This window comes from Citrobacter sp. Igbk 16, assembly GCF_028069755.1.
Taxonomy (GTDB): Bacteria; Pseudomonadota; Gammaproteobacteria; order Enterobacterales; family Enterobacteriaceae; genus Citrobacter.
The window spans coordinates 57,672-115,342 of sequence record NZ_JANEWJ010000008.1; the positions used below are offsets into that span (position 1 = coordinate 57,672).

52 protein-coding genes and 1 riboswitch (2 of these 53 cut by a window edge) are annotated in these 57,671 nt (G+C 52.7%); of the genes, 18 read left to right on the top strand and 34 right to left on the bottom strand.

Annotation, left to right across the window (positions count from 1 at the left end; translation table 11 throughout):
• Positions 1-324 carry the 3' portion of a catabolic alanine racemase DadX gene (dadX, locus tag NNO03_RS07770; RefSeq protein ID WP_271441512.1) on the top strand. Its footprint begins 747 nt before the window's first position, so 324 of the gene's 1,071 nt are visible here — the last part of the coding sequence; its start codon lies beyond the left edge, outside the window; the stop codon is at positions 322-324.
• 102 nt (positions 325-426) lie between these two features.
• Here dadX and NNO03_RS07775 read toward each other — a convergent pair whose 3' ends face one another.
• Both NNO03_RS07775 and ldcA read right to left on the bottom strand, forming a co-directional pair.
• Positions 427-2,160 carry a potassium/proton antiporter gene (locus NNO03_RS07775; RefSeq protein WP_271441511.1) on the bottom strand — a complete coding sequence of 578 codons (1,734 nt, stop codon included), beginning with the start codon at positions 2,158-2,160 and terminating at the stop codon, positions 427-429.
• A gap of 97 nt (positions 2,161-2,257) precedes the next feature.
• On the bottom strand, positions 2,258-3,172 hold the full coding sequence (ldcA, locus tag NNO03_RS07780; RefSeq protein ID WP_271449228.1) for a muramoyltetrapeptide carboxypeptidase: 915 nt from the start codon (positions 3,170-3,172) through the stop codon (positions 2,258-2,260).
• Positions 3,173-3,270: 98 nt separating this feature from the next.
• On the opposite strand from ldcA, the gene emtA reads away from it, so the two are divergent.
• On the top strand, positions 3,271-3,882 hold the full coding sequence (gene emtA / locus NNO03_RS07785) for a membrane-bound lytic murein transglycosylase EmtA (protein ID WP_040232326.1): 612 nt from the start codon (positions 3,271-3,273) through the stop codon (positions 3,880-3,882).
• Between the two features lie 11 nt (positions 3,883-3,893).
• On the opposite strand, the gene ycgR is transcribed toward emtA, so the two are convergent.
• Positions 3,894-4,628 carry a flagellar brake protein YcgR gene (gene ycgR, locus NNO03_RS07790; RefSeq protein ID WP_271441509.1) on the bottom strand — a complete coding sequence of 245 codons (735 nt, stop codon included), beginning with the start codon at positions 4,626-4,628 and terminating at the stop codon, positions 3,894-3,896.
• Between the two features lie 201 nt (positions 4,629-4,829).
• Here ycgR and NNO03_RS07795 point away from each other — a divergent pair, with 201 nt between their 5' ends.
• Positions 4,830-5,084 (top strand): GlsB/YeaQ/YmgE family stress response membrane protein, encoded by a 255-nt coding sequence (locus NNO03_RS07795; protein WP_048212573.1) that lies wholly within the window; start codon positions 4,830-4,832, stop codon positions 5,082-5,084.
• Between the two features lie 688 nt (positions 5,085-5,772).
• On the opposite strand, the gene NNO03_RS07800 is transcribed toward NNO03_RS07795, so the two are convergent.
• From NNO03_RS07800 to NNO03_RS07880, 17 genes are all read right to left on the bottom strand, one after another.
• On the bottom strand, positions 5,773-7,743 hold the full coding sequence (locus NNO03_RS07800; RefSeq protein WP_271449229.1) for a TonB-dependent siderophore receptor: 1,971 nt from the start codon (positions 7,741-7,743) through the stop codon (positions 5,773-5,775).
• Between the two features lie 23 nt (positions 7,744-7,766).
• Complete coding sequence (gene modD, locus NNO03_RS07805; protein ID WP_271449230.1) at positions 7,767-8,624, bottom strand: ModD protein; 858 nt, start codon at positions 8,622-8,624, stop codon at positions 7,767-7,769.
• Positions 8,621-9,433, bottom strand: a complete 813-nt coding sequence (locus tag NNO03_RS07810; RefSeq protein WP_271441506.1) for a class I SAM-dependent methyltransferase — start codon at positions 9,431-9,433, stop codon at positions 8,621-8,623. The genes modD and NNO03_RS07810 overlap by 4 nt, the downstream gene beginning before the upstream one ends.
• 9 nt (positions 9,434-9,442) lie before the next feature.
• A complete protein-coding gene (locus NNO03_RS07815) occupies positions 9,443-10,204 on the bottom strand; it encodes an ABC transporter ATP-binding protein (RefSeq protein WP_271449231.1) in 762 nt (253 codons plus the stop codon).
• On the bottom strand, positions 10,201-11,187 hold the full coding sequence (locus NNO03_RS07820) for an iron ABC transporter permease (protein ID WP_271449264.1): 987 nt from the start codon (positions 11,185-11,187) through the stop codon (positions 10,201-10,203). The genes NNO03_RS07815 and NNO03_RS07820 overlap by 4 nt, the downstream gene beginning before the upstream one ends.
• Positions 11,187-12,209, bottom strand: a complete 1,023-nt coding sequence (locus NNO03_RS07825) for an ABC transporter substrate-binding protein (protein ID WP_271449232.1) — start codon at positions 12,207-12,209, stop codon at positions 11,187-11,189. Before NNO03_RS07825 ends, NNO03_RS07820 begins: the two co-directional genes overlap by 1 nt.
• 207 nt (positions 12,210-12,416) lie before the next feature.
• The gene (locus NNO03_RS07830; RefSeq protein WP_271449233.1) at positions 12,417-14,129 is read right to left on the bottom strand and encodes an alpha,alpha-trehalase; all 1,713 of its coding nucleotides are present in this window, start codon (positions 14,127-14,129) and stop codon (positions 12,417-12,419) included.
• A gap of 172 nt (positions 14,130-14,301) precedes the next feature.
• Positions 14,302-15,732, bottom strand: coding sequence for a dihydroxyacetone kinase phosphoryl donor subunit DhaM (dhaM, locus tag NNO03_RS07835; RefSeq protein WP_271449234.1), 1,431 nt, complete (start codon positions 15,730-15,732; stop codon positions 14,302-14,304).
• 10 nt (positions 15,733-15,742) lie between these two features.
• A complete protein-coding gene (dhaL, locus tag NNO03_RS07840) occupies positions 15,743-16,375 on the bottom strand; it encodes a dihydroxyacetone kinase subunit DhaL (protein ID WP_271449265.1) in 633 nt (210 codons plus the stop codon).
• An 11-nt stretch (positions 16,376-16,386) separates the two neighbouring features.
• Complete coding sequence (gene dhaK / locus NNO03_RS07845) at positions 16,387-17,457, bottom strand: dihydroxyacetone kinase subunit DhaK (RefSeq protein WP_137381659.1); 1,071 nt, start codon at positions 17,455-17,457, stop codon at positions 16,387-16,389.
• 276 nt (positions 17,458-17,733) lie between these two features.
• Complete coding sequence (locus NNO03_RS07850) at positions 17,734-19,845, bottom strand: hypothetical protein (RefSeq protein ID WP_271449235.1); 2,112 nt, start codon at positions 19,843-19,845, stop codon at positions 17,734-17,736.
• Positions 19,846-19,883: 38 nt separating this feature from the next.
• Complete coding sequence (locus NNO03_RS07855) at positions 19,884-21,746, bottom strand: STY4199 family HEPN domain-containing protein (protein WP_271449236.1); 1,863 nt, start codon at positions 21,744-21,746, stop codon at positions 19,884-19,886.
• A gap of 396 nt (positions 21,747-22,142) precedes the next feature.
• Positions 22,143-23,417, bottom strand: coding sequence for a Glu/Leu/Phe/Val dehydrogenase (locus NNO03_RS07860; protein ID WP_005122303.1), 1,275 nt, complete (start codon positions 23,415-23,417; stop codon positions 22,143-22,145).
• Between the two features lie 322 nt (positions 23,418-23,739).
• Positions 23,740-24,708 carry a spore coat protein U domain-containing protein gene (locus NNO03_RS07865; RefSeq protein WP_271449237.1) on the bottom strand — a complete coding sequence of 323 codons (969 nt, stop codon included), beginning with the start codon at positions 24,706-24,708 and terminating at the stop codon, positions 23,740-23,742.
• Between the two features lie 13 nt (positions 24,709-24,721).
• Positions 24,722-27,007 carry a fimbria/pilus outer membrane usher protein gene (locus NNO03_RS07870; protein WP_271449238.1) on the bottom strand — a complete coding sequence of 762 codons (2,286 nt, stop codon included), beginning with the start codon at positions 27,005-27,007 and terminating at the stop codon, positions 24,722-24,724.
• A 55-nt stretch (positions 27,008-27,062) separates the two neighbouring features.
• Positions 27,063-27,785 (bottom strand): molecular chaperone, encoded by a 723-nt coding sequence (locus NNO03_RS07875; protein WP_271449239.1) that lies wholly within the window; start codon positions 27,783-27,785, stop codon positions 27,063-27,065.
• 14 nt (positions 27,786-27,799) lie between these two features.
• The gene (locus NNO03_RS07880; RefSeq protein WP_271441493.1) at positions 27,800-28,330 is read right to left on the bottom strand and encodes a spore coat protein U domain-containing protein; all 531 of its coding nucleotides are present in this window, start codon (positions 28,328-28,330) and stop codon (positions 27,800-27,802) included.
• 321 nt (positions 28,331-28,651) lie between these two features.
• On the opposite strand from NNO03_RS07880, the gene hutC reads away from it, so the two are divergent.
• The 9 genes from hutC to NNO03_RS07925 all read left to right on the top strand — a co-directional run bounded on the left by hutC (position 28,652) and on the right by NNO03_RS07925 (position 39,465).
• Entirely contained in the window at positions 28,652-29,392 is a 741-nt protein-coding gene (gene hutC, locus NNO03_RS07885; protein WP_271441492.1) for a histidine utilization repressor, read from the top strand.
• Positions 29,389-29,988, top strand: a complete 600-nt coding sequence (locus tag NNO03_RS07890) for a HutD family protein (protein ID WP_271449240.1) — start codon at positions 29,389-29,391, stop codon at positions 29,986-29,988. Before hutC ends, NNO03_RS07890 begins: the two co-directional genes overlap by 4 nt.
• Before the next feature lie 358 nt (positions 29,989-30,346).
• On the top strand, positions 30,347-32,017 hold the full coding sequence (gene hutU, locus NNO03_RS07895) for a urocanate hydratase (protein WP_271449241.1): 1,671 nt from the start codon (positions 30,347-30,349) through the stop codon (positions 32,015-32,017).
• 74 nt (positions 32,018-32,091) lie between these two features.
• Positions 32,092-33,270 carry a CaiB/BaiF CoA-transferase family protein gene (locus NNO03_RS07900; RefSeq protein ID WP_271449242.1) on the top strand — a complete coding sequence of 393 codons (1,179 nt, stop codon included), beginning with the start codon at positions 32,092-32,094 and terminating at the stop codon, positions 33,268-33,270.
• Positions 33,260-34,399 (top strand): acyl-CoA dehydrogenase family protein, encoded by a 1,140-nt coding sequence (locus NNO03_RS07905; protein ID WP_271449243.1) that lies wholly within the window; start codon positions 33,260-33,262, stop codon positions 34,397-34,399. The genes NNO03_RS07900 and NNO03_RS07905 overlap by 11 nt, the downstream gene beginning before the upstream one ends.
• Before the next feature lie 124 nt (positions 34,400-34,523).
• On the top strand, positions 34,524-35,960 hold the full coding sequence (locus NNO03_RS07910; RefSeq protein WP_271449244.1) for a cytosine permease: 1,437 nt from the start codon (positions 34,524-34,526) through the stop codon (positions 35,958-35,960).
• Positions 35,961-35,994: 34 nt separating this feature from the next.
• Positions 35,995-36,753, top strand: coding sequence for an electron transfer flavoprotein subunit beta/FixA family protein (locus NNO03_RS07915; protein ID WP_271449245.1), 759 nt, complete (start codon positions 35,995-35,997; stop codon positions 36,751-36,753).
• 18 nt (positions 36,754-36,771) lie between these two features.
• The gene (locus tag NNO03_RS07920) at positions 36,772-37,725 is read left to right on the top strand and encodes an electron transfer flavoprotein subunit alpha/FixB family protein (protein ID WP_271449246.1); all 954 of its coding nucleotides are present in this window, start codon (positions 36,772-36,774) and stop codon (positions 37,723-37,725) included.
• A gap of 42 nt (positions 37,726-37,767) precedes the next feature.
• Positions 37,768-39,465: an electron transfer flavoprotein-ubiquinone oxidoreductase gene (locus NNO03_RS07925; RefSeq protein WP_271449247.1), complete on the top strand. Its 1,698-nt coding sequence runs from the start codon at positions 37,768-37,770 to the stop codon at positions 39,463-39,465.
• A gap of 110 nt (positions 39,466-39,575) precedes the next feature.
• Here the strand turns inward: NNO03_RS07925 and ychF are convergent, their stop codons facing one another.
• Together ychF and pth are read right to left on the bottom strand one after the other, a co-directional pair.
• The gene (ychF, locus tag NNO03_RS07930) at positions 39,576-40,670 is read right to left on the bottom strand and encodes a redox-regulated ATPase YchF (RefSeq protein ID WP_005122324.1); all 1,095 of its coding nucleotides are present in this window, start codon (positions 40,668-40,670) and stop codon (positions 39,576-39,578) included.
• 115 nt (positions 40,671-40,785) lie between these two features.
• The gene (gene pth, locus NNO03_RS07935) at positions 40,786-41,370 is read right to left on the bottom strand and encodes an aminoacyl-tRNA hydrolase (RefSeq protein ID WP_003020814.1); all 585 of its coding nucleotides are present in this window, start codon (positions 41,368-41,370) and stop codon (positions 40,786-40,788) included.
• Positions 41,371-41,644: 274 nt separating this feature from the next.
• On the opposite strand from pth, the gene ychH reads away from it, so the two are divergent.
• Positions 41,645-41,923, top strand: a complete 279-nt coding sequence (gene ychH, locus NNO03_RS07940; RefSeq protein ID WP_048211449.1) for a stress-induced protein YchH — start codon at positions 41,645-41,647, stop codon at positions 41,921-41,923.
• A 46-nt stretch (positions 41,924-41,969) separates the two neighbouring features.
• On the opposite strand, the gene NNO03_RS07945 is transcribed toward ychH, so the two are convergent.
• The 12 genes from NNO03_RS07945 to lolB form a co-directional block, all read right to left on the bottom strand.
• On the bottom strand, positions 41,970-42,779 hold the full coding sequence (locus NNO03_RS07945; RefSeq protein WP_271449248.1) for a cytochrome c1: 810 nt from the start codon (positions 42,777-42,779) through the stop codon (positions 41,970-41,972).
• A 4-nt stretch (positions 42,780-42,783) separates the two neighbouring features.
• Complete coding sequence (locus tag NNO03_RS07950; RefSeq protein ID WP_271440906.1) at positions 42,784-43,956, bottom strand: cytochrome b N-terminal domain-containing protein; 1,173 nt, start codon at positions 43,954-43,956, stop codon at positions 42,784-42,786.
• 1 nt (position 43,957) lies between these two features.
• The gene (gene petA / locus NNO03_RS07955; protein ID WP_005122337.1) at positions 43,958-44,509 is read right to left on the bottom strand and encodes a ubiquinol-cytochrome c reductase iron-sulfur subunit; all 552 of its coding nucleotides are present in this window, start codon (positions 44,507-44,509) and stop codon (positions 43,958-43,960) included.
• 24 nt (positions 44,510-44,533) lie between these two features.
• The gene (locus tag NNO03_RS07960; protein WP_202038479.1) at positions 44,534-44,974 is read right to left on the bottom strand and encodes a pseudoazurin; all 441 of its coding nucleotides are present in this window, start codon (positions 44,972-44,974) and stop codon (positions 44,534-44,536) included.
• An 18-nt stretch (positions 44,975-44,992) separates the two neighbouring features.
• Positions 44,993-45,772 (bottom strand): ABC transporter ATP-binding protein, encoded by a 780-nt coding sequence (locus tag NNO03_RS07965; protein WP_271440908.1) that lies wholly within the window; start codon positions 45,770-45,772, stop codon positions 44,993-44,995.
• A complete protein-coding gene (locus tag NNO03_RS07970; RefSeq protein WP_271449249.1) occupies positions 45,769-46,833 on the bottom strand; it encodes an iron ABC transporter permease in 1,065 nt (354 codons plus the stop codon). Before NNO03_RS07970 ends, NNO03_RS07965 begins: the two co-directional genes overlap by 4 nt.
• 65 nt (positions 46,834-46,898) lie before the next feature.
• Positions 46,899-47,951, bottom strand: a complete 1,053-nt coding sequence (locus tag NNO03_RS07975) for an ABC transporter substrate-binding protein (RefSeq protein WP_271449250.1) — start codon at positions 47,949-47,951, stop codon at positions 46,899-46,901.
• 210 nt (positions 47,952-48,161) lie between these two features.
• Positions 48,162-48,392, bottom strand: a riboswitch (cobalamin riboswitch).
• 242 nt (positions 48,393-48,634) lie between these two features.
• Positions 48,635-49,150, bottom strand: a complete 516-nt coding sequence (locus tag NNO03_RS07980) for a GNAT family N-acetyltransferase (protein WP_271449251.1) — start codon at positions 49,148-49,150, stop codon at positions 48,635-48,637.
• A 108-nt stretch (positions 49,151-49,258) separates the two neighbouring features.
• Entirely contained in the window at positions 49,259-50,938 is a 1,680-nt protein-coding gene (gene dauA, locus NNO03_RS07985; protein WP_137381682.1) for a C4-dicarboxylic acid transporter DauA, read from the bottom strand.
• A 124-nt stretch (positions 50,939-51,062) separates the two neighbouring features.
• Positions 51,063-52,010 carry a ribose-phosphate diphosphokinase gene (gene prs / locus NNO03_RS07990; protein WP_001518537.1) on the bottom strand — a complete coding sequence of 316 codons (948 nt, stop codon included), beginning with the start codon at positions 52,008-52,010 and terminating at the stop codon, positions 51,063-51,065.
• A gap of 266 nt (positions 52,011-52,276) precedes the next feature.
• On the bottom strand, positions 52,277-53,128 hold the full coding sequence (gene ispE / locus NNO03_RS07995; protein WP_271449252.1) for a 4-(cytidine 5'-diphospho)-2-C-methyl-D-erythritol kinase: 852 nt from the start codon (positions 53,126-53,128) through the stop codon (positions 52,277-52,279).
• Positions 53,125-53,748, bottom strand: coding sequence for a lipoprotein insertase outer membrane protein LolB (gene lolB, locus NNO03_RS08000; RefSeq protein ID WP_271440913.1), 624 nt, complete (start codon positions 53,746-53,748; stop codon positions 53,125-53,127). The genes ispE and lolB overlap by 4 nt, the downstream gene beginning before the upstream one ends.
• Positions 53,749-54,052: 304 nt before the next feature.
• Here lolB and hemA point away from each other — a divergent pair, with 304 nt between their 5' ends.
• The 5 genes in view from hemA to sirB1 are tightly spaced (at most 41 nt apart) and all read left to right on the top strand, a layout consistent with a single transcriptional unit that may run on beyond the window.
• On the top strand, positions 54,053-55,309 hold the full coding sequence (gene hemA, locus NNO03_RS08005; RefSeq protein WP_271449253.1) for a glutamyl-tRNA reductase: 1,257 nt from the start codon (positions 54,053-54,055) through the stop codon (positions 55,307-55,309).
• A gap of 41 nt (positions 55,310-55,350) precedes the next feature.
• Positions 55,351-56,433, top strand: a complete 1,083-nt coding sequence (gene prfA / locus NNO03_RS08010; protein ID WP_271440914.1) for a peptide chain release factor 1 — start codon at positions 55,351-55,353, stop codon at positions 56,431-56,433.
• Positions 56,433-57,266, top strand: coding sequence for a peptide chain release factor N(5)-glutamine methyltransferase (gene prmC, locus NNO03_RS08015; RefSeq protein ID WP_271449254.1), 834 nt, complete (start codon positions 56,433-56,435; stop codon positions 57,264-57,266). Before prfA ends, prmC begins: the two co-directional genes overlap by 1 nt.
• Positions 57,263-57,655, top strand: a complete 393-nt coding sequence (gene sirB2 / locus NNO03_RS08020) for an invasion regulator SirB2 (RefSeq protein WP_271440916.1) — start codon at positions 57,263-57,265, stop codon at positions 57,653-57,655. The genes prmC and sirB2 overlap by 4 nt, the downstream gene beginning before the upstream one ends.
• 3 nt (positions 57,656-57,658) lie before the next feature.
• Positions 57,659-57,671, top strand: partial view of an invasion regulator SirB1 gene (sirB1, locus tag NNO03_RS08025; protein WP_202038490.1) — the beginning only. The gene runs 797 nt beyond the window's last position; only the first 13 of its 810 coding nucleotides appear in the window; its start codon is at positions 57,659-57,661; its stop codon lies beyond the right edge, outside the window.

A 57,671-nucleotide genomic window follows, 5' to 3' on the forward strand; every position in this document is an offset into this window, starting at 1 on the left:
CGGGTTGGTTACGGTGGCCGTTACACTGCCAGCGGTGATCAGCGCATTGGAATTGTGGCAACAGGCTATGCCGATGGTTATCCGCGCCATGCTCCGAGTGGGACACCTGTCCTGGTGGACGGTGTACGTACCGGGACGGTCGGCACGGTATCCATGGATATGCTGGCGGTTGACCTGACACCATGTCCACAGGCGGGGATAGGAACGCCTGTGGAACTGTGGGGCAAAGAGATTAAAATCGACGATGTGGCGACAGCGGCGGGCACGGTGGGCTATGAATTAATGTGCTCTCTGGCGCTGCGCGTACCGGTAGTGACGATGTAACTTTTGTAGAGTTGCCTGACGGCGCGCAGCTTTCAGGCCTACAGAAGCAGTACATTTGTAGGCCGGGTAAGGCGCAGCCGTCACCCGGCCAAAACAACTGCGTTATTCATCCTCATCTTCTGCCACGCGGACACCCACTTTCAGCACGGCATTATCTTCTTTCTCGGCTACCGTCCAGATCATACCGGCAAATTCCACCTGGTCACCGACAACCGGTGCAGCACCCAACAGTTGCTGAACAATTTCACCCAGCGTTTGCTGCTTATCGCGATACTCGGTGCCATCTTCCAGACCATAAATCAGTGCCACATCGGCATATTTCGCGCTGGCTTCGAGAATAAAATCACCAAAGAAACGCTGGTCTAACGACACAGGCGGTGACTGACTGAACAGCTTGCCTAAGGCGGGCAGGTCGCGTTCGCGACCAATGACGCACAGCACATCGCCTTCACGCAGGCGGGTACTGCCTGATGGGTGAAACAGCACGTTGTCACGAAACAGTGCGGCAATACGCGTTTCCTCTGGCATATGCAAGTCACGCAATGCGGCCCCTACGCACCATTTATCGGCACTCAACTGGTAAACGAACTGCTCCCAGGGATTATCCGGGTGAATATCGAGACCAATACGTGAAACTGGCCAGCCAACAGGAGGTACCACGACTTTGGCTTTTTTAGCGGCCCACGACAGCGACGTCCCCTGGAACAGCAGCGAGATCAGTACCACAAAGAATGCGACGTTAAAGAACAAACGCGCATTTTCCAGACCCGCCATCATCGGGAAGACGGCAAGGATGATGGGTACCGCACCGCGTAAGCCAACCCAGCTAATGAAAATGCGCTCACGCAGATTGAAACCACGAAATGGCAGCAATCCGGCGAACACCGACAACGGACGCGCGAAGAAAATCATCCAGGCAGACAAAATCAACGCCGGAATCGCGATCGGCAACAGGTCGGATGGCGTCACCAGCAATCCCAGCACCAGGAACATGGCAATTTGCGCCAGCCAGGCCAGACCGTCAAAGTTTTGCAGAATACCGAAGCGGTTGCGGATCGGGCGATTTCCCAGCAGGAAGCCACACAGATAAACCGCCAGAATGCCGCTGCCTTCAAGTGCGGTAGTCAGGGCAAAAATCAGGATCCCGCCGCTTAAGGCCAGCAGCGGATACAGCCCGGCAGGCAGTGAAATACGATTAATCATCTGCTGGAGCAGGTATCCACCGCCGAGACCGATAGCGATACCTAAGCCAAACTGCTGGATAATATGCACGGCGAACATCCAGCTTAAACCGGTCTCGTGGTTCTGGATCATTTCGATAAGCGTAATGGTCAGAAATACGGCCATTGGGTCATTACTACCTGACTCAATTTCCAGCGTCGATCCCACACGTTCGTTAAGTCCTTTACCGCCGAGCAGGGAAAATACCGCTGCGGCATCGGTTGAGCCGACAATCGCGCCAATCAGCAGTCCTTCGATGAGATCCAGATGAAACAGCCATGCCGCCATCATGCCGGTTAAACCAGAGGTAATCAGCACGCCCACGGTCGCCAACGATAATGCCGGGCCTAGCGCAACACGAAAGGAGCTGGCCTGAGTGCGCATCCCGCCGTCAAGCAGGATCACGGCCAACGCCAGGTTACTGACCATGTAGGCAAAAGGATAGTTATCAAAAGGAATGCCGCCAACACCGTCCACGCCCGCTAACATGCCAATAGCGAGGAAAATCACCAGAATCGGGATACCAAGACGTGATGAGAATGAACTTAGCAAGATACTGCAGGTGACGAGAACGGAACCCAAAATAAAAAGGCTAATGATTGCTGCGGCATCCAACGTTCGGTTACTCCTGAATTACGCTGTTTCGTATTAATAAACCCTAACATAATAACGACAGAAACAGCGTTTTACTTAGCCCTGAGGCAGGCTTTTTTTACGATTTAAGCACCGGATGACCGGAGATTGTGAGTTGACTGCCGTTTTTATCATTTTTCAGCACGGCTTTGGCCCCTAAAGGTAAGGTGACGGTGCGTTGTTCATGGCCAAAATCGAGGCCGCTTAACAGTGGAACCGATAATTTGGCACGCAAAAACGCGCAGACTGAATCAAGACTGTAACCGGCATCATAATCATTAGGCGCACTGCCGCTAAAACTGCCGAGAATGATGGCGTTCTGGCGGGCGAGGATCCCAGCATGATAAAGTTGTAGCAGCATGCGCTCGATGCGAAACGGGTGCTCGTTGATGTCTTCCAGCACCAGAATACCGTTCTCAATGGCGGGCATCCACGGCGTCCCCATCAGCGAAATGAGCATCGCCAGATTTCCGCCCCACAGCGTGCCTTCGGTAGCGCAATCCGGGCCATGCCCTTGCCAGTCGAGGGTAAATTCGGCATTGCGCAAAGCCTGCCAAAAATGGTGCTCGGTAAAGGCGTTCATTTCCTCGGCACCGAAGTTAGCTGCCAGCATCGGGCCACTAAACGAGATGACATGACTCTTCGCCAGCAGCCCGCATTGAATAGCCGTGAAATCGCTGTGACCACACAGCAGGAGTGGGTTCTGTTGCTGGCGAACGGCCAGCGCCTGCCAGTCAATCTCTGCCAGCAAACGGCTCGCACCGTAGCCGCCGCGCACCGCCATCACAATAGTATCAGGCGTTTTTAGTTCAACGAGTGAATTCACATCCGCCAGACGCTCGGCTTCGGTACCGGCAAAACGCTGACAGCGGCGGGCGATGACGGCAGTGTTATCGACCTGATGACCGGCCTCAGTAAGACGCGCAAGCCCACGTAATGCAGCCTGCTGGTTGATACAGTAGCCCGACGGGGCAATTAAGTGAAACCGGGACATGGCATTTCCTTGCTACAACTAAAACCAAATGTATATCATGCCGCGTAGGTATGTCGTTGTCACCTCAGCGACAGGTTCCGGCTATAAGGATAGATGACGTGAAATTGAGATGGTTTGCTTTTTTGGTTGTAATACTTGCGGGCTGTAGTTCAAAACAGGATTACAAAAATCCGCCATGGAACGCAGAAGTTCCGGTTAAACGCGCGATGCAATGGATGCCTATCAGTGAAAAAGCCGGCGCGGCCTGGGGCGTTAGCCCACAATTGATTACGGCGATTATCGCTATTGAATCAGGGGGTAACCCCAATGCAGTCAGTAAATCTAATGCCATCGGTCTGATGCAGCTTAAAGCCTCCACCTCCGGGCGGGACGTTTATCGCCGCATGGGATGGAGCGGAGAGCCGTCGACCAGTGAGCTGAAAAATCCAGAGCGCAATATCTCCATGGGGGCGGCGTATCTGAGCATTCTTGAAACCGGTCCGCTGGCGGGAATTGAAGATCCACAGGTGATGCAATATGCGCTGGTGGTGTCATACGCGAACGGTGCCGGGGCGCTGCTGCGGACGTTCTCCTCTGACAGGAAAAAAGCCATCAGCAAAATCAACGATCTGAGCGCGGATGAGTTTTTTGAACATGTTGTCGATAACCATCCTGCGCCGCAGGCCCCACGTTATATCTGGAAGCTTCAGCGAGCGCTGGATGCGATGTAACGCGTGTGATATTACTCGCGCACTTTATTCGACTTTTCCCGAGCCTCGCGCTCAAGCGAAAAAATAATCCGCTGTAAATTCCGCTCCACCGCCGGGCCGACGTTGAGAAAACGAAAGCTCAGGCGGGGAGTGGTGATGGTCTCATTTTTCCCGTCGATCACTTTTCGCTCGGTAATCGAGATGAGCTGGGCATCAACGTGGTACACACCCCATTGTTCCATATTCAGTTCAACCTGCGAGAAGCGCATACCTTCAACCAGCCCCTCCGGTGTAGCCCCTTCTAATAGCGCGCCCATGCCGCCAAGAGACAAATCGAATAAGCGAAAATGCAGGATACTGTTGTCCGGCATTTTCGCCTTGCAGTGATAGGGCGGGTGTAACGGTGCACCGATGCGGAAGTATTCCCGGCGCTGGACGAACCACAGCGAAGGTGGCAACGATGAGATAAAGGCTGGCAATCGTTGATACTCGCCTTTTGTCAGTTGCGGGAGGGTAAACTCCACCTTGGCACCCTGCGTTTCGGCGATAATTGAGATCTGGCTGGCGCGTTGCACGGCCTGGTTTTCATATTCCTGACTGCCAAAATCCATGATCAATTCGTCCGGGCTGACAGCAAGAATTTTGCTGATGAACTGACCTCCTGACCAGGAGATACGCAGTGGAACCTGCTGTGAATTTAAGTCCCGGAGTACCCCTAATACTGCGAGCGGGTTTTGCTTCAGGAACTGCTCATTGTAGTTACTCACACCTAATGACTCCTGGATACCTGGCTTATCGTTGGGTTATCGGCATCGCGAGACGGAACTTAATACAAATGGATGAAATTTTTTACCCAAGCCAATGAATTAAGTCTGAGTGCAAACAGCAGGTAGCGATGGCTTGCCTATACTTAACGTGCTGGCGCAGGAGTGTCTTGCGTGTGCGTTCACTGGAAAGAGGGCCTGAAAATGGGAATTATTGCCTGGATTATTTTTGGTCTGATTGCGGGGGTTATCGCCAAGCTGATTATGCCGGGGCGTGATGGCGGTGGGTTTATTCTGACCTGCATTCTCGGTATTGTCGGTGCTGTGGTCGGTGGGTGGCTGGCAACGATGTTTGGTATCGGTGGCGATGTCAGTGGGTTTAATCTCCACAGCTTCCTGGTGGCCGTGGTCGGCGCGATTGTAGTACTGGGTGTTTTCCGACTGGTACGACGAGATTAATCAAACGGCCCCCGAGCAGTAATGCCGTTCAGTTAAGCATGTCTGGTGAACATGTGATTCTTGCTCAGAGTTCCGTTCACCTTAGTTGTGTCATTTCTCTGAAGCGCAGATACCCGTGAACGTGCAAGGGAGGCTCACCGCCGCCTCCCTTGCATCCATGCAGGCCGTCCCCTCTGTCCGCATCCCTGCGGACAGCCCCGGTCAGCCGTCAACGCCTCATCGATTTTCAGCCGGAACCAGAGTCATCGCTTCAACTCTCTGACTTCCAGTTAAATCTGTTTTGCTGTTTAAACAAAAACGCAGAAGGTGAGGTGCGGGCTGGTCCGGCTGAAAATTGCCGACGTGTTTCCGTAAGGCCGGGAGAGCCAGCATGGATGCTGGCTCAGGGCGCGCTTTGCAGGGACGCTACCTCGCGCCCGACCCGGTAGCCTGAAGGAATAAGCGGAGGGTATTGCGCAGCAACAATTTTCCCGCCGGGAGCCGGGATTGTAAAGGGCGTGGCGGAGAACGCCCTTTACTCGTTCACAGGAGCCGGCGTTTCAGAGAAGCGATGAACATGAGGTGAACGGAACCCTTTCTCTGAGAGTGCATATTCATAACTTCTACCCTCACAGGCGATACTTTCTGAAACTGAGCCGTTAACTGAACAGCATTACCCTGAACGGGGCCGTTTCTCTGTATCGCTAAGTCAGAACTGATACTCAACCCCGGCCCAGTAATTTCGACCTTCTTCGATAAACCCTTCGCTGTAGACGTACTGTGTATCAAACAGGTTGTTGACCGAAGCGTTAACGCTAAAGCCATGTCCGAGGGTGTAATCTGCCCGGAGGTGGGTAATGGCGAACCCAGCCGCTTTTTGTGAGCCATCAGAATTGCTATAGCTTGAAGAGCGGGCTTCTTCGGACAGCGTAATGCTGAGTGGGTCCCACGGCTTCAGCGTCATCCAGGCGGTTAGCGTTTGTGTTGGCAGATCGGTAATTTTACCGATGTCGCTGCGTTTAACGTCAGCATGGATAAGGCCGTAGCTCAGCCCCACATCCAGCATGTCAAAGACCTTACCTTTGACGCCTGCATCCAGGCCGGTGTAATCCACCCGACCACTGTTTTGGTTCTGAATCGTGTCGGCATCAATATTGTGGGACAGAATCGCATCGGTAATGCGGTTGTAATACACGCTGGCTTCGAATCCCCAGTTCTGGGTGAACGAACCGTTCCACGTGAGATCGACGCTACGGGCGCGTTCCGGTTTTAGCTGCGGGTTGACCAGCGCTATCTGGTTATAAGCCGGTTTTGACGTGGTGTAGCGTTCTTTCAGTGTGGGGAAGCGCGTTCTGTCAGAGTAGGAGAGCGCTAATGTGTCAGAATTTTCAAAGTGGTATTTGGTCATTACCTGCCAGTTAAAGGCGGACTGGTTGTTGTCATCATAATGGGTAACACTGCCGTTTTTCTCGTGCTTCATCCCCTCTACGCTGTCACGCCAGTCGTAGCTGATACCTGCCACCACATCGACATTATCCGCAGCCGCCCATTGATATTCACTGGCGACAGACCAGGTGCGATCTTCGTAGCGGTCATAAGCGGCATTCGGAGCCCCTTTTTCGCGATGAACATCGTCTTTCCAGTTCACGGCGAAAGAGAGCAGGTCGTTTTCCCGCATATCAGCGGAAAGCTGCAAACCTGCGCCGTCGCTATAGTCAGAATAATGGCTGTAGCTGCCTTTCTTATTTTTCAGATCGGCAAGGGAATTGTACATCATCAGCGTATTTTCAAAGGTGTCGCGATACAGGCGGCTTTTCAATGTAAAGCGATCGCCCAAATGCGTGGTGCCCTGATAGTAATAACTTTCTTTATCATATTGCGGCCATTGCCAATAACGCGATTTCTGGCTGCTGGTTCCGGCATACGGCGGGTTATCTTTTTCGCCGTCCTGATTAATGTAGGTCAGAACATACTCATCATCGCCGCGTGGCGTGAAACCCAGTTTCACGATGCCGCGTTTATCATCGGCTGATGAGTTAATCATCTTGCCATTGCTGCCCGCTACCGGGTTATCAACACCATGAGGTAATCCGAGGAAATCCTGTTTTAGCTGGCTACCACTGAGCTGGATATATCCGAGATCGTTGCTGGCACCGAACGACGCGTGCATATCATGGGCATTGTCTTTGCTCCGGCTCCAGCCCTGACGATACCCCAGAGAGCCCTCAATCGGTTTGGTGGGTTTTTTGGTCGTGATGTTGATAGCGCCACCCATCTGGTTCGGCCCCTGTAGCAAAGATGAGTAGCCTTTAGAGACTTCGACAGACGCGATATCGGATGTCAGAAAACGACCTAAATCAAGGTTGCCATCGTAGGGTATGTACACCGGAACACCGTCGAAAAAGACCGGGACCTGACGGCTGTCAAAACCGCGGACTTTCACTTGTTGCTCATTACGGTTACCGGATTTTTGCAGCACGACGCCGGGAACGACGCTTAGCGCCTGCGCCACGTTTTGTTTATCCAGTTGCTGCATCGTTTCCTGGCCCAAAACCGTCGTGGTTGCGGCGGAGGCCGGACTAGACCAGACGGTCATGGTTTCGCTTTCCTGCCCAGCAAAAGCACCTTGCGCGAAAGCAAACGATAGGGCTGTGTAAAGACAACTTTTGTTGAAATTCATTATTTATAGTCCATTTATAAATGTTATATGCCACGTGCGTCCGGGCTCAGGCTAACTTTGATATCCGCCGGTGGGGCGTAGTAAGGCGCGGAGGTGATAAAGAGTCTGATGCCACAGTCGAGATAACTCGCCAGTGAGGCGAGGGTAATGCCGCCAGTCAGCGCCAGCGTGCAATGGGGGGCCAGAGAAGGAGCCAGGCGAGCGATGTCTGCTGCCTGCTCAGGGGTAAACTTATCGAGTTGCAGCACATCAGGCGCAGCATGTAGCGCGGCCAGTGCCTCATCGGGGGTATCGGCTTCGACCACAATCTTTTTTTCTGGCGCATGGGTGCGGAGTTGCGCGATTGCCGCAGTCCAGCCGTTCGGATTGGCAAGAAAGCGGCGATGATTCGCAAACAGCAGAACGGTTTCGGCGCACCCGCCCCGGTGGATAATGCCTCCGGCGGCAAGGATCGCCTGAGTCGCCAACAAACGCGTGCCGGGAATGGCTTTGCGGGTACAGGCAATCTGGCCATCAGGATAGCGTTGGCGTAGCACGTTCAGCATCTCGTCGAGATAGCGTGAGACACCGCAACTCCGCTCCAGCACGTTCTGTACCGCTTTCCAGCCCTGGTGTAGTGCCGCCGCGTTACCGTGTGCGCGCAGAAGTAACTGTCCGCTGTTCACCCGTTCGCCATCTGCCACAAGGTCGGTAACGGTCAAACCCAGTGATGTCAGCATTTGTCTGGCAACAGCGGTTCCGCTCACGCACCCGCCCTGGCGGTGATAAAAAACCATACTTCCTGGCTGTGCGCCGATACCCAACGCGCGGGTTGTTAAATCGCCGCCCTGAATATCCTCCAGCAGCAGCGCATCGACTTGCGCCTGTGAGACGTAGATCATTGCAGCGCCTCCCGCGGTACGCTGTCCCACCAGATAAGCGCCCAGTCGCGACTGGCGGGCGCGATGGTGCGAGGGTCCTGCTGATGGTACCAGTGCTCCAGCCGCTCAATTTCGTCTGTGCTCAGTTCCCCCATGCTCCAGCGCACGTTCTCCAGAAAACGTGTCCAGGTGCTGTTGTCCTGCTGGCAGTTGGGTCCACGGATAAAATCAACATGTGCGTGAATGCCCATCTGATACAAAACATTCAGTGCATAGATATAGTTGGGAAGCTCAATCACCTCGCGGCCCAACGCGCGCTGAATAGTGGGTGATACAAATGAGGAACTGACGAGATGGGTGGTGTAAACCCGTAACCGTGCCTGATTATTCAGTTTGGTCATGGCCTGGCGCATATCGGCAACCAGCGTCGAACGTGAGGCGACGGCAATATCACATTGGGGTAAGTCGTCCCAGTGCGCTTCCCATGCGCGCTGCACCCACTGTACGTGGCGTACGCCCATCTGTCCGGCACGGCGAGCGGCAACGCTCAACATTCCCTGGCTGTAGTCTACGCCGTAAACGATCGGCATTTTTTTGGCCAGCGCCAGCGCAACCGTTCCGGGGCCGCAACCCATATCAAACAGTGATTCAGCACCTTTCAGGTCAATCTTGCTCAATAACTGGAGCAGGTAGCTGTCGGTTAATGAGGCGCAATTCTCTGCCATTTTTTCCGCGCGTTTGTCCCAGTGCTCTGGTTTTTTCTCGGTTCGCTTCGCCAGAAGTAACTGTTTGCGGTACAGGTCGGCAAAATCAATGTCGTCAATGAGCATCGTGATTCCTTAATCGTGTGAGCCAAAGAGGTGATGGGCTATTTGTGAGGGGGTGACCCGATACAGCGTGGCCAGACGTTCAGCAGCCAGTTGGTGCTCAGGCCCCCCCTGAGACACCAGACCATCTGGCTCGACGCGCACCACGCTGTCGGCAATGGCGCGCGCATGCAACGGATGGTGGGTCGACATCAGCAGCGCCATGCCAGAATCTTTTAGCGTGACCAGTGTGTCGAGCAGTCGGATCTGGTGACCAAAATCGAGGCTGGAAGCGGGTTCATCCAGCAGTAAAAGACGTGGACGTTGTGCCAGCGCACGGGCAATCAACACCAGTTGACGTTCGCCACCGCTGAGAGTGTTCCAGCGCCGGGGCGCGAGATGTGGGATTGCCAGCACGTCCAGTTGTTCAAGGGCGATATCGCGCTCTTTGATGCCGGGAACGGCAAATGCCGCCATTTGCGGGGCCAGTCCCATCATCACCATATCCAGAGCCGTGAAGGCAAACGCACCGTCATGTGCCTGAGGAACCCAGGCGATGGTGGCGGCGCGTTCACGGTCGCTGAGATGATTCACCGCGATACCATCAAGCGTAATGTGGCCAGCAAGCGGTTGAAGAACGCCAAGAATGGTACGCATCAGGGTGGTTTTCCCGCTGCCATTGGCGCCAATCAGGCAACAGATTGACCCTGGCGCGACGCTAAACGAGACATCGCGCAATACAGGGTGTCGGGAATGGTAGCCGAGAGACGCATGTTGTACGGTCAGCAGCGTCATTGTCGGCCTCCCCGGAGCAGAAGCAACAGGAAGAAGGGGGCACCAATAAACGCGGTCAGGATCCCCAGCGGGATTTCCGTGCTGCTCAGGGTACGGGCAAGGGTATCTGTCAGCAGCAGTAAAATAGCGCCGATCCCCATTGAAACGGGCAGTAGCCGTTGGTGGTTGTTCCCACAAAGCAGTCTGCCTATGTGTGGCACCACCAGCCCAATCCAGCCAATAATTCCGGCAATCGCCACAGTACAGGCGGTGATAAGCGTGGCGCAGATAATCAGCCAGAGCCGTAGCCGGGATACGTTGATACCCAGAGAACGGGCTTCATCATCCGAGAGGGTGAGCAAATTCATACGCCAGCGTAGCAGCAACAGCGGCACCAAACCGGCCACAATCAGCGGTGCGGACAACCACAGGTCATGGGCGGTGATGGTCGACAGACCACCGAGTAGCCAGAAGGTAATCGACGGTAGTTGGGTATACGGGTCAGCCAGCGTTTTGATGAGCGAAATCCCTGCACCGCACACCGTACCCAACGCAATGCCGACCAGTACAAGGGTGAGTACCGGATCGTGGCGTTTTACCCGCTGGGTGATGAGCCACACGCCCGCCACCACGAACAGACCGCCGACAAACGCATACAGTTGAATAAACAGGATCGGTAAACCCAGCAGGATGGCGGTACAGGCCCCTAAACCCGCCCCGGCCGCCACACCGAGAATATCCGGCGACACCAGTGGGTTACGGAACATACCCTGATAAGTGGTCCCTGCGCCCGCCAGTGCCGCGCCCAGCAGCAATGCAGCCAGAATGCGCGGCAATCGAATCTGCCAGAAGACGATTTTGTCCTGGGACGGCACGCCTGGATGGCCAGCAATGAGGTTCATCACCTGCTGGGCATCCAGGCGGTATGCACCTGAAACCGTTGCGACGATGACGCACGCGGCAATGGCTGCGATCATCAGGATACTCAGCGTTGTCATTCTCATCACAGTGTCACCAGCTTCTGAAACTGTGCATCGCTTAATGAGGTGTGCCAGAACAACTCTGCGTAGCGCTGCATATCGGTCTTAAAGTGGATTTCAATTTTGGGGTCAAGCCAGGCGTGCAGGCGACGTAATCCGAGTAACCGGTTGATGCCCGGCGGGGCGTCCAGCCAGCCAAACGGCAGTCCGCTGAGAAACAGAATACGTTGCTCAGCAACGGCTTTGACCCCTTGCCAGACGGGATCTTCTCGCAGGTACTGTGCGGTGACTGCATCCTGAACCAGAATAATATCGGGCTGCCAGCTCAACAGATTTTCCATGGATACCTGGGTCAATCCATGTCGTCCCGGGATTTGCGCGACATTGTGTAATCCCAGTAACTCTGGTGCCTCGGTATGCAGTGAACCCTGCAAACCGGTTTCCAGCCCTCTGGCACCGCGTGCGGCATAAAAGCGCAGTTTTGCTGCGGGGGAGTGCGAAAACGCATCTGCGTCATCAATAAACCGACGGGCCAGTGCGGCCTGTGCAGAGGCCCGTGTTGCCACACCCAGCGCGGCCCCTGCGGCTTGCAGTTGCGCCGGGGTTTGTCGGAGCTCGCCGTTAATCAGTAGCCACGGAACGTGCGTTTGCGCGTTGACCTGCCGGGCTTGGGAAAGCCAGGTTTCATCAGCATTGCCGCAGTCAACCACCAGATCGGGTTTCAGTGCTAACAAGGCCTCCAGTGACAGGGTGCTGGCGCGTCCTGCCAGTCTTCCCAACTTCGGTAACGCCAAAATGTCATGATGGAATGGCACTGCGGCCTGGTGAGAAAAATCAAAGGATGAAAATCCCACCAGTTTTTCCGGTGCGACGGCCAGCAATAGCATATCGGCAGGTGCTCCGGCACTGACGACGCGCTGGATTGCGTCGGGTGACGGCGGAGAACCGACCGCAACGGTAAGCGGTGTTTGGGCAAGGGCCGGAAAATGGCGTAACAGCAGCGCAGATGCCACGAGTTGGGCAAACATCCTTCTTGTCAGTGGCATTATGTTGGTCCTGAACAGTGATAAAATCGCTATATATTTACATATACAGCGAATAAAAACATGTTCAGAATCAATTTCACACGGATGAAAACAGGGGCTACCCCATAAGGGCTAGATGCAATGGATACACCTGAAATGGAGATTTATGGCACCAAAAAATCCGCGACCAGGCGCGGATTTAGAGGACGCTTAAGACACCCGAGAAGATTAGGATGTCGGTTGAGTCTGCTTTTTGGCCTCGGAAGGCGTGTTACTGGCGGGGGCGGGGCGCGTTGCCGGTACGCTGTCGCAGGGTTTATCTTTCGCACATATCAGGTCGAGCATTTTTAACGTTACGCCGTTGGTCCAGCCGAAACCATCCTGTAGCGGGTATTCGCCACCACCGCCACCGGTTCCTGTGCTGCTCACGTCATACTTCTCAACCAGTTTTTTCTCACGATCGTAGGTGTGCTGCACATTGGTGAGGAATCGCCAGGTGACATCCATGGCGACATCATTTTGGCCATAGTTCTGTAATCCCGATGCAGCGACCCACTGTAACGGCGCCCAGCCGTTGGGGGCATCCCACTGCTGGCCGCTTTTCACCGACGTGGTGGCAAGGCCGCCAGGTTGCAACAGATGCGCCTGAGTTGCTGCTGCCACCTTGCTGGCGCGATCTTTCGCTGCCGCATTCACAAATAAGGGGAACAGCGCGGCGGCAGTTAACTGATTACGGACTTTGTGGCTCTTCAGATCATAGTCGGCATACCAGCCTTCTTTGTCATTCCACAACCAGGTTTCAATCCCTTTTTGGCGGGCATTGGCAAAGCCCTCGTACTGCGCTGCTTTGGCATCGTCACCTGCGGCTTTGCTGGCGAGAGCGATCATTTTCTCCATCTTGTATAACAATGCATTGAGGTCGACAGGCACGATGCTGGTGGTGCGCAGGGTACTGAGCTGGTTGGGGTTATCCATCCAGCGCGAACTAAAGTCCCATCCGGATGCGGCGGCTGAGCGCAGGTCGCGATAAATTTCAGTGGCAGGGCGGTTCGGGTTGCTTTTCGCGGTGGCAATATCTTCAACCCAGGATTCAGGTCTTGGCGTATCGCGGTCATCCCAGTAGCGGTTTAAAAGGGTGCCATCAGCCAGCTTGACCACACGTTTATGCTGTTGACCGGGCTGAAGTGCTTCGCTTCCTTCCATCCAGTAGCTGTATTCTTTTTGCATCTGCGGGAGATATTTTTTCAGCGCGTCGTTACCGTCATGCTGCGCCAGCAGTTCAACCATAAAGGCAAAGAACGGCGGCTGCGAACGACTCAGGTAGTAGCTTCGGTTGCCGTTAGGAATGTGCCCCCACGAATCAATCTCATAAGCGAAGTTGGCCACCATATCAGAGACCTTGTCCCAGCGATCGCTCTCGGCCAGCCCCAGCATGGTAAAATAGCTATCCCAGTAATAAATCTCACGAAAACGCCCACCCGGCACTACATAGGGTTCTGGTAGCGGCAGCAGAGAGTCCCATTTTTCGACATCGGTGGTTGAGCGAGTGAGTACCGGCCACAGTCCGTCAATGTGCTCGCGGAGTGATTGCCCGGCCGGGGGTACGTATTTCTCACCCTCTTTTGGCAACGTGAAATTCACTTCCACAAAATGGCGTAAATCAAAGCCGGACTGATTTTTCTGCATCCGATAATCGGCAAGGATCATCAGCGGATCGCTGTTGGGCACTGCGTCGGCAAAGGTTTTCTGATCGGGAAATAGCTTTGCTGTCTGTACATCATTGAACAACGGACCAAGCAGAATATCAGGAGGAGAAGGCGTAGCGGCAGGTGAATCCTCAGCGTGCGCAGTAAAAGAGGCCAGAGCAAAAAAGGTGCTTGCGAGCGTCAGTTTTATCGCCACTGAGAGCAGGCCTGGGTGGCGAATGGCGGGCGTTATCATCGGTTAATCTCCTTAGCGGCGTGCCGAAGTTGCGGCATTTACCATGAGAAAACCTTAGTTCAGGATCGACCGTTGCGCGTGATCGGCCCCCCATTTTGCGAATAAACAGACATTTCCTGTCGGGGGAAGTGAAATAGCCCACCTTTTACAGATAAAGGGTGGGCTGTGGGTATCAGCCAGCGAGGATCACCCGATTTGCTATGCCGTCCAGAGTCAGAGCGTCACCCATCTTGATAGCATCGAGGGTTTCGCCTTGTTGGCATACCCAGCACAAGCCCATCTCGCGGGCGATAATCGCCGGGTGGGAGGCTTCACTACCGGCTCGCAGACAGATCCCTTTGATCGTGAGCGGGTCGAGTTGCAGCACGGTAGACGGATAGATGACATCGGCGACCAGGATGGTCGGTCGAATAAACGCGGGGATATGTGCACTTTCGCCGGATAAATGTTGCAGCGTACGGGACAGCAAATCCTCAATATCAATGTATCGCGCCTGTAAATAAGGATCATCGAGTTGCAGATACTGCTGACTCAGATCGCTCAGTACGTTATGCCAGGCATATGCTGCGCTACACTGTTCTTCGCGCATCAAATCACAGGCCATATCGAAAAGCTCAGGATCGTCGAGCAGCGTGTGATGACCAGAGAAAATGGCGGCGATATCAGCGGAATATTTCTCCTCTGCCAGCGCGGTTAAATCACTCAGGTCGTCGAGTGTGCGTTGAATGGCCGCTTTTAGCCGCTGCTGCTCGTCCTGCACATTCGTAGCGGGGCGATGAGTGACTTCCGGTGAGAACGGCGTATAGCAAAAGGCCGTACCCGTTGCCAGTGCAGGCACCGGTACTGCGATACTTTCAGTGCATGCTTCTTCGACGGACTCGCCAAAATTCTCAGCCGCCAGTTGTTTAAACGCAGCCAGCGCCGCGTCTGCCTGTTCACCTTTGGCAATCAGGCGCAGCGTGTCATTACAACGCACCTGCAGCAGCGCTATCTGATTCAGGCTGTCAGGGACGACGCACTTGCCGTTTTTTTCCAGCCACATGTCGGCATTAAAGCCAGACAATGTGGAGACCAGCCGTGATGCCGGGCGAACATGTATACCGTTGGGATTTTTTACGGTCACGGCAATCGAATGGGCATCAGCGTCGGGTGACAATTCAGTTGGTGCGGTCTTCGCGACAGACGACGAAGGTAAACCCAGTTGCTCACGCTTGGCGTCGAGGGCATTCATGGCATCATTGATGACCCGATCGATATCAGCGCCCGCCGCAGCACTGACGGTTGCCGCCAGCGTACCTTCAACCAGCGGGGCTGCGCATAGACGCACCTTGGTGGCGATTGTCGGGTCGAGCAGATCCAACGCGGTTTCTGCACTCAGTAACGCGCTGCCAATATCCATCATCACCAGCACGTGATCCGTGTCTGCCACTGACTCAATGGCCTCCATCACTTTGATGGGGTCGGTGCCAATGGGGTTCTCAGGATCGTCAATGCCTGCGGCAATAGCGAGTTTACAACCATCACCCATTAACATCTGTCGGGCTAATGCACCGACGCCTTCGCCCAGTTGGGCGCTGTGAGACACAATAACCAGGTTTACCATCGTTTTATCCTTACTCTCTGGAAGCCTGCGCCAACATTTGCATCATAAACATAACGGACGTTGCGCCGGGGTCCTGATGCCCAATGCTGCGCTCACCAAGGTAACTGGCGCGGCCTTTGCGCGCCTGCATCGTGATGGTACTTTGCGCCGCAGTTTCTGCCTGGGCGCTTGCCTCCTCCAGTGCGGCCTGTACGCTCAGCTTTTGTTCGCTGGACTGGCGCAAAGATTCGACGACGGGTACCCAAACGTCGCACATAGTTTTGTCACCCGGTTCGGCTTTTCCGCGGCTAATGACCCCTTCCGCGCCATCACGCATCATCTGATACAACTCGTCAACCGTCAGGCTTTGATGGGCCTGAGTGACCTGCGCCGCGCGGATGAAAAAGGTGCCGAACAGCGGGCCACTGGCACCACCGACGCTTGAGAGCAGTACCATCCCGGTATTTTTCAAAATAAAGCCGATGTCTTTATCCGCAATGGACGGGAGCTTTTCGACCACTTTACTGAAGCCGCGGTGCATATTCAGACCGTGGTCGGCATCGCCGATTTCCCGGTCAAGGCCGGTAAGAAAATCGCTTTCGGTGGTGAATATTTCGCCGCAGCGATAGAGCCAGTTAACAATTTGTGTTCTGGTGAGGGACATCATGAATCTCCTTATTTACCCCAGTTGAGTGCAGGGGTGTGAACCGGTGCATCCCATAAGCTCAGCGTTTCGTCATCCACTTGTAGCAGGGTGATTGAGAAACCGGTCATATCCAGAGAGGTGCAGTAAGAGCCAATCAGGTTACGCTCGATGACAATACCGGCATCCTGACAACGGCTTTCAAGGCGGTTATACACGCCGAAGAGTTCAGACAGCGGTGTCGCACCGAGATTATTGACCAGCGCAATCACGCGATCGCCGCTCTGTAGCGCGCGTTTGCTTTCTTTCCCTTCCTGCCAGGCGCCCTGAAGGTGATCCCAGTGACGCAGCGTACGACTGTAGTGGCCGTTTTCCAGCAGGGTGTCAAACATTTCATCCACCGTTTGATCAAGCGAAGAGAATGGACGGCGGTCAATGCCGGGTTCGCCGTGGATACCGACGCCAAACTCCATTTCGTTGTCCTGTAGGGTGAATGACGGTTGACCGGCCGCCGGCACGGTACAGGCGCCAATGGCAATCCCGATGGAATGACCCTGGTTGTTCAACTGGCGTCCCAGCGCTGCGCAGGCATCCAGTGAGTCTCCACGTTCTGCGGCCGCACCGACCAGTTTTTCAATCAATACCGTATTTGCCACACCGCGACGACCGGCGGTGTACAGACTGTCTTTCACCGCCACATCATCATCCACGACCATCGTGGTGACTTTGACGCCGCTTTCATGCAACAACTCGGTTGCCGTTTCGAAGTTAAGAATGTCGCCGGTGTAATTTTTGATTATCAGCAGTACGCCTTCGCCGCCGTCAATTTGCATGGCACATTCAAACATTTTATCCGGCGTTGGCGAGGTGAAAATTTCACCCGGACAGGCACCAGAAAGCATACCCTGGCCAATGTAGCCGCAGTGCATTGGCTCATGGCCGCTACCACCACCGGAAAGCAGCGCCACTTTGCCCATCACTGGCGCATCCGCGCGAGTAACGTACACCGGGTCCTGATGCAGTGCCAGAGAGGGGTAGGCTTTTGCCAGCCCGGCGAGTTGTTCGTTCAGTACGTCTTCAACACGGTTGATCAATTTTTTCATTGTTTATGCTCCGCAGACAGTCCTGAGATGGCTGCACATATCAGGCAGACATCTGATGTAGGGTATCGGTTTGTACAACGCCACGGCGACCTCTCGCTGCCGATAAGGTAATTTTGCACACGGGTAGTCAAAAGAAAATTGATGTGATTGGCGTTTCAATACGGAACATTAGCATCTGGTAATGTTCCGTATTGAAACGTATTGGTGCATAAAACAGCGGAAGTGAGAGATGCGGCAAGGTTTATGCTGACGGCATCGTGAATAAAACGTTATTTCTTACTCTTCCTTGCCATTAAAATCGAAAAACCAGAACAAGATAAAACCAATGAAACCAAAAATGAGCAGAATAGCCAGGGTATAGACTTCATATCGTGCGGCATCTGCAGCAATCGCCTGTAACGTGTCGATTGCCGGGGCTGGCTGCTCTTTGAATAGCATGAGTTGCCATTCATAAAGGTTTGTCGTTTTTATCTCTTTAATCGGTTCCCAAATATGGTTAGCCGCCGCGCCGAGTGCTAAAGCGGAAAACAGGGCGCCGTAAATACGTTGACGTTTTTCCTGACGCTGACTAATCGCCTGGCGCATGAGCTGATCCAATTGCTCTATCTGCGCCATGAGCTCCTGGCGTTGCTCAGACAATCCCCACTGCCGCGAGAGATCGTCACTCAGCTGGTTATGTAGGGCATCGTTGCCGACTAAAGCACCTTTATTCATGGCTTTTAGCGCCCGGGCCTTGGTTTCCAGCATCATTTCGGACCAGTCAGATAGACGACGAATTTTTCCCTTTCGGTTGTGCATTTGCTGCGATTCGAGCAGATCCTTGAGCCACTGTTCAATCTGTTGGCCAGAGTTCGCCAGAAAATCTTCATACTCATGGCTGACATCCGCGACTGAAATGGCCGCTTTAATCAGTATCGCCAGATGTTTATCCTCTTCTTCGCGACAGAAGAATGTGACGCCATGACGGTGAGCGACGACCAGAATATTGCTGTACCACTGGCTACTGTACTCGCTGGCGGGGGGCAGATCCGCAGGGCTACGGACGACGCGCGTGCTATCGCTCTGTGCTGCCAGCCAGGCATGGAAGGTGGGGGTGTCGATCATACGCATCAGCGGCACTATCGTAATATCACCGCCCTCCGGGATGCGATGCTGATAGACACGAATGCATTTACCCTTTGTGCGGCAATCCAGTTCGGGTAAAGCTATTGGCACAATGGCGTTATCAAGGTAACGGGTAAAATAATTTTCCCAGATTGCGGGCAAAACGTCTTGTTGCCAGGTCAGTTTCGAGCCGGGCTCTCCGGGCGCAAGCTGCTTCGGTGCCGCAATGAGCGTCATTCTGCCTTGATCGTCGTACCAGGGTTGGTTCGGTGCTCCAGGGATTAATTTATCGCTTCCGGCCAGGCGATAGCTTTCGAGAAAACGCGGCGTATCGTGCGGGCGTAACCCTTGCCATGCCGCCTCTTCACGTTGTTCCAGAGCGGACCACAGGGCATCAAGGCGCGTCCCCTGAATGGGGTTGAGCGAAATAACGATATCATTGCCTGTGCCCACTTCTCGCGGGCGATAAATGGCCAGCAACCCAAATCCATTGTGCGTCCAACTGCGTTCTTTATCGCAGCGCGCGAGAATTTTCAGCATCCCGGAAGGGAGCGTTTCGGTGATAAACAGTGCATCAACCACCGTTTGCCGCCGGCCTGTGCCGAGGTCCAGCAGGAGCTGGCAGGTCACCGAACGCTTGAGAACGTGTTGGTAAATCTGTTGCTCATACGCCAGACTTGCGACCGCACTTGCATAACATTGCGTGTGCATGGGCATAATGCCTGCGGTGGGGTCTGGGTTGGCTATTATCATATCGCTCAACAGGCGCAGGCAGGCCAACATGTTGTGGCGAACAACGGCAGTATCATCCAGGGATTGCTCGCACAGGCTGCTATGCGCGAGTGCGGATAACAAGCACGCGGCAGAACGCGTCGTATCATCACCGTCCAGGTAAATACCGCTTTCCCATGCGGTGACGTATTCCAGCCACGGATGTGTTGATAGCGACAGCGAACCAGCGGCATTGAGATGGTTCAAAAACAGCAATAGCGTAAAACAGGTATCCAGAGAGAAATCTTCGATAACGATTCGTTGTATTCCCTGGACACTTGAGAGTTTGCTGCGCCATATAGTCCATTGACGATCGTCGGCATTTGCCACCAGTTCACTCACCGAATGGTAGTGACCTGCACGGTATCCTTTGTTATTGAGTGCGACACCCTTATGGCTTTCCGTATCATTGCCGTCGCCCAATCCGATCAGCAGGCTGCCAGCCGGTGCATCACGCTGCGACGGATTGAACTCGAAAGTAAACTGCGGCCATGCATTGTTGAATGCGAACATATAATTCTCTGTCGATGAATGTGTTGGTGTATCGCTCATTATTTGACTACGTTATAAATGACCCGTTGTGAGCGACTCCAGTTATCGTCAATCGCAATATTGGGTTCATGGTTTTCTTGTTTTACGCAGTAGTTCTTAACCAGGCTTTTTAACTCAGCCCCGTTGAGCGTGCCGAACATCAGACGCGTATTCAGTTCTTTCAATAACACATCGTGGAGTGAATAGGTGGTAGGTCTTTGCAGTGAAAACTGCGCCGCGTCAGCCAGTAAGTCACGCGCATTATCGGCCATCAAACGGCGTTCACAGCGACCCGCAGGTTCATTTTTGGCCATTTCTTCATCGTAAGCTTTCTTCTGGGCTTTCTCAAAATTAAGCGCGCTGTCCAGTTCCGCTTTAATACCCTGAACATCCCTGGCAGAAGAACAGAATGTTTTTAAATAACGAATCTGTATGGGAGTCAGCGTGCCATTGTTGTGGTTCGCATGCTGACGTAATTTACCGGCCATTCTGAGACAACCGTTTTTTTCATCCATCAACGATGCTGATTGTAATAGGGCATTCAACGTTTCCTGGCGATCTTCCTGTAATGCGGCTTCGACATAATACAGTTTCCAGCGCATGCCTCCGGCAAGAAACAAATTGACAACCTGGGTATCACCGCGGTCGATAGCGGCGCGAAGATTTTTTTCATCCCAGGCAATGCCGATATTCGCCAGTTCTTTACGCGGATCGTTACTGGTTTCTTTTTTCGCACCGGCAACCGTTTTACCCACTTCCCCGAGATCGCTACGGATGGACTCCGTATTCACCAGCGTCTTGGTTGAAGTTCCAAAAGTCAGTACCGAGCCAACAATAAGGACGGCGATACCGCCCAGCACCCAGACTACATACTTGCGAATGATGTCCGTACGCGTTTTGATTACTTCAAGATCTTGAGCCTGAGCCACCAGATTATCTTTTATTTCCTGAACGTCGCCGCCGAGATCTTCAATCTTTTGGCTGGTCCGTTCGAAATAGCGAGCAACCTCAGCATTGCTGTCATCAAAAAAGCGATCAGGGTTAACTTTTACGCGGCCTTCATCGAAGGCCTCCTGTACCGGCTCAGTAATTTCTCGGTAATAGTAATTCACCAATGTTGTTTGGACGGAGGTTACCCGCTTGTGATGCGCCAGACGGTTGCGAATTACGCGAATATCGTCAAGAAAGGTGTTCAGTGTTGTACGTTTATCGTTAACAAAGCTGAGCAACGGGGTATATTGATAAAGCGGAGAATAGTGGATGGGATATTCGTTTTTATCAATAAACAGTGAGGCGAGTTCACTGAAAAGGGTCCCACTCAATACGTCATCACGATCGGCAACGTTCAGCCATTTTTTCACACGTTCCTGACCAAATAATTTGTTTAGGTGCTCAAGTAGGGCTTGTTGGTTATTGTACGCTTCATTAATTAAACTACGAATGGTCAACTCTAATGCCCGTACCTGCTGCAAACTACGTAACTGCTTTTCTTCGCCTTCGTTATGCAGCGTCGTTGAATAAGTTAATTGAGGTTGTTTTTCTCGCAAATATTCGAGCTGCCACAAAAGACGCAACGCGGCAATGGTCAGATTTCTGTCCGCGGGCTGGCCATCTGTATTTCTGACGAGCCATTTTTTCAAGGTTCTAAGTGCCGCAAGAAAGCTCGCCATTTCCTGCTCGTTATAGTTAAATCGAGCCGCTACACTGTTCCAGTTGCCCAATTTCTCTCGGGCTTTATCAAGTGAATAATAAAACGTATCAGGCGAGAGCTGCGTGGGGACTGGCATACCCAGCAGGGATAAGATTTGTGGAAATGCGCTGTCGAAAAGAGACAGGCAACGAGTAAAATCGTTGTGCTCAGAAGCAGATGAATGATCGACCATTATATTCTCACGTGGTTATTCGCTGAGTTTTCCCGGCCCGATCTAATCGCACTGTGTCAGGCAACTTTCCCTGCAGCCAGAATGCCATAATTCGACGATTATTCGGGATTTTTAATCAGTTCGTCAATATATATGCGGGGCGTAATATTGGTAGTAGACATTGCGGCCAATAATGCATCGCTATGCGTTCTTAACGCAAATTATGGTTGCTGCGACGGAATTTAATGTTTATTGGCTAACAAAATACGCAGATATTGGGTAAGTAAAACGCAGAAAGCGGGGCGGGTGAATCAGGCGACTACACGCCAATAATGCCACAAATAATGCCGCATTATTGGCGTAACTCACGACTGGCGTTTATCGTCGGTCAAAAACGTTGGCGTATTGGCCTTCGTATTATCCCGGATAAATACCACGGTCTTTACGTGCCAGCAGGATACGCTCGCAGGCCACAATATAGGCGGCAGTGCGCAATGAGCAGGATTTCTCCGCCGCTTTCTCCCACACATGAACCATCGCATCGGTCATGATTTTATCCATGCGATTGTTGATCTCTTCTTCGCTCCAGAAGAAGCTGGCCATGTCCTGAACCCATTCGAAGTAGCTGACGGTGACGCCGCCTGCGTTACATACGACGTCAGGTACCACGATGATACCGCGGCTTGCCAGCATATCATCGGCATCCGGGTAAGTTGGGCCGTTAGCGCCCTCAAGCACCAGTTTGCAGGTCAGTATTTCTGCACGCTGACGGGTAATCTGTCCTTCCAGCGCGGCAGGGATCAGGATATCCATCTCCACGCTCCAGAAGGCTTCGCTGGCGATCGTTTCCGCCCCCGGGAAACCGGCAATCTGTTTGTGCTCCAACTGCCAGGCGGTCAACGCGGTCATGTCGATCCCGGTGGTGTTAAACAGGGTGGCAGTGTGATCCTGAATGGCAACGACGCGTGCGCCAGCACTGGCGAACAGGCGAGCCGCTTCACTGCCGACATTACCAAAGCCTTGTACCGCTACGCGTGCGCCTTCGACGTCGATGTTGGCACGACGAGCCACTTCCAGACCGCTGACAAATACGCCACGACCCGTTGCTTTATCACGACCCAACGAACCGCCAAGGTGGATAGGCTTACCGGTGACCACGCTGGTTACGGTGGTGCCGTGATTCATGGAGTAGGTATCCATCATCCATGCCATCACTTTGCCGTTAGTGCCGACATCTGGCGCAGGAATATCTTTTTGCGGCCCAATGATAATGCCGATTTCGCTGGTATAGCGACGGGTCAAACGCTCCAGTTCACCTTCAGACAGCGAGAATGGGTCGACGCGAACGCCACCTTTGGCACCGCCGTACGGCAAGTTCAGTGCGGCACATTTGATGGTCATCCAGGCGGAAAGGGCCATCACTTCATTAAGATCAACATCAGGATGATAACGCACACCGCCTTTTCCCGGGCCGCGGGAGAGGTTGTGCTGTACACGATATCCTTCGAAATGGCGAATAGTGCCGTCATCCATCTGCACCGGAATATCGACAATTAGCGCGCGTTTCGGGTGGCGCAGGGTATCCACCCAATGGGAAAGTTCGCCCAGGTAAGGGGCCACACGCTCGATTTGTTGCAGGTAGGTATTCCAGGCAGATGTGCTGCTATCTGAAGCGTAAGATAACTTATCCATGATAAACCTTAGTTATAAAAGTAATATGTTCTTAATTTGGCCGTGGTATACAGTGGATCTCACCATATAAACTTAAATTTAACATTTTTTTCAAGAAACGGCCTGTCCTCCAGCCTCCAGGTAGCCATATAAAAAACACGTGAATTAAGCGTTAAGTGAATAATTATCTATTTGTTTTGCGAATGTTTGCGTTCAAATAGCGATTCGGGCATTTAATATGCATGGCGCATGAGAATGACTATTTGTCAGATTTATGATGCACCTCTAAAAGTAAACAATATGATAATTATTTGTGTTTTCTTGATTGCATTTTAGCGGCGCGTCAGTAAGTCACTGAGATGGTGACGGTGTCCGCATAGTTGTCGGGCGTGTAGTTCGCGCTGGGAACGGTGGCATACACTGAATACGGCGTAGCAGAACCGGTGCCAGTGCCTGTAACGGTATTGAGCGAGGTGTTGCCCCACACGGTACCGGAAGGTCCTGGCGTTGAGCTGAGTTGATAAGGGACTTTATCGCTGTTAGCCCCCGTTCCGCTCATCACACCGCTGCCTGCAGTATTGCCGTTGGAGGGTTGTAGTCCAATGGTATAAGGGGTGTTATTGGTGCATGCCACCCCGATGGTATTTGATGCTGTCGCATTGCGCTGAGTTGCCTTCACCGGGGTAAAACTAATGTTAGTGGCCGATGTGATATTGCACTGTTTGCTGACAGTGGCTGATACGGTGAAGGGGAGTCTGGCGGCAACGGTATCACCACACGTGGAAGGCGGAATAACTAATCCAGGGTTGAGGGTGATAAGCGCCGTGGCTGCCGTATAGCTGTCCTGATAACTTCCGGGGACCGCAGAGGTTTGCGGAGTGACGAGCTGAGCGGATACGGTCAGCGAACCAGTCACTGGGATCAAATTGAGCAAGTTAAGTTGTACCATGGGAAACGTGGTGCCGCTCTGATACTGACTCCCCCAGATCTTACTGTGCCCGGCGTCCTGATATAGCTGATAGCTTAACGTTCTGGCAGGTGTTCCGCTTAACGACATATTCCGTGTTGCCACCTGACCGCTGACGGCCGATGCGCCAATATTAAAACAGAGGTTAATCCCCGCCAGTACGTCGGTCACTTCTTTTGCACAAGTCCAGGTAAAGGTCATTGAGGTCGTTGTGCCTGATGATGACAACGGGTCCACTGCACCAAAACTAATGGGTTGGACGTTACTTACGGAGCAGGTTACCGCATGGCTTATCCCTGGACAGAGTAGGAGTACAGCGATAAACAGTAACTGTCTTAATCTCATGAATGAACTCCTGCTATTGTGACCGACATTCCAGCGGGCCTATCTGTACGATCCCCTTTGCATTGGCGGGAAAATCGAATTGTGCGCCACAGCTACCGGTATCTGTGTCAACGCGTAATCTGTTGTGCTGTTCCAGGGTGTCAAACCAGGCCATACCATCGAATCCGACCACGGATGACTGGCCGGTGCCGTTAGTGATATATGCCATGCTGCCTTCAGAAATGGCCTTACCCTGTTCGTTAACGAGAGTAACCTGTGCGGCGCGTACGGGAGTGATACCAAAACTGACCAGGGTTCCGGAACGATCCGCCGGTGTTGCATTGGCTTCAACACGGGCGATCCGCATATTGGCGGGTAGATCCATAGGGTCAATACTGATTTGATTGTTTTGATAGCTGTTGAGTGACGTGACCAGCAGCAGACCCTGATCGTCGCTGTGACCGACAAGGTTATTTTGCAGCTTGACGGGCACGTCCGGAATGCCGTCTGTAGATACGACGGCAAAACCATTGTTGATTTCCCGAGCCGCGAACAAACCTCCCCCCATCGCAACCAGGGAGCCGGTCGCGCCCGCATAACCGTAGTGGTTGTCGGGCAGGCGGCTAAACCCGGTGTAGGCTTTTCCGAAACGGCCCAAATACCCGACTTCCCCCTGGCCGCTTTGCCGGGAAGCTTGCTGGCTGGCTGCAACGTTCCATCCCCAGCCGCCGTCACCCGGTGGTGTTTGGCTGGCATTGATCTGGTAGCCGGTTTCATTATTGGTACGTTGTACGGTGCTGCTGGCGCTCAGATTACCGCTGGTGGTGACCGTCACCATCAGGTAAACGCTGCGATCGCGGGTGTCGTCAATATTCTGGTTAAAGCCGGCATTGAGTGAGACGTTATCGGTGACGGATTTGAACCAACTGGCGTTGGCGTAGCGCACCGCGCTATCGTGCGGATAGCGAAACTGCAGGTAGCTCAGGCTGACGTTGCCGGCAGACGGCATTGCATAACCTATCACCGTATTGCTGCTCAGCGAGGGCGGCGGCTCACCATAATGGGTTGCGACATCACGGTAGTCACCCGACGTCGCCGTTGTGCTGGTGCTGAAATTAAACTGTTCACCTGACCAACGGTAACCGACACTGTACAAAAATCCGCTTTTCCCTGAGTCCGTACTGGCTGCCAATGCGGTGGACACTGCGCCGCTGCGCGGGCCGGGAACCCAGTCATTGCTGAAACCTGCGTTGATCAGCCCATCGCTGGTTTCCGCGTGCGTGCCTGCAGTAAAGGTGTTACTGAATCCCCGACGCCAGGTCCCGCTAAACACAGGGGCGCTGGCATAATCAAATGAGGCGTAACCGTAATTCTCTCTTACTGCACCGAATTCCGCTGACCAGGCTGTTAGCCCCTCTCGCAGGAGTTGCTGATCGTTGTAAAACGAGAAGTTTTGTACTGTCGTTCTGCCCAGCGCGTCGGTCATCATCACCTGACCGGTCCCTGCGCCACTGATATTAGGCATAGTGTTGATTTGAAAACTTCCGGCCGGAACCTCCCCGTTGTAGTACTTAACCCCATTGACGTACAACTCAACGTTTGAAGGAAGCGTGGCAGAACCAAGATAGGAGGGAAGCGGGGTGGTTGGCATATACGGCTGTAAACCAAAATCGGTTCCTATCTGGATGCCGCCAATACGGGTCGGTCGGGACCAGGTGAGCGAGCTTGTCAGGGTATCGCCAACGTTTATTGCCAACATATTATCCGGAAATGACGTGCGCCAACGGGTGTCCATACGGTAGAAGGCATTATCTGCGTTGGGCGCGGTGGAATATTGCGTCAGTTGGGTTGTGCTGAACACCCCTAAGCCATTAAACGCGCGCAACTCGCTAAATGTGTTGGCGCTGCTTTCATCTCCCTGCTGAGCATAGACATCGTAATTAAGTAATGCCCCACGTGAGTTTGATGCTATTGGTGTCGCCTCTCCGGTCGGGTCCACCTGTGTGGTGACAAGATCAAGGGAACTGAGCGGCATAGTGAGTGCCAGAGTTTGTTGTTCGACGTTGTAGTCAATGCTCAGTTGGGCAATATCGTTCAGACCGACGGTTGCAGCTGTATTTTGCGGTAAGCGAAAACCCAATTGTCGTAGGGTATTTGCGCCAGCATAGAGTTTTTCATTCTGATAGCCAAAATGAACCAATCCGACAGGGTTTCCATTCAGGGTCACGTCGAGATATAAATCGATGCCCGCAAGAGGTGTTGCGTCACCAATAATTCCACTGTTTGTCTGGTTATTATTGTCCGCGTAAGCTGAAACCATTCCAGATAATAATGCTCCATTGAGTAAGCAACATTTTACCAGAAGCCAGGATCTCTTAGAGATCTTGTACTGTTTTTTGGCCATTAATTGTTACTTCAACTTTACCGCCATAATGAGTATCACTGGCGGACGGGGATAATATCCACCGCATTGTTGAGCCCGGAAGAACGTAGCCTAATAGTCCCGGCGTAATGACCTTTTTCGCGCCATTATGGTTTATAAAGGTTGCCGCTGATAATTGCGCATGACCATTTCCCTGATTACTGACTTCAAGAAATTTTTTGCCGTCAAGTTGCTGTAATTTCCATTGCAATTTTGCCTGGGTTTCAGCCTGTGCCGTTGGTTGAATAAAAACAGGTATGGAATAATGCAGCACAAACTGAAGTTTATTTTTTTGTAATTTTGCTGGCGGTAATTCGTCAATGGATAACCGATAGGCATCTTCAGTATGTGCCGAGGGTGGGCCGGTGCGAATAACACGAATCAACTGGCGTTCACCAGGGGCTAGCGCCAGCATCGGCGGGCTGATAACCAGTCCCTGAGAGGGAGACAGCTTGTCGCCGTAAGCGCTTTGGCTCCAGCGAAAGACCCGAACCTGGGCATTCAGCACGTTTTCTCCGGCATTGCTTAGCCAGATCCCATCGGCATTTTGCGATGCTTGCAGCGTTAATGTGACTGGGGCAACCTGCAATCCGCTGGCTGTCGCCGGATTTACGCTCACAGCCGCGCCTAACAGGCATGCGCAGGCATACTGCGGTACAGGCAGTTTTACTGTCATCGGTGTTCCTGAATTTAGTAGTTAACGTTTACCGTTACGGTGTCGGCATAGTCGTCAGGTGTGAAGTTCGCGCTTGGCGCGGTGGCATAAACGGTAAAACTCTGCTGAAGCCCTGTTCCCTGAGATGCAACACCATTTCCTACCGTGGTGGTGGTGGCCGTATTCCCCCAGACCGGTCCTGTTGCTGATGTTTGGTTCAGTTGGTAAGGCACTTTATCGGTATTGTTTGCTGCATTTGCGACAGAGGACATGGCGCCGGACCCCGTGGGTGTCCCGCCGTTGGCCGTTGAAGGTGCCAGGCCAATAAAGTAGGGGGTGGTTTTTGAGCAATTAATTGAAATTGTGTTGCTTGCGCTGGTATTTGTCGCTGTGGTATTCACGGGACCGAGAGTAATATTTGAAGCCGACCCCGCAGTGACGGTACACGCTTTTTGGATCGTCATCAGTACCTGAAATGTCCCGTTGGTGGACGCTGCATTTGCCGCCGGAATAATGGAAAAGGCGCAGCAAAAAAGAATTAAGCGTTTGTCGAAGACTAGAGCCATATCCTTCACCTTTTTCAAATAACCACATTTTTTGCTTTAAAAAAACAATAATGTGACACAAGAAGACATGATTTAACCCTAGAATAAGTATTAGACGTACGCCAGTTGATCTCATGAATTTTACTTAGAGAAAAGGTGATGCCGTCGACAAAAAAATAATACCAACGGGTGAGTATACCGTTTCTTTTTTGTGCTACTCAAAAGTATGCGCAGCGGGTTCAGGGCGGAATTAAAAACGACGTGGGCTATACAGTGTGCATAACTCTCTCTAAGATTGAGGGTAAGTCGCTCTCTTTTTGCCAGATAAAGGAAATTCAGGTAATGACGTTGATGTCGCATAAACTTGCAGTTGAGCACTCCGTTCCGCTCCCACTGTATGCCAAAGTCAAGGCGATGGTCGCGGATAGAATCAACAGCGGTGAGTGGCGGCCCAATGATCGTGTTCCTTCGGAATCTGAACTGGTTCAATTGCTCGGCTTTAGCCGAATGACGATTAATCGCGCCCTGCGGGAACTGACAGCAGAAGGGTTATTGGTCAGATTGCAGGGGGTCGGAACATTTGTGGCTGAACCGAAAAGGCAGTCAGCGCTGTTCGAGATCCAGAATATTGCCGATGAGATACAGGCGAGAAATCATCAGCATCGTAGCTCTGTGATGCTGTTGCAGACAGTGAGTGCCACGAGAGAGCAGGCTATGGCACTGAATATGCAGCCCGGAAGTGAAATCTTTCACTCTTCGATCATTCACTATGAAAATGATATCCCTATTCAGATTGAAGATCGTTTTGTTAATCCGGACGTAGCGCCGGAGTACCTTCAGCAGGATTTTACCCAGTTAACACCGAATATTTACCTGAACAGGCTGGCACCGCTTACTGAAGGGGAGCATGTTGTTGAAGCTGTTTCGGCCACTGCGCTGCAAAGCAAGTGGCTTCAGCTTGCGCCTCATGAGCCTTGCCTGCTTATTTGCCGCCGGACCTGGTCACAACAGGTTAATGTCAGCTATGCCCGACTGCTGTACCCGGGAACTCGCCATCGTTTAAAAGGACATTTCACGTCATGAATGGATGGCACGTGCTGCGTTACGACGATTACAGGCTGATGCCGTGGAAAAACGGGGCCGGAATGACCCGGGAAATTCAGCGTTTTCCGCCAGAAGATGACAATTTTCAGTGGCGACTTTCAATGGCGGAGGTGGCACAGGCCGGTGAGTTTTCACGCTATCAGGGATACCAGCGGCTGCTGTCGGTACTGCGTGGTAATGGGATGACATTGCACATTGATTCGGCCTCCGGCGTGACGCTTTATGCTTTCGATACCGGGGCATTCTCCGGTAATAGCCGCGTGGACAGCGAACTGGTGGATGGACCGATTCTGGATTTTAATCTTATTTATCAGCCAGAACGCTTTGATGCTACGTTGAATTGGCAGACGGTCGACACGCAAGCGCAATACCAACTCAGCCCCGGCGTTACGACACTCATTTTCTGTGCCGCGTCGAATTTGATCCTCTCTTCAACCGCCATGCCGCCATTACAACTGCATTGTTATGATTGCGCAGTACTTCCACCTCAACCTCAACACTCTGACGTTCTGGACCTTGGCATTCATGGTTCCGGTTACTGGGCATTCATCGAGTTGCGCAGTATCGAAGAGTGATCTTCATCCTGTTTCACCCCTGAAAGTGTTAATTGATTGTGTCTTTTGTTTGTGACTGATGCCGCAAATTTAATCAGTATTTTGTGGCTATTTTGTGAACAAGATCAATGCCATTCATCTCCCCATCATTTTTGTCTTCAGCTTAATTCATTGTATTTATTAATCTAAAGTGCGATTTTGTTGTTTTTCGTTTTGCAAATCCATCTTGATTTTGTGAATAAATATTTTATTGAGTGTACATGTATATACAAGTATATATTGATTACATGTTACTCATGTTGCGTAAATGTTGAGCGATATGGGTTGAGCCAACCTGATGTTGATGACCTTACTCATCCGAACACTTAAGGATATCGCTATGACCGCTGAAAACCGTATTCGTCATGTTGATGTACGCGCCCCCCGGGGGACTAAACTCACGGCAAAGAGCTGGCTAACCGAGGCTCCGTTACGGATGCTGATGAATAACCTCGACCCGGAGGTGGCTGAAAATCCACATGAACTCGTGGTATATGGCGGAATTGGGCGTGCGGCACGTAACTGGGAGTGCTACGACAAAATCGTAGAAACCCTGACTCAGCTAAACGATGATGAGACACTGCTGGTCCAGTCCGGTAAGCCCGTTGGTGTGTTTAAAACCCACAGCCATGCGCCACGTGTCCTGATCGCTAACTCTAACATTGTTCCTCATTGGGCGAACTGGGAATACTTTAACGAACTTGATGCGAAGGGCCTGGCGATGTACGGCCAGATGACTGCGGGTAGTTGGATCTACATCGGTAGTCAGGGCATCGTTCAGGGTACCTATGAAACCTTCGTTGAAGCCGCTCGCCAACATTACAACGGTAGCCTTAAGGGGCGCTGGATCCTCACCGCGGGCCTGGGGGGAATGGGGGGAGCACAACCGCTGGCGGCAACGCTTGCGGGTGCTTGTTCTCTGAACATTGAGTGCCAGCAAAGCCGCATCGATTTCCGCCTTAAGACACGCTATGTCGATGAGCAGGCGACCTCGCTTGACGATGCGTTGGCACGCATCAAACGTTACACCGAACAGGGCAAAGCAATTTCTATCGCGCTGTGTGCTAACGCCGCCGATATTCTTCCTGAACTGGTTCGTCGTAACGTGCGTCCGGATTTAGTCACCGACCAGACCAGCGCGCATGACCCATTGAATGGCTATTTACCACAGGGTTGGCAGTGGTCCGATTATGTAGCACGTGCGAAAACTGAACCTTTTGTTGTTGTTCAGGCAGCCAAACGCTCAATGGCCGAACATGTCAATGCGATGTTGGCGTTCCAGCAACAAGGGATTCCTGTTTTTGACTATGGCAACAACATCCGCCAGATGGCGCTGGAGATGGGGGTGAATAACGCGTTTGATTTCCCTGGATTTGTCCCTGCCTATATTCGTCCGCTGTTCTGCCGCGGAATTGGTCCCTTCCGCTGGGTGGCGCTCTCCGGCGACCCGGAAGACATTTACAAAACAGACGCCATGGTCAAAGAACTCATCCCGGATGACGAACATTTGCACCGGTGGCTGGATATGGCTCGCGAACGTATCAGCTTCCAGGGCTTACCGTCACGTATCTGCTGGGTTGGCCTCGGACAACGCGCCAAATTAGGTCTGGCATTCAATGAAATGGTCCGCAGCGGTGCGCTCTCTGCACCTATCGTCATTGGCCGCGATCACCTGGACTCAGGTTCCGTTGCCAGCCCAAACCGTGAAACGGAAGCCATGAAGGATGGTTCTGATGCGGTATCTGACTGGCCGCTACTCAACGCGCTGTTGAATACAGCCAGTGGCGCGACCTGGGTTTCTTTGCATCACGGCGGCGGCGTCGGCATGGGCTTCTCGCAACATTCAGGCATGGTGATTGTGTGTGACGGCACTGATGAAGCGGCTGAGCGTATTGCGCGGGTTCTGCACAACGATCCGGCTACGGGCGTGATGCGCCATGCTGATGCCGGCTACGAAATAGCGCAACGCTGCGCCCGTGAGCAGGGGCTGAACCTGCCAATGGAAAAATAGTGACGTATTTCCCGGTCAGGGCGGAAGTATAAAACGTCCGTTGGAAGCCTCTAACCCACAGGATGCACAGTGATATGAGCAAACAAACACATTATCAGCCGTTATGCGGTGTTCGTGTTCTCGACCTGAGTCGGGTACTGGCTGGCCCTTATTGTACGGCGATGCTGGCCGATCTCGGCGCTGAGGTGATTAAAATTGAAGCACCTGGACACGGTGACGATAGCCGCCACCTTGGCCCCTTTGTGAAGGGTGAAAGCGTCTATTACGGCCTGATTAACCGCGGCAAGCGCAGTATTGAGCTGGATTTTAAATGTCCGGAGCACCGGCAGCATTTCTATCAACTGGTCGAAGAAGCGGACGTGGTGGTGGAGAACTTTCGCCCAAGCGTGACGCAGCGCCTTGGGATCGATTTTGACACGCTCAAAAAGTATAACGACCGGCTGATCTACGCCAGTATTTCAGGTTTTGGCCAGCACAGCCCGTTGGCCAAACATCCTGCTTACGACATTGTCGCCCAGGCGATGTCCGGCTTGATGAGCGTGACGGGGTTTGCGCAAAGCGGCCCCACACGCAGTGGTGAATCTCTCGGTGATGTCTGTGCCGGGATCTACGCCGCCTGGGCTGTCAGCAGTGCGTTATTTGCCCGCGAACGACATCATCCCGAGGCGCAATATATCGATGTTGCCATGCTGGACGTGTTGGTCAGCATGCAGGTAACAGGGCTATCGAATTTGTTTGCCCACGGGAAAGCGCCGGGATTGATTGGCAATCGCCATCCTGTTTCCACGCCGTTTGATACCTACCGGGCCGCAGATGGGCTGGTGGTGATCGCGGTAGCCAGTCAGCGTCTTTATGCGCGGTTGTGCGAATGCATGGGGCAACCCGCGTTGGCAACGGATAGCCGCTTCATTGATGACATTAGCCGTACGCGAAACGAGCAGCAATTAAAAGCAGCCATTGAGCGCTGGAGCATGACATTTAGCGTGGACGATCTTTGCGAGCTCCTGCTGGAGGCCGGTGTTCCGGCTTCGCCGATTCATAACCTGGAGCAGGTGACACAAAGCGAACATGCACAGGCTCGCCAGTTACTGATTCAGCCATCTGATGAGAGCAACCCTTTAGTTGTACAACCGGTGTTCTTCAATGGCCATAAACCCCATGCGATCGAGAGGGCTCCGGCACTAGGAGAAGCCAACGCGCTCTATGGCGTAGATACCCACTCATTACCAACAGGAGCAGTGCATGAGCTTTGAAATTAATGAAACTGAGCGCGCGATTGTCGACGCGGTGGCAAGCGTCGCCCGGGATGTCCTGCAACCACGCGCCCAGCACTATGATGAAACGGAGACTTTCTGCCAGGAGAGTCTTACTGCACTGGGCGAACTCGGCTGCATGGGCATTAACTTACCCGAAGCCTATGGGGGCTTCGGGGTGGGCAGCGTCGCCATGAGTCAGGCGGTTGAAGCGATTGCAGGCGCTTGTGCCTCCACCGCTTCTGCGCTGACCGCCCATTTCCTGGCCACCGACTCTATTCTGATTGGCGGAACCGAAGAACAAAAGCTGCACTGGCTCCCGCGGGCAGCCAGTGGGGAATTGTTGGGGGCGTTTGCGCTAACGGAACCTGCCGCTGGCTCAAACCCCGCGGATATGCGAACGGTTGCAAAGCGTGAGGCTGATGGATGGCGAATTCAGGGGAATAAACACTACATCACGAATGCCCGGGAAGCAGACTTCATTGTGCTGTATGCGAAAACGGCTCCGGCAGAGGGGCATAACGGTATCAGTGCGTTCATTATCCCGAAAGACACCGGCGGCGTCGTGTTCTCCAGCCCGGAAAAAACCATGGGGCTACGTGGCAGTACTATTTATGAACTGTCTTTAGATTGCTGGCTTCCTCAATCCGCGCTGCTGGGTAAAGAAGGCCAGGGATTCGCAACGGCAATGGAAGTGCTTGATCGTGGGCGTGTTGAAGTTGCTGCAATGTCACTGGGTATTGCCAGCGCGGCAATGGAGAGTTGTTTGCAGTGGGTGCATGACCGACAGATCGGTCCGAAACCATTGATGGCCTATCAGGGAACGCAATGGCGACTGGCGGATATGCATACCCAGTTACAGGCGGCACGGATGCTGACCTGGCAAGCGGCGGAAAAGCGCGATAGCGGGCAACGTTTTAGCCTTGATTCAGCGACCGCCAAATTGTTTGCCGCTGAATGCGCCGGTTTTGTCACGGATGCCGCACTTCAGTTACACGGTGGCTATGGTTACATCCGCGATCTTCCCCTTGAACGCTATGTCCGGGATGCCCGCATCCTGCGCATCTTTGAAGGTACGTCGGAAATACAAAAAATCATTATCTCAAGAAGCTTGCTGAACAACCGTTAGGCATGACCAAACGGCAGGGCAAAGTGCGTGCGGGATTGCATGCTCCAGGCTGTTCCGGCCTGGAAATTCGATGGGTAAAAGCACCATTTCCAGGTTCGTTCTATAACGTGAGGAAGCATGCATCATGAACATTGACGACAGTACACAACAACATGTAAAGCCTGCAGCCGTGGCTCCGCTAATTGAGTCACGCTCCATTGACTACATTCCTGAGGCTGAACGACACGGCAGTTTGTTCAGTCAGTTTACGCTGTGGTTTGGCGCAAACCTGCAAATTACAGCAATTGTTACCGGCGCATTGGCCGTGGTGTTGGGCGGTGATGTGTTCTGGTCGCTGATTGGATTATTCGTCGGGCAGGTACTCGGTGGCGCAGTGATGGCGCTCCATGCTGCGCAGGGACCGAAACTGGGTCTTCCACAGATGATATCGAGCCGGGTGCAGTTTGGCGTATACGGTGCAGTGTTGCCGATAATCCTGGTCTGCATGATGTACGTGGGTTTTTCCGCGGGGGGGACGGTACTCGCTGGCCAGGCCATCGCGCAGCTCGTCAACGTGAGTGACTGGTTTGGTATTCTGATATTTGGTGTCGTGATTATCACCATTACGGTTTGCGGTTACCGCGTGATCCACGGGCTGGGTAAACTGGCGAGTGTGGTGGGTATCGTCATCTTCTTTTACCTCTTTTTTAAAATTCTCTATGGCTATGATGTTCAGACATTGCTGGAAAATCGCCACTTTACGCTGACCAATTTCTTGCTGGCGATGTCCCTTTCAGCATCATGGCAGATAGCATTTGGCCCCTATGTTGCCGACTATTCGCGTTATTTACCGAGCAACACGTCTACAGTAAAAGCATTTTTCGCTGTCGGACTGGGTAGCGTCGTGGGGACTCAGGCATCCATGGTGCTGGGGGTTTTTGCTGCCGCGATAGCAGGGAAACAGTTTGCGGGTCATGAAGTTGCGTACATCGTCGGCCTGGGCAGTACAGGGGTTATTGCCGGTCTGTTATTCCTCGGCATCTTCTTTGGTAAGGTCACCATTACTGCACTGAATGCCTATGGCAGTTTTATGTCACTCGCCACTATTGTCAGCGGCTTCCGTGGAAAACATAACGTATCACCCGGTATGCGTCTGTTTTTCATCATTCTCATGGTGGGGTTCTCTACGCTGATCGGTTTGTTAGGACAGCATGAATTTCTGAAGTTGTTTACCGCATTCTTGTTGTTTTTATTGGCCTTCTTCACCCCGTGGAGTGCGATTAACCTGGTGGATTACTACCTTGTCACCAAAGGGCGCTATGACTTGCCCGCACTCTCTGATCCTAACGGACGCTATGGTCGCTGGAACATGACCGGCATCCTCACTTATCTGTTCGGTATTGTCGTCCAGTTACCGTTTATCGCGACCAGCTTTTATACCGGCTCACTCGTTGAAAGCCTGGGCGGGACTGATATCTCCTGGATTGTTGGCCTGCTGGCAACCGGGGTGGTCTATTTTGTGGCTACGCGGTTCTGGCCGCCCTCTATCGTACCGGCACTGATTTTGCCTGAAGAGCGCTAGTTTTCTCGCTCATACAAAACAGAAGGAATATGAAATGAAAATCTTAGTGGGCGTGAAACGTGTTATCGACCATAACGTCAAAATACGCATCAAAGCTGATGGAACCGGCGCTGAGCTGGAAAACGTCAAAATGTCGATGAACCCTTTTGACGAAATTGCGCTGGAAGAGGCGGTGCGTCTGAAAGAAGCCGGCGTAGCAAGTGAAGTTGTTGTTGTTTCAGTCGGGGATCTTTCTTCTCAGGAAACGCTACGCAATGCGCTGGCCCGAGGTGCTGACAAGGCGCTGTTAGTTGAAACCGAGCAGGGGGCAACATTCGGTTCATTGGACATCGCGAAAATACTCCAGCGACTTGTCGCGCAGCTAGAACCTCAGCTCATCCTGCTGGGCAAGCAAGCGATTGATAATGACGCCAACCAGACCGGGCAAATGCTGGCCGGATTACTGGCGTGCAGTCAGGCAACCTTTGCATCGGCGCTGGATGTGACCGACGACGGACGCATTACTGTCACCCGGGAAATTGACGGTGGTTTAGAGGTGCTCTCCCTGGCATTGCCTGCGGTGGTAACTGCCGATTTGCGCCTGAATCAACCTCGTTACCCAAGCCTGCCGAATATTATGAAAGCGAAGAATAAACCTCTGGAGATTATCTCATTGGCATCTATGGGTTTTGTACCCTCGAAACAGTTAACCACCCTCAATATCACCGAGCCGAAAAAACGCAATAGCCGCTGTCAATGGCTGGAAAATGCGGCCCAACTGGTTGCGGTGCTAAAAGAACACAAAGCCATTTAACTCTTAGAGGATGCCGAAATGAGTCAGACATCAATTCTTGTTATTGCCGAACACGATAATCAGACGCTCAAAAGCAGCACCCTGACAACCCTCACCGCGGCGCAGCATATTGCTGCCGGCGGCGAGGGGAGGGTTCACTTGCTGATTGTGGGCCATCAGTGCCAAAACGTTGTGGATGCCGCGCGAACCCTCGGTGGGGTCACTGAAATACTGGTTTGTGACGCACCTCATTACGCCAGCCTTCTGGCGGAAGAGGTGTGCGCAGCGGTTGTCCCCCTGGTGACTGATTTCACCCATGTACTTTTACCGGCGACCGGATACGGAAAAAATATCGCACCGCGGTTAGCGGCAATGCTGGATGTCGCACAAATTTCTGATATCACCGAAGTCTGCGATGCAAATACGTTTGTGCGTCCAATTTATGCAGGTAATGCCCTGGAAACGGTGCGCAATAATGGCGGACAACTGGTCATTACCGTGCGCGGTTCAGCCTTCACGCCATCGCAACATGCCGGGAATGACGTACGGGTAACGCCGGTTCAACCAACCGCCGCGCTGGCATTGTCACGCCATGTGAGCCAATCACTTACGCCGTTTTCTCGTCCGGAACTGAGTACTTCAAAAATCGTCATTTCGGGGGGACGCGGACTGAGTGCGAAAGAGAATTTTCAACTTATTGAGACCATTGCCGACAAGCTTGGTGCAGCAATTGGCGCATCCCGTGCCGCCGTTGACGCCGGTTTTGTGCCTAATGATTATCAGGTAGGGCAGACTGGTAAAATTATTGCCCCCGACCTCTATATCGCCGTAGGTATTTCCGGTGCGATACAACATTTGGCGGGCATGAAAGAAAGCAAATTAATTGTCGCCATTAATAAAGATAAAGAGGCGCCGATTTTCCAGATTGCAGATTACGGTATCGAAGGCGATCTGTTCCAGATTTTACCCGAGCTGGAGAAAGCGCTGGCGTAACCCGCCATGCCCCATCACGTTTTTTCTTTCTCAGGAGGAATTATGCATCCAGACAGGTCAGCGCTCGACACCCAAAAGATCCGTGAGGCAATGGAGTTTGATGTCATGATTGTGGGGGGCGGTCCATCGGGGCTGGCGGCGGCGATTCATCTGAAGCAACTGGCGGCACAGCGCCAGCAAACGCTTTCCGTTTGCCTGATCGACAAAGGAGCCAGCATTGGTGCACATATATTGTCCGGAGCGGTCATTGATCCTGTTGGATTGAATGAACTGCTGCCGGGCTGGCAACAAAAGCTGTCATTACCGCTAACGCCAGTGACGGAAGATCGTTTTTTGTTTTTGGGTGCCCAAAAGCAGATTCGTGTACCGCAAATATTTTTACCTGAATGCTTTAAAAATCATGGCAATGTGATTGGGAGCCTTGGTCTTGTGTGCCAGACCCTTGCCCAGCAGGCGGAACAACTGGGCGTCGAAGTCTTTGCCGGATTTACGGGGTCTGAGGTGCTTTATGATGAACAGGGCGCCGTAATCGGTGTCGCTACCGGTGATATGGGGCTGGATAAATCAGGTCAGCCGACTGCGCAGTATCAGCAAGGGATCAACCTGCTCGCCAGAACCACGCTTTTTGCTGAAGGATGCCGTGGGCAGCTAGGAAAAACAGTAATTGAGAAGTTCACACTAGACCGGGATCGCGCCCCCCAGACCTACGGACTGGGGTTGAAAGAAGTGTGGCAAGTTCCCCCAGAGCAGCATCAACCGGGGCTGGTGGTGCATTGTGCCGGTTGGCCGTTGGGTGCAGCAACCTACGGCGGTGGCTTTGTCTACCATTATGGCGATAACCTGGTCGCGGTGGGATTGGTTGTTGGGCTGAATTACAGTAATCCGTGGTTGTCACCGTTTGAAGAGTTTCAACGTTTGAAAACGCATCCGGCCATTTCTGCGCATCTGCAACAGGGGAAGCGCCTCAGTTATGGTGCCAGAACGATGGTTGCGGGAGGATTGTCTTCACTGCCGATACTGAGCTTTAAAGGGGGGGCACTTCTTGGCGATAACGCTGGATTTTTAAACGCCGCACGAATCAAAGGCAGCCACTGCGCGATTAAAAGTGGAATGCTGGCTGCCCGGGCGACTCTCGAGGCTTTAGACATCGCACTGGCTCAGGGGCAGTATCTGGCAGATGAAGCGACTCTGACCGCGGTTTATCAGCAGGGCTTCCAGGACAGTTGGCTGTACCGCGAACTATACCAAACGCGTAACTTTAAACCCTATATGAAGAAGGGACTGTATACAGGCTCTCTCTTATTTGGTGCGGAACAACTGTTATTGAAAGGCCATACACCGTGGACGTTAACACTGAAACAAAGCGATCATCAGGCACTCAAACCCGCCTCCAGCGAGGCGAAGATTAACTATCCAAAGCCTGACGGCGTGCTGACATTCGACCGCTCTTCATCGGTGTTTTTGTCGAATACTAACCATGAAGAAGATCAGCCTTGTCATCTGAGGTTGAAAGATGAGCGTATCCCGCTCACGGTCAATCTGCCGTTGTACGCGGCCCCGGAGACACGTTACTGTCCGGCGGGTGTCTATGAAATTGTCGAGCTGGAGCGGCAACCTCATCTGCAAATTAATGCGCAGAACTGCCTGCACTGTAAGGCTTGTGATATTAAAGACCCAACGCAAAATATCACCTGGACGGCTCCTCAGGGAGGCGAAGGTCCTTTGTATCAGGGAATGTAATACGGCTGTTCTGAGTAAACCAGAGAGACAAAAAACCACGCAATCGCGTGGTTTTTTGTCTCTCTGGACTGATGAGGTTCGATGGAACCTCATCAGTCAGCAGAAATGATTTAGACGTTGAACAGGAAGTTCATCACATCGCCATCTTTAACGATGTAATCTTTACCTTCTGCACGCATCTTGCCGGCTTCTTTCGCACCTTGCTCACCTTTATAGGTGATGAAGTCTTCAAATGCGATGGTTTGTGCGCGGATAAAGCCTTTCTCGAAGTCGGTGTGGATCTTACCGGCTGCCTGCGGGGCAGTTGCGCCGACAGGGATGGTCCACGCACGAACTTCTTTCACGCCAGCGGTGAAGTAGGTCTGCAGGTTCAGCAGTTCGTAGCCTGCGCGGATAACGCGGTTCAGGCCAGGCTCTTCCAGGCCCAGTTCAGCCATAAATTCGTCACGGTCAGCATCGTCGAGTTCAGCGATGTCAGCTTCAACAGCGGCACAAACGGCAACCACGACGGAGCCTTCAGCGTCGGCGATTTCGCGAACTTTATCGAGGTACGGGTTGTTTTCAAAACCGTCTTCGTTCACGTTGGCGATATACATGGTTGGCTTCAGCGTCAGGAAGCTCAGGTATTTGATGGCTGCCTTGTCTTCGTCAGTCAGGTTTTTCAGCGCACGCAGCATACCGGCGTTTTCCAACTGCGGCAGGCATTTTTCCAGTGCAGCCAGTTCAGCTTTAGCGTCTTTATCACCGCCTTTGGCTTTCTTCTGTACGCGGTGGATAGCACGCTCACAGGTGTCGAGGTCGGACAGTGCCAGTTCGGTGTTGATAACGTCGATATCGTCAGCGGGATCCACTTTGTTGTTAACGTGGATAATGTTGTCGTTTTCGAAGCAGCGAACAACGTGACCGATAGCTTCGGTTTCACGGATGTTGGTCAGGAACTGGTTACCCAGGCCTTCACCTTTGGATGCGCCTTTTACCAGACCCGCGATATCCACAAATTCCATTGTGGTTGGCAGGATACGCTGCGGTTTGACGATTTCGGCCAGCTGATCCAGACGAGGATCGGGCATCGGGACAACACCCGTGTTCGGCTCGATAGTACAGAACGGGAAGTTTGCCGCTTCAATACCCGCTTTTGTGAGCGCGTTGAACAGGGTGGATTTGCCTACGTTTGGCAAACCGACGATACCGCATTTGAATCCCATGTTTAAATCACCTTAATCTTTTGATATTCAACCTGTTATGGAAAACAGATTGTAGAAATGTAAATAACTCTGCCTATTATACACAGCACGCGAGAAAAATGCCGCACATCGCTGCTTATTGCGCTTTAAAGGTGTGTAACCGGCTCGTTGCTTTGGTCAGTCCATCTTTGAATAAAATCTCGGTACAACGTGCCGCTTCGTCAATGGCTTCATCAATTAACTTCTGTTCTGAAACAGGCGGTTTGCCTAAAACAAAACCGACAACTTTATTTTTATCGCCCGGATGGCCGATTCCAACGCGTAAACGATGAAAGTTAGGGTTATTGCCTAACTTGCTGATGATGTCTTTCAGGCCATTATGTCCGCCATGACCACCGCCCAGCTTAAATTTGGCGACGCCAGGTGGCAGATCTAATTCATCGTGGGCGACCAGAATTTCATCAGGGTTAATGCGATAAAAGCTGGCCATCGCGCCAACGGCTTTGCCGCTCAGATTCATAAATGTGGTCGGTACCAGCAGGCGGACATCTTCACCTTCAAGCGTGACTCTGGAGGTGTAACCGAAGAACTTCGGCTCATCGCGCAGGGGCGCACGGAGTCTCTCTGCCAGTAAATCGACGTACCATGCGCCTGCATTATGTCGCGTTGCCGCATACTCTGCGCCGGGGTTCGCCAGGCCGACAATCAATTTAATCGCCACGTAATTTGTCCTGAGTGTGTCTATAACCGGCGTGTAGTTTACTGTTTGCCGACGCGCTTGACAAAAAACTACGTGGGTCGTGCCGAAAACTGAATAATTGCAGGAATGGACTATTGGAAATTGAGGGTGTTCAGTAGGTTATTTGTAAAGTTTTGTTGCATGGGTGTTTGTATTTGTGATCACAGGCGCACTTGCGAACGGCAGTGTTGTCTATACTTTACACATAAGGATTAGGGGTATTCCCTGTAACAACCCAAAGTTCCGGAGGTGACACATGAAACGCAAAAACGCTTCGTTACTCGGTAACGTGCTCATGGCTTTAGGGTTGGTGGTGATGGTTGGTGGTGTTGGTTATTCTATTTTAAACCAGTTGCCGCAATTTAATCTGCCACAGTTTTTCGCACATGGTGCCGTGCTCAGTATTTTTGTTGGCGGTGTCCTCTGGCTGGCGGGTGCCCGCGTCGGGGGACATGAACAAATCAGCGATCGTTATTGGTGGGTTCGCCATTACGACAAACGCTGCCGTCGTAATGATAGCCAACGCCACAGCTAAGAGCTGACATAACCTGCAGACCAGCCAGCGTTTCGCTGACTGGTCGTTAGTTTTTCTCGTTGCTGCGCGAGCGGGATCGCCTGCGCTGTAACAGTGCTAATAACGCCAGCATACTCGCCAGATATCCCATAACGACCGCTCCCTGATGTTTTCTACTTTCAAGCTGCGGGTCAGCGGCCCACGCCAGAAACGCGGTGACATCTCGTGCGTACTGTTCTTCCGTTTGGGGAACATGCGTTTGCATAGCCCAGGTGATGTCATTGTCAGCCAACGGTTTGGGCATATTAATCATCCCGCCAGGGAAAAAACAGTTGGTTTTCATCTCAGGGTCATCGGTTGCATACCCGGTCAGCAGCGCATAAACGTAATCAGCGCCTTGCTCGGTGTAGGGGGTGAACGCATCCAGTAAAAATCGCGGAAACCCGCGGTCGTAGGTCCGTGCTCGAACGATATAGCTCAGGTCAACCGGCAGCGCGCCATTATTAAGGTATTTTGCTTCCTGTTCATTCAGATAAGGTGACGCGAAAACATCGTTCAGATTGCCTTCCCGTTCGCCGGGTTGACCGTCGTCTTCAATTGTCGCAAAGACGTAGCCGCTGGCCAGTGTTTTGGCCTCCGCCTCACTGAGTTGTGGCCCTCCAGCTTTAGTTAACGTTTTGAAAGTGAGATATTTCATACCGTGGCAGGCCCGGCATTTCTCTTCATAGACCTGCAGCCCGCGTCGCAGTTGTTCGCTATCGTGTTTACCGTTCATGCCGCTAAACGACCATGTCTGCGCGGTGGGTAGCTGTGCGCAAATCGCGTTGCTCAAGAAAAGAGCCAGAGTCAGAGTTACAGTGGTTAGAAATCGCGCCATGATGTCAGTCCTGTCGTTCCAGTAAACGTCGGCACGGCAGCACAAGCAGAAACCATGCAAAATAAATAACTGTTGAAAGCTGAGACGCCGCGCGTGTCCAGCCATCGTCATTGCTAAAACCCTCAACTAAGTCCGGCCCAACCAATGCTTTTGAACCCAACCAACCCAAAAAGAGCGCATTGGCGACCCAAAGCCAAAAAAAGGTTTTAACCAGCCGACTGTTATTGCGAAACCGCGCGTGTGACGTATCCAGCCAGGGGAGAAAATAGAAAATCAGTACCGCAGCGCACATCGCAGTGATGCCTGCCAGTTCATTGGGGAAGCAGCGCAAAATGGAGAAGAAAGGCAGGAAGTACCATTCAGGTGCGACGATAGCCGGTGTGAGTGTCGGGTCTGCTGGAATAAAGTTATCGGCGCTGCTGAGATAGTGCGGCGCGAAAAACAGAAACCAGGCGAACAGCATTAAAAAGAGGGTGAGTTTGATAGCATCGCTTTCGGTGATGCGAAAATCGAACAACAAACGCTGAGACTCTTTGGGCGAAAATGTTTTCTTCCGCGCGTGGGCAAACGCCGACTGGACGGTACGGATGTGCCATATCGTGACCACGACAATGGCGAAGGGAATGATAAAGTGAAGGACATAAAAACGGCCTAATGTCGGCGTGCCGGGCATATAGCCACCGACTAAAAAGGTATATAGCGTATCGCCAATAAACGGTATCGCCCGGGCGAAACTGGTGATGACCGTAGCGGCCCAGTAGCTTTTTTGCCCCCAAATCAGGCTATAGCCGAGAAATGCAGTGATCATCAACAGCACATACAGCGTCACGCTGATTGCCCACATCTTCAGATAGGGTTTGCGGTAAACGTTGTAATACATTGCCCGGAAAATATGCAGATAACAGGCGAAGAAAAAAAGCGACGCGCCAATAGCATGCAGATTGCGCACCAGCTCACCGTGTCTGACCGCGCGCAGAATATGAACAATAGAGTCAAAAGCGGATCCCGCTGTAGGCACATAGAACATAGCCAGCACGATTCCGGAGAGCATTTGCACGCCCAGCATGACCAGCAATATGAGACCGATAGCAAAGATCCACACTCCAGCGACTGAGCGGGGGACGGGAAGACGAAACTGCAGGTGATACCAGGGGGCTGACGGATAAGCGGATTTCATCTCAGGCATCCTTCGTACCAATTCGCAGACTCAGGCCGTCAGCTGACACGCTAAAGTCAGGGATGGCCAGATTCGCCGTCGCCGGGCCTCGCGTTACGCGCCCGGAGGTATCGAACTCGGAACCATGACACGGGCAGACCCAGCCTTGGCCGTTGGGGTTGGCATTGGGTACACAACCAGCGTGGGGGCAGTAACCTTGTACTACCAGCCACTGAGGATGTGCCGCTGCCACCCGCTCGCTATCCGCCTGTGGATCGGCCAGTAGACGCAGGTCAGCTTGCCGCGCCGCGGCGATCTCCTCCGCCGTGCGGTGGCGAATCAGGATCAGTTTTCCCTGCCAGATACGCTTCACCGTCTGGCCGGCTGTTACGCCAGCGAGGGAGACATCAACAGGTTCATTTTCCGCCACCGTTTTATCATCCGGACCCAGCGCGGAAATGAGTGGCCAGACGGCGGCGGTCACGCCCGCTGCGCCGACAAATTTCGTCAGCTTGCACAGGCAATCGCGTCGCTGAGTTTGGATTGTTTCGCTAAGCGTTTTTTTATCCACCACCGTTATTCTCCCTTTATGACCGCGTTACTGTTTATCGAGGCGGGTATAAATTTCCTGAAAACGCTTATCGGCAAGACCAGGGGCTTTGAACGCGCGGTAGCTGTCGGGTAACACGGCGTCGCCGACTTTAATCAGCATGATCATGCCCTGCGCGTAGTGCGGTGAACATTTGATGCCGTAGAAACCTGCATTGTCGTATTTCACTTCAATCTCTTCATCGATTTTTCCGATAAAACCGGGGTATCCGGCGGGAGAGAGTTCGGCAATCGACGCGGCATTGTGGCTCTTATGTTTGCGGATAAACTTCACGCTATCACCAGGCTGGATCGCCAGATAGTCCGGCTCATAAACCATCGGGCCGCCTGTACCGCGGTTTTTCATCAGCACTTCGTAGGTTTGTGCAAAAGCCGTCGAGGTGAAGGCTAACAGGCATAAGATTTGCAAACTTTGCTTAACACGTTTCATTGTGGTTCCTTTCAGTGTTTACGCGGGGCGTTGGTAACGGATAAAACAGCTCATGTCGTCGGGGGCGTGTTCGACAATCGCGTCGATGCCAAACCAGCTGTTAAGATTTTCACGGGTAAAAATGGCGGCAGGATGCCCCTGCATCGCCAGTTGTCCAGCCTTCATCACCATGATGCGATCGCAGAACATCGCCGCATGATTCAGGTCGTGTAGGGCGGCGATGACGGTGAGTTTTTCACGTTTAACCAGATTGAGCAGGCCAATCTGATGCTGGATATCAAGATGGTTTGTCGGCTCATCCATCAGCAGTACCTGCGGCTGCTGTGCCAGCGCTCTGGCGATGTGCAGACGTTGACGCTCTCCGCCGGAGAAGGTATGCCAGCAGCGATGCTGCATGTTTTGTAGGGAGACTTTTTCCAGCATCGTCTGCACAATATCGTCGTCTTTCCTCGACCACGGCGACAGCAGGCTCAGCCATGGCGTGCGACCAAGCGAAACCGCCTGAATAGCGGTAAGACGCTCGCTGGTTTCAGCCTGTTGTTCAACCAGTGCCACCTTTTGCGCCAGATGGCGGCGTGAATAGCGACGAATATCCTGGTGATTTAGCGTAACGTGCCCGGAAGACGGTTTCAGTAATCCCGCCAGGAGCGAAATCAGCGACGTTTTCCCGGAACCATTGGGGCCGATAATACCGACAAACTCACCGTGCGAGACCTGAAAAGAGACATCATTGACGATGGCTTTGCCTTTAACCTCCCAGTACAGATGCTGGGCGTTTACCACAGGATTAGCGGTCATTTCCCCGTATTCCCTCGTATCAAAATGATGGCAAATGCAGGTGCGCCGACCAGTGCGGTAATCACGCCGATCGGCAAGACCTGTCCTGGAAGCAAGGTGCGTGAAATAACATCCGCGACGATAAGGAAAATGGCGCCAATAAGAGCGCTGACGGGCAATAGGCGATGGTGCTGATTTCCCACCAGTAACCGCGCAGCATGGGGAATGACCAGCCCGACAAAGCCAATGGCGCCGACGATTGACACCATGATGGCCGTCATCCCTGTCACGGCGGCAATCAGTACGCCACGGGTGCGTTTAACGGGAATGCCCAGCGATGCCGCCGATTCCGCGCCAAATGAGAATGCATCCAGATGGCGGGCGTAGCAAAAGCAAACGACGATGCCAATCAGCGCAGTAGGGATGGCCAGCACGACATCTGGCCAGCGTACCCCGCTGAGATTGCCCAGCAGCCAGAACATGATGCCCCGAGCCTGTTCGGCATTGGCTGAACGCGTAATGATGAGTGAGGTAATGGCATTGAATAGCTGCGAACTGGCAATCCCGGCGAGAATTATTTGCGTGGTGGCCGAGCCGCTTTTGCCCCTTGCCGCCATGGCTAATAGCGCGACAAACAAAAATGCCGTCAGCGCGCCAATAAACGCGCCAAGCGACATGGAAATGATCCCTGCGCCAAGTCCGGTCAGAGCAATGAGCACCGCGCCCGTTGAGGCTCCGGCAGAAATCCCCAGCAGGTAAGGTTCGGCCAGCGCATTGCGCAGCAGCGATTGGAGAACCACGCCTGAGACCGCCAGACAGGCTCCGCAGCAGGCGGAAACCAGCGCACGGGTCAGGCGGTAGTTCCAGATAATCCCGGCATCAAGCGCATCCACCGTATACTGTGTATCAAACAAGCGGTTTGCCAGCGTATGGCTAACATGCCGCCACGGGATAACCGTCTCACCGATTGAAATGCCCGCCAGAAGGACGCCGCACATCACCATGCTGACCCATAGCGCGTGGAACAGCGTCCGGCCAGCAAGCTGGCTCATGGCATGGCGCGTCCTGCGTAATTCGCTCATTATTTACGACTTCCCGGGATACGAAAGGGCGCTATGCCCGCATAAGGCATAACGCGCGACGAGAGTTAGTGAGTCGTCTGAGGGTGCGCCAGGCCATATTGCACCAGCGCATCGGCGAGTTTTTCCAGCCCGTCAATGGTTCTGATACCCGCGTTCATGGTCTGCACGTCGATCACCGGCAGGTGGTTTTCTTTCACTGCCGGGATCAGCCGGGTAACAGGATCGGATGTGAGGTATTCCATTTTGACTTTCCAGTCATCGGCCGGGAAGCGGCGACGGCCCATCTCGCCGAGGAGGATGACCGATGGGTTGGCTTTGGCAATGGTTTCCCAACCTACAGTTGGCCACTCCTCAGCGGAATCAATGACATTTTTCACCCCAAGAGATTGCGCTATCCACGCCGCGGGGCCAAATTTCCCGGCGACATAGGGGTCAAGCTGCAGGTCGGCGCTGGAGAACCAAAAGACGGCAGATACGTGGTTGTCCATACCGGCAATCTTCGCTTTTGCGGCGGCTTCACGTGCTTTCAGGCTGGCAATTAGCTCATCGCCTTTATCCTGCACATCAAAAATTTTCGCCAGGTCGGCAATTTCCTGATAGACCATGGCGATATCAAACATGCTCTTACGCACGCCGTCACCGCCGTCTTCGTTGTCTTTGGCGCAATCGGCTGGGGCGGTATAAACCGTAACGTGTAATTCGCTAAATTGTTCGTAAGAGGCAACTGTGCCTGCAGGGCCAATCTGCCATTCAAACTGACTGGCCACCAGATCCGGTTTTTTCGCAATAATCCCTTCGAAACTCGGGATGTTTTGCGCAATGACCGCAATCTTGTCATTCGCCGCTTTGTACTGTTCAGGTACCGGACCAAACCACAGTGATGTCCCAACAACACGATCGGCCAGACCCAGGGAATAGAGGATTTCAGTACTGTTTTGTCCAACGGTAGTCACGCGTTTTGGCGCATGATTAAACGTAATATCCCTACCACAGTTTTTGATCGTCAGTGGATATTCTGTTTTAGCCGCAGAAGCCATATTGCTGGTCAGGAAGAGTGCTGCGCCAGTCAGTGCCAGAAGTGAAAGTTTGCAATAAGCAGAAGTTATTTTTGCGTGCATTAGTGTTGTCCCGTTCATGCCAGAATCTGAACGTCTGGTCATGGTTCATTTCGTTCCATAAATTCGGGACAGGCACATGACGATAGATGACATCTAATCGTGAACTGCGGGCAAGATAATATGAAAATAAAGCATATTGTTGCCAATTTGTTCAGAAATTATATTATACATTCGTCAAATAAATCACCCCATGGACCATCCCGTCCACTCAATGTATACAACCTTGACAGCAGGTCTCCTGGCTCGCGGCAATCTGAATATCGGCCTTCCCATAAATGCGTTCTTTACAGTGACCGGTCGTGGATAATCCACGACACAGTGATATTCAGTTTCCGCTTACAGTTGCGGGGGCAGCTATGGCATAAGATTAAAATAATCCGCACCATATTCCGTTTCAAAATGATCAATAGATTCTGAAATACTGTCGGTGGGGACTTTATCGGTATCGAATAGCCCCGTCAACCGCTTGAATAAGTAGGGTTGATATCACTTTTAGTTTTTAATTCAATAAAATCAATGCGTTGATTTTATGCTTGTGACATTAATTATGTGGAAAGCACAAATGTCGATAAACTAAATGAGAATTGTTTGATGTTGATCAATTAATGTTTTCTTTGCCGAGAAGACTACGATTAATAACGAAATTAATTGTGGTATTTAATTATTTGCGCGGCGTCACATTTTTATTGATGTTTGTCCATGTGCACGATTTGCTGTTCTCCACCTTCATCAAAATAGACGGTAAAGTGATTTCGCAACCAAAATTGATAGCCGCCAGGTAAAAAATGATGGGTGTGCAGATAGCGTGTTTTATATTGTTGTCGGTCGCAAAATTGTTCCGCCAGCAGGACAAGTTGGCTGCCTATGCCTTGCCGACGATATTCCTGTGCGACATAGCAGCGACAAATTTCAGCGGTTGAGGATAATTGATAGCGTCCACGCAGTGCCGGTATTCGGTCATCGTATTGGCAGACCGCCAGCGTAGCGATAAGTTTCTGTCGGTTATTCCATGCACCGATCAACAGATTTCGCGGTTGATGGAGGTAGTGTGAGCGCAGATTTAATACATCTGTATGCGGTTCAGGTGCCGGTCGGTTAGCGTTAAAATAGAGATTTAAATGGTGGATAATAAACGACTGAACGGCCGAAATATCAGCCTCGGTTATCTCACGGAATATAAATGTAGTATCAGCGTTCATCGTTGCAGATATCATCAGAACCAGGGAAACTGGATAATAGCAACTCAGACACGTTTACAGAAGAGAAGTGTTACCGGCAAGCCTGCGCAAGCCGGTAACATAGTATGATTAAATATCTGCGAGTGCGGCATCGCGGTTCGGGAAGAACGTCAGACGACCTGGGATGGGTTGGATACCCGCGCGTGCCATGGTGCGTAGCGGCTGAAACTCCAGGTTACTGATACGCAGCTCACAACCTTCCGGCAGACGTTTAACAAAACGCTGGAAGGCGTCCAGACCGCCTGCATCCAGTACCGGGACCGCGTCCCACTTCAGCACCACAATGCGTTTGCCTGCAATACGCGACTCGAGATCGGTAAATAATCCTTCCGCAGCGGCAAAGAATAGCGGGCCAATAACGCGTAGTACCAGTACGTCGTCTGGTACGTCTACGTTGACCGGAGCCAGACGCGTCATGCGCGCAATACGGCGCATAAACAGCAGCGAAGCGAGAACAATACCGACGCTGATGGCGATAACCATATCGAACAGCACCGTCAAAGACATACACATCAGCATGACGATGATGTCGTCTTTCGGCGCGTGGCGCAGCAGATCCACAACTTTATGCGCTTCGCTCATGTTCCATGCCACCATCAGCAGCAGGGCAGCCATTGCCGAAAGGGGTAGCCAGGAGAGCAGCGGGGCCAGCACCAGCAGTGCAAGGATCACCAGAATCGCGTGAATGACCGCAGAAATTGGCGATGTTGCGCCGGCACGAACGTTAGCTGCTGAACGGGCAATCGCGGCGGTGGCGGTAATACCACCAAAGAACGGGGCGACAATATTACCCAGGCCCTGACCAATCAGTTCACTATTGGCTTTATGCTTCGTCCCTGTCATTCCATCAAGCACGACAGCACACAGCAGGGATTCAATCGCCCCCAGCATCGCCATCGAGAAGGCGGCTGGTAGCAGCGCCTGCAATGAACTCCAGCTCAGCGTAAAGTTTGATTCTGGCATATTCCACGGCAATACCAGTTGGGGTAGCAACTGCGGAATACCGTTGCCTTGCGAACCATCGGCCAGAATGTAGTGAAACTGGGAACCGATAGTGGCGACATGCCCACCGCTCAGGTTAACAATACCCATTACCGCACAGCCAGCCAGCAGCGCCGGAAGGTGGCCTGGCAGACGTATCCCCAGCCGCGGCCAGAAAATCAGGATCCCCAGCGTGACCACGCCAATGGCGGCGTCGCCGAAGTTAATGGTTGGCAATGCCATAAACAGTGCACCGACCTTCTGCAGGTAGTGCTCCGGGACATGAGCCATCTGTAAACCGAGAAAATCTTTAATCTGCATGGTACCGATGGTAATACCAATACCCGATGTAAAGCCTAACGTGACTGACACGGGAATATATTCGATCAGGCGGCCAAAGCGAGCGAGGCCGAAAAGGATCAGGAATATCCCGGACATTAGCGTGGCGACCAGCAGACCTGCCAGCCCAAACTGTTGCGACACCGGATACAAAATCACCACGAAGGCGGCGGTAGGGCCAGATACGCTAAAGCGTGAGCCCCCGGTGAGGGCGATAACAATCCCAGCCACGGCCGAGGTGTACAGGCCGTACTGTGGTGCAACGCCACTACCGATTGCCAGTGCCATTGCCAGCGGAATCGCAATGATCCCAACGGTAATCCCGGCGATCAGGTCACGAGTAAAACGTGAGGCGGTATACTTTTCTTTCCAACAAGCGTCGATGAGGGCGCGGAAAGGCATCACATGTGAGGAAAATAATCTGTTCACAATAATGTTTCATCCATGAGCGCATCATCTATCTAAAAAACGATAGTTGAAGTTGGCATAAATCATACAAATAAATAAAACGGATAAAAAAACCCGCCGCAGCGGGTTTTTGAGCCGGGCTCGATTAATGCTCGAACATAGCAGAGATGGATTCTTCGTTGCTGATACGACGAATCGCTTCGGCCAGCATACCCGACAGAGTCAACGTACGCACGTTTGGCAGTGCTTTGATTTCGTCGGTCAGTGGAATGGTGTCACAGACAACGACTTCATCAATTACTGAGTTGCGCAGGTTGTTTGCCGCATTACCTGAGAAGATCGGGTGAGTTGCATAAGCAAATACGCGTTTGGCACCACGTTCTTTCAGCGCTTCAGCTGCTTTACACAGCGTACCGCCAGTATCGATCATGTCATCAACCAGCACGCAGTCACGGCCCGCAACGTCACCAATGATGTGCATCACCTGAGAAACGTTCGCACGTGGGCGACGTTTATCGATGATAGCCATATCGGTATCGTTCAGCAGTTTAGCGATAGCGCGGGCACGCACGACGCCACCGATGTCTGGAGAAACCACAATCGGGTTGTCCAGATTCAGCTGCAGCATGTCTTCTAACAGAATCGGGCTACCGAATACGTTATCAACCGGCACATCAAAGAAGCCCTGGATCTGTTCAGCATGCAGGTCAACGGTGAGGACGCGGTCTACGCCAACGCTGGACAGGAAGTCCGCGACGACTTTAGCGGTAATCGGTACACGAGCAGAACGTACGCGACGATCCTGACGTGCATAGCCGAAGTAAGGGATAACGGCGGTGATACGGCCTGCGGAAGCACGGCGCAGCGCATCAACCATAACGACCAATTCCATCAGGTTGTCGTTAGTAGGGGCACAAGTGGACTGGATGATGAAAATATCACCACCGCGTACATTTTCATTAATTTGTACGCTGACTTCGCCGTCGCTAAAGCGACCTACAGCGGCGTCGCCGAGTGAAGTGTACAGGCGGTTGGCAATACGTTGTGCTAGTTCCGGGGTGGCGTTACCAGCAAAAAGCTTCATATCAGGCACGAGAAGAACCTCAGGCATGCGTCCATTGGTGGAAAGAATCTGCCGAAAACTGTGCGGGCCAGGCAGTATCCTCTCCAGGCGGTGTATTAAAGAGCGCGATGCAACGTCTGGAACAGGGTGACGTTGTCACCGCAACTCAGCTTGCCCGGCTTACTCGGCATCACTCACGTTTCATGTGCGCTGGCATCAATTTCTCACACCAGTCACATACCTTTGTATGTGTCTGGCGATTCGTCATCTCGCCATCTTCCTGAAACCCAAATGATTTAGAGTAGCGCTCTGTGCAATGGGGAGAGGTTTACACCTTTCGCCACAAAGCCTTTGAGCCAATCCGGGGCTTGCTCAAGCACCTGGCGAGCATGGGACTCAGTGTCAAATTCAGCAAAGACACAAGCCCCTGTACCAGTCAGGCGCGACGGCGCGTATTCTAACAGCCAGGAAAGCGCCGCATCAACCTCGCGAAAACGTTTTCTTGCGATAACCTCGCAATCATTGCCGAATTCACATTTTAGTAACGTTTCTATTGACCTTTTTGGCGTGTTACGGGGGAGGTCTGGATCTTTAAAAATCACCGGCGTTGGAATACTGACTCCCGGATGGGCGACCAGGTACCACTTTTCTGCTGGATTGACCGGCGTCAGGATTTCTCCTACGCCTTCAGCAAAGGCTGCATGACCGCGTACGAATACCGGTACGTCAGCACCCAGCGTTAAGCCCATTATCGCCAGTTCATCTACAGACAACCCACACTGCCATAGGTGATTCAGTGCCACTAACACGGTGGCGGCATTCGATGAGCCACCGCCCAGACCACCACCCATCGGCAGCCGCTTGAGAATGCTGATGTCTGCACCACTGCCGGCTGGCAGGCGACCACGTTCCGCGGCGGTTTTCATGAGCAAGCGTGCGGCGCGCACAATCAGGTTGTCTTCATGCTCAACACCATCAACAGGCGTTAACAGGTGAATTTCACCGTCATTGCGTACGTTGATACTGATCTCGTCGCCATAATCGAGAAACTGAAACAGCGTTTGTAGCGTGTGATAACCGTCCGCACGTTGTCCGGTGATGTATAAAAACAGATTCAGTTTCGCCGGAGAGGGCCAGTGGGTCATCATTTCACAATCCAGTTATCCATTTTCAGCTTAATGCGCTGGTCACCGTCGGACAGCTCCATATTTGCAGGCATCGCCGGCTGCGTTTTGCTGTCGTAGGCGCTGTACACGACTTTCCAGCTTTTACCCTCTTTACTGTAATTCACTTCGCTCAGACGGTATTGATCGTCGAGTTTGTAATCTGTTGCATCGCCTGGCAAACCAAGGATCCACTGGCGCAGGCTGTTCAGCGGGATGGGCATCCCGGTCAGTTTGCCAATCATTTCTTCAGCGTCGTCAGCGGTGTAGTGCTTCCCTTTGTTGTCGACGAGTTCCACGTTGCCCGGTTGCGCGTTCAGCTCCAGTTCGGTACTCCCCAACGGATTGGTCAGCAGAAGGCGATAGCGATCCTGGCCAGTTTGCTGCCAGAAAAAGCGGGCATACACTTTCTGCTGGTCGGAAATATAGGCAAACGCACCGCGTGTCTGATATTGGTTCAGTGCGCGTACTTCCTGCTGGTGCTGGCGCCACTGTGGAGAGTCGGGGCTTTTGCCGGGGCCTTTCGGCGCGTTGAGCGCACAGGCGGTGAGAACCAGGCTTGCCAGCGGCAACAGACGGATCAGGCGAAAATCAGGCAGGGTCATAATGATGACAAATCCTTGTAATACGGTGCATTAATTGCCTGATGGCGCGGCGCTTATCAGGCCTACAAACTGAATCCGCAGGTCGGGTAAGACGCGTTTTTCGCCATCCAGCAAAATCATGCCAGCGGTTGCAGTTATAACCCTTAATGCTAGCGCCGACCGTGAATATCGTCTACGGTCACGTTATCTTAATTTAAACCGTAAGCTATTACTCCAAAAGGGGGCAGTCTCTTTTATTGGCCGCACGCATCCTGTATGATGCACGCAGTCTAACCTTATCAACGCTGGTACTATTCCCGCACACATGACCCTTTTAGCGCTTGGTATTAACCATAAAACGGCACCTGTATCGCTGCGAGAACGCGTAACGTTTTCGCCGGACACGCTCGATCAGGCGCTGGACAGCCTGCTTGCGCAGCCAATGGTGCAGGGCGGGGTAGTGCTGTCGACGTGTAACCGCACAGAGCTGTATCTCAGCGTAGAAGAGCAGGATAACCTGCAGGAAGCGCTGATTCGCTGGCTGTGTGAGTACCACAATCTGAACGAAGAAGATCTGCGCAGTAGCCTCTACTGGCACCAGGACAACGATGCTGTCAGCCATCTGATGCGCGTTGCCAGTGGTCTGGATTCACTGGTGCTCGGTGAACCACAGATTCTCGGTCAGGTGAAAAAAGCGTTTGCGGATTCGCAAAAAGGCCACCTGAACGCCAGTGCGCTGGAACGTATGTTCCAGAAATCATTCTCCGTCGCGAAACGTGTACGCACAGAAACAGATATCGGTGCCAGCGCGGTGTCAGTCGCCTTTGCTGCCTGTACGCTGGCGCGTCAGATCTTTGAATCCCTTTCCACGGTAACGGTGTTGTTAGTGGGTGCCGGCGAGACCATCGAACTGGTGGCGCGACATCTGCGTGAGCACAAAGTGAAGAAGATGATCATCGCTAACCGCACACGTGAGCGTGCGCAGGTGCTGGCCGATGAAGTCGGCGCCGAGGTGATTTCTCTGAGCGATATTGATGCCCGCTTACAGGATGCCGATATTATTATCAGTTCTACCGCCAGCCCGCTGCCGATAATCGGCAAGGGGATGGTCGAACGTGCGCTAAAAAATCGCCGTAATCAGCCTATGCTGCTGGTTGATATTGCGGTACCGCGCGACGTTGAACCGGAAGTGGGCAAACTGTCCAACGCCTATTTGTACAGTGTTGACGACCTGCAAAGCATCATTTCGCATAACCTGGCGCAGCGCAAAGCGGCCGCCGTGGAAGCGGAAACCATCGTGGCGCAGGAAACCAGCGAGTTTATGGCCTGGCTGCGAGCACAAAGCGCAAGCGAGACCATCCGCGATTATCGCAGCCAGTCTGAACAAATCCGTGATGAACTGACCGCCAAAGCGTTGTCTGCTCTGGAACAGGGCGGTGATGCGCAAGCCATTATGCAGGACCTGGCGTGGAAGCTGACTAACCGCCTGATCCACGCACCAACTAAATCACTTCAACAGGCCGCCCGTGACGGGGACAGTGAACGCCTGAATATTCTGCGCGACAGCCTCGGGCTGGAGTAGCAGTACACCAATCTCATTTTTTACAGGGTGCATTTACGCCTATGAAGCCTTCTATCGTTGCCAAACTGGAAGCCCTGCATGAACGCCATGAAGAAGTTCAGGCGCTGCTCGGTGATGCGGGAACCATCGCAGACCAGGAACGTTTTCGTGCATTGTCGCGCGAATATGCGCAATTAAGTGATGTTTCCCGTTGTTTTACGGACTGGCAACAGGTTCAGGAAGATATCGAAACGGCACAGATGATGCTCGACGATCCTGAAATGCGTGAAATGGCGCAGGATGAACTGCGCGAAGCAAAAGAAAAATGTGAACAACTGGAACAGCATCTGCAGGTTCTGCTGTTGCCAACCGATCCTGATGATGAACGTAACGCCTTCCTTGAAGTGCGTGCGGGAACCGGTGGTGATGAAGCGGCACTGTTTGCGGGTGATTTGTTCCGCATGTACAGCCGTTATGCTGAATCGCGTCGCTGGCGGGTAGAGATCATGAGCGCCAACGAAGGCGAACATGGTGGCTACAAAGAAATTATTGCTAAAGTCAGCGGCGACGGTGTCTACGGTCGACTGAAATTTGAGTCCGGTGGTCATCGCGTACAGCGCGTTCCGGCGACCGAATCTCAGGGACGTATCCATACTTCTGCCTGTACAGTAGCGGTGATGCCGGAACTGCCGGACGCAGAGTTGCCGGATATCAATCCAGCCGATCTGCGAATTGATACTTTCCGGTCATCGGGGGCGGGTGGTCAGCACGTTAACACCACCGACTCAGCAATCCGTATTACTCACTTGCCAACTGGTATCGTGGTGGAGTGTCAGGACGAACGTTCGCAGCATAAAAACAAAGCGAAAGCGATGTCGGTGTTGGGGGCGCGTATTCGTGCCGCCGAAGTGGCCAGACGTCAACAGGCGGAAGCCTCTGAGCGGCGTAACCTGTTGGGCAGCGGCGATCGTAGCGATCGCAATCGTACCTATAACTTCCCGCAGGGGCGTGTGACCGATCACCGCATCAACCTGACGCTGTACCGTCTGGATGAAGCGATGGAAGGTAAACTGGATATGCTTATTGAGCCGATTGTCCAGGAATATCAGGCCGATCAGTTGGCGGCGTTGTCCGAGCAAGATTAATGGATTATCAGCAATGGTTGCGTGAAGCAATCAGCCAGTTACAGACCAGTGAAAGTCCACGCCGTGATGCCGAGATCATACTTGAGTTCGTCACAGGCAAAGGGCGAACCTATATTCTGGCTTTTGGCGAAACGCAATTAACCGAAGCGCAGTGTGAACAGCTGAACGCGCTGGTGGCGCGCCGTCAGCGGGGGGAACCCGTCGCGCACTTAACCGGTGTTCGTGAATTCTGGTCGCTGCCGCTGTTTGTTTCACCCGCCACGCTCATTCCGCGTCCGGATACCGAGTGTCTGGTTGAACAGGCATTGGCGCGTTTGCCTGCCTCGCCGTGCCGTATTCTTGATCTGGGCACTGGTACTGGTGCCATCGCGCTGGCGCTGGCGTCTGAGCGTCCGGATTGCACGGTGACAGCAGTTGACCGCATGCAGGATGCCGTAGAACTGGCAAACCGCAATCGACTGAATCTGGCCATCGACAATGTGCGAGTGTTGCAAAGCGACTGGTTCAGCGCCTTGTCGGGACAACAGTTTGAGATGATCGTCAGTAACCCGCCATACATCGATGAGCAGGATCCGCATCTGGCACAGGGCGATGTGCGCTTTGAGCCACTGTCGGCGCTGGTCGCAGGCGAGAATGGTCTGGCGGATATAATGCTTATCATCGACCAGTCTCGCCGAGTTTTGACCACTGGCGGTTATCTGTTGCTGGAGCATGGCTGGCAGCAGGGCGAGGCCGTCCGTGATGCCTTTACCCGCGCGGGTTACCAGGCGGTTGAAACCTGTCGTGACTATGGCGGCAACGAGCGGATTACGCTCGGGCGCATCCCATCATGAATTCGTTCAGCACGCTACTCACTGTTCATCTCGTTAGCATCGTGCTTTCTGTCGGGCTACTCACGTTGCGTTTTTGGTGGCGTTCTACCAATACACGCCTGGCATCAGCGCGCTGGACGCGTATTCTGCCACCGATCATTGATACCGTTTTACTTCTCAGCGGCGTGGCGTTGATCGCTAAAACGCACATCCTGCCATTCACCGAACAGGGGACATGGCTGACTGAAAAGCTGTTTGGGGTTATCATTTACATCGTTTTGGGTTTTATTGCGCTCGATTACCGTCGGGCGCGCAGCCAGCAGGCGCGATTAATCGCATTTCCGCTGGCGCTGGTGGTGCTGTACATCATCATTAAACTCGCCACCACAAAAATACCGTTACTGGGGTAAGTCATGAGGTCGTTAG

Excerpts from the sequence above, each read along its gene's own strand:
- sirB2 (WP_271440916.1), top strand. The coding sequence starts at position 57,263 with ATGAATTCGTTCAGCACGCTACTCACTGTTCATCTCGTTAGCATCGTG.
- hutC (WP_271441492.1), top strand. The coding sequence starts at position 28,652 with ATGACGTTGATGTCGCATAAACTTGCAGTTGAGCACTCCGTTCCGCTC.
- NNO03_RS07920 (WP_271449246.1), top strand. The coding sequence starts at position 36,772 with ATGAGTCAGACATCAATTCTTGTTATTGCCGAACACGATAATCAGACG.
- dhaK (WP_137381659.1), bottom strand. The coding sequence starts at position 17,457 with ATGAAAAAATTGATCAACCGTGTTGAAGACGTACTGAACGAACAACTC.
- NNO03_RS07905 (WP_271449243.1), top strand. The coding sequence starts at position 33,260 with ATGAGCTTTGAAATTAATGAAACTGAGCGCGCGATTGTCGACGCGGTG.
- NNO03_RS07945 (WP_271449248.1), bottom strand. The coding sequence starts at position 42,779 with ATGGCGCGATTTCTAACCACTGTAACTCTGACTCTGGCTCTTTTCTTG.
- NNO03_RS07860 (WP_005122303.1), bottom strand. The coding sequence starts at position 23,417 with ATGGATAAGTTATCTTACGCTTCAGATAGCAGCACATCTGCCTGGAAT.
- NNO03_RS07825 (WP_271449232.1), bottom strand. The coding sequence starts at position 12,209 with ATGCCACTGACAAGAAGGATGTTTGCCCAACTCGTGGCATCTGCGCTG.
- NNO03_RS07925 (WP_271449247.1), top strand. The coding sequence starts at position 37,768 with ATGCATCCAGACAGGTCAGCGCTCGACACCCAAAAGATCCGTGAGGCA.
- NNO03_RS07810 (WP_271441506.1), bottom strand. The coding sequence starts at position 9,433 with ATGCTCATTGACGACATTGATTTTGCCGACCTGTACCGCAAACAGTTA.
- ychF (WP_005122324.1), bottom strand. The coding sequence starts at position 40,670 with ATGGGATTCAAATGCGGTATCGTCGGTTTGCCAAACGTAGGCAAATCC.
- NNO03_RS07915 (WP_271449245.1), top strand. The coding sequence starts at position 35,995 with ATGAAAATCTTAGTGGGCGTGAAACGTGTTATCGACCATAACGTCAAA.
- NNO03_RS07820 (WP_271449264.1), bottom strand. The coding sequence starts at position 11,187 with ATGAGAATGACAACGCTGAGTATCCTGATGATCGCAGCCATTGCCGCG.
- prfA (WP_271440914.1), top strand. The coding sequence starts at position 55,351 with ATGAAGCCTTCTATCGTTGCCAAACTGGAAGCCCTGCATGAACGCCAT.
- ldcA (WP_271449228.1), bottom strand. The coding sequence starts at position 3,172 with ATGTCCCGGTTTCACTTAATTGCCCCGTCGGGCTACTGTATCAACCAG.
- ychH (WP_048211449.1), top strand. The coding sequence starts at position 41,645 with ATGAAACGCAAAAACGCTTCGTTACTCGGTAACGTGCTCATGGCTTTA.
- modD (WP_271449230.1), bottom strand. The coding sequence starts at position 8,624 with ATGATCTACGTCTCACAGGCGCAAGTCGATGCGCTGCTGCTGGAGGAT.
- NNO03_RS07880 (WP_271441493.1), bottom strand. The coding sequence starts at position 28,330 with ATGGCTCTAGTCTTCGACAAACGCTTAATTCTTTTTTGCTGCGCCTTT.
- hemA (WP_271449253.1), top strand. The coding sequence starts at position 54,053 with ATGACCCTTTTAGCGCTTGGTATTAACCATAAAACGGCACCTGTATCG.
- NNO03_RS07970 (WP_271449249.1), bottom strand. The coding sequence starts at position 46,833 with ATGAGCGAATTACGCAGGACGCGCCATGCCATGAGCCAGCTTGCTGGC.
- NNO03_RS07795 (WP_048212573.1), top strand. The coding sequence starts at position 4,830 with ATGGGAATTATTGCCTGGATTATTTTTGGTCTGATTGCGGGGGTTATC.
- NNO03_RS07900 (WP_271449242.1), top strand. The coding sequence starts at position 32,092 with ATGAGCAAACAAACACATTATCAGCCGTTATGCGGTGTTCGTGTTCTC.
- dhaM (WP_271449234.1), bottom strand. The coding sequence starts at position 15,732 with ATGGTAAACCTGGTTATTGTGTCTCACAGCGCCCAACTGGGCGAAGGC.
- NNO03_RS07965 (WP_271440908.1), bottom strand. The coding sequence starts at position 45,772 with ATGACCGCTAATCCTGTGGTAAACGCCCAGCATCTGTACTGGGAGGTT.
- lolB (WP_271440913.1), bottom strand. The coding sequence starts at position 53,748 with ATGACCCTGCCTGATTTTCGCCTGATCCGTCTGTTGCCGCTGGCAAGC.
- NNO03_RS07855 (WP_271449236.1), bottom strand. The coding sequence starts at position 21,746 with ATGGTCGATCATTCATCTGCTTCTGAGCACAACGATTTTACTCGTTGC.
- hutU (WP_271449241.1), top strand. The coding sequence starts at position 30,347 with ATGACCGCTGAAAACCGTATTCGTCATGTTGATGTACGCGCCCCCCGG.
- NNO03_RS07960 (WP_202038479.1), bottom strand. The coding sequence starts at position 44,974 with ATGAAACGTGTTAAGCAAAGTTTGCAAATCTTATGCCTGTTAGCCTTC.
- NNO03_RS07830 (WP_271449233.1), bottom strand. The coding sequence starts at position 14,129 with ATGATAACGCCCGCCATTCGCCACCCAGGCCTGCTCTCAGTGGCGATA.
- NNO03_RS07950 (WP_271440906.1), bottom strand. The coding sequence starts at position 43,956 with ATGAAATCCGCTTATCCGTCAGCCCCCTGGTATCACCTGCAGTTTCGT.
- prmC (WP_271449254.1), top strand. The coding sequence starts at position 56,433 with ATGGATTATCAGCAATGGTTGCGTGAAGCAATCAGCCAGTTACAGACC.
- NNO03_RS07890 (WP_271449240.1), top strand. The coding sequence starts at position 29,389 with ATGAATGGATGGCACGTGCTGCGTTACGACGATTACAGGCTGATGCCG.
- NNO03_RS07975 (WP_271449250.1), bottom strand. The coding sequence starts at position 47,951 with ATGCACGCAAAAATAACTTCTGCTTATTGCAAACTTTCACTTCTGGCA.
- NNO03_RS07865 (WP_271449237.1), bottom strand. The coding sequence starts at position 24,708 with ATGAGATTAAGACAGTTACTGTTTATCGCTGTACTCCTACTCTGTCCA.
- NNO03_RS07980 (WP_271449251.1), bottom strand. The coding sequence starts at position 49,150 with ATGAACGCTGATACTACATTTATATTCCGTGAGATAACCGAGGCTGAT.
- NNO03_RS07815 (WP_271449231.1), bottom strand. The coding sequence starts at position 10,204 with ATGACGCTGCTGACCGTACAACATGCGTCTCTCGGCTACCATTCCCGA.
- dhaL (WP_271449265.1), bottom strand. The coding sequence starts at position 16,375 with ATGTCCCTCACCAGAACACAAATTGTTAACTGGCTCTATCGCTGCGGC.
- NNO03_RS07870 (WP_271449238.1), bottom strand. The coding sequence starts at position 27,007 with ATGGTTTCAGCTTACGCGGACAATAATAACCAGACAAACAGTGGAATT.
- NNO03_RS07910 (WP_271449244.1), top strand. The coding sequence starts at position 34,524 with ATGAACATTGACGACAGTACACAACAACATGTAAAGCCTGCAGCCGTG.
- NNO03_RS07800 (WP_271449229.1), bottom strand. The coding sequence starts at position 7,743 with ATGAATTTCAACAAAAGTTGTCTTTACACAGCCCTATCGTTTGCTTTC.
- NNO03_RS07850 (WP_271449235.1), bottom strand. The coding sequence starts at position 19,845 with ATGTTCGCATTCAACAATGCATGGCCGCAGTTTACTTTCGAGTTCAAT.
- NNO03_RS07875 (WP_271449239.1), bottom strand. The coding sequence starts at position 27,785 with ATGACAGTAAAACTGCCTGTACCGCAGTATGCCTGCGCATGCCTGTTA.
- ispE (WP_271449252.1), bottom strand. The coding sequence starts at position 53,128 with ATGATGACCCACTGGCCCTCTCCGGCGAAACTGAATCTGTTTTTATAC.